The organism is Enterobacter sp. SST3 (assembly GCF_000286655.1).
Taxonomy (GTDB): Bacteria; Pseudomonadota; Gammaproteobacteria; order Enterobacterales; family Enterobacteriaceae; genus Enterobacter; species Enterobacter roggenkampii.
Genome location: NZ_ALNS01000045.1, coordinates 1 through 49,139, shown reverse-complemented (window position 1 = coordinate 49,139; position 49,139 = coordinate 1). Strand labels below are relative to the sequence as shown.

47 protein-coding genes are annotated in these 49,139 nt (G+C 56.8%); 12 read left to right on the top strand and 35 right to left on the bottom strand.

The window, feature by feature from the left end; translation table 11 throughout:
* Positions 1 to 21: 21 nt before the first annotated feature.
* Positions 22 to 1,335 (bottom strand): glutamate/aspartate:proton symporter GltP, encoded by a 1,314-nt coding sequence (gene gltP, locus B498_RS00830; protein WP_008503398.1) that lies wholly within the window; start codon positions 1,333 to 1,335, stop codon positions 22 to 24.
* A gap of 423 nt (positions 1,336 to 1,758) precedes the next feature.
* Here gltP and acs point away from each other — a divergent pair, with 423 nt between their 5' ends.
* The 3 genes from acs to actP all read left to right on the top strand — a co-directional run bounded on the left by acs (position 1,759) and on the right by actP (position 5,760).
* Positions 1,759 to 3,717 (top strand): acetate--CoA ligase, encoded by a 1,959-nt coding sequence (gene acs, locus B498_RS00835; protein ID WP_008503397.1) that lies wholly within the window; start codon positions 1,759 to 1,761, stop codon positions 3,715 to 3,717.
* Positions 3,718 to 3,799: 82 nt separating this feature from the next.
* Complete coding sequence (locus B498_RS00840; RefSeq protein ID WP_008503396.1) at positions 3,800 to 4,114, top strand: DUF485 domain-containing protein; 315 nt, start codon at positions 3,800 to 3,802, stop codon at positions 4,112 to 4,114.
* Positions 4,111 to 5,760, top strand: coding sequence for a cation/acetate symporter ActP (actP, locus tag B498_RS00845; RefSeq protein WP_008503395.1), 1,650 nt, complete (start codon positions 4,111 to 4,113; stop codon positions 5,758 to 5,760). The genes B498_RS00840 and actP overlap by 4 nt, the downstream gene beginning before the upstream one ends.
* Before the next feature lie 32 nt (positions 5,761 to 5,792).
* Here the strand turns inward: actP and B498_RS00850 are convergent, their stop codons facing one another.
* Together B498_RS00850 and B498_RS00855 are read right to left on the bottom strand one after the other, a co-directional pair.
* Positions 5,793 to 6,482, bottom strand: coding sequence for an LrgB family protein (locus B498_RS00850; RefSeq protein WP_008503394.1), 690 nt, complete (start codon positions 6,480 to 6,482; stop codon positions 5,793 to 5,795).
* Positions 6,475 to 6,885 carry a CidA/LrgA family protein gene (locus B498_RS00855; RefSeq protein ID WP_008503393.1) on the bottom strand — a complete coding sequence of 137 codons (411 nt, stop codon included), beginning with the start codon at positions 6,883 to 6,885 and terminating at the stop codon, positions 6,475 to 6,477. Before B498_RS00855 ends, B498_RS00850 begins: the two co-directional genes overlap by 8 nt.
* Positions 6,886 to 6,987: 102 nt before the next feature.
* On the opposite strand from B498_RS00855, the gene B498_RS00860 reads away from it, so the two are divergent.
* The gene (locus B498_RS00860; RefSeq protein WP_008503392.1) at positions 6,988 to 7,875 is read left to right on the top strand and encodes a LysR family transcriptional regulator; all 888 of its coding nucleotides are present in this window, start codon (positions 6,988 to 6,990) and stop codon (positions 7,873 to 7,875) included.
* Between the two features lie 81 nt (positions 7,876 to 7,956).
* Here B498_RS00860 and B498_RS00865 read toward each other — a convergent pair whose 3' ends face one another.
* From B498_RS00865 to soxR, 4 genes are all read right to left on the bottom strand, one after another.
* Positions 7,957 to 9,603, bottom strand: coding sequence for a Na+/H+ antiporter (locus B498_RS00865; protein WP_008503391.1), 1,647 nt, complete (start codon positions 9,601 to 9,603; stop codon positions 7,957 to 7,959).
* A gap of 150 nt (positions 9,604 to 9,753) precedes the next feature.
* On the bottom strand, positions 9,754 to 11,103 hold the full coding sequence (ghxP, locus tag B498_RS00870; RefSeq protein WP_008503390.1) for a guanine/hypoxanthine transporter GhxP: 1,350 nt from the start codon (positions 11,101 to 11,103) through the stop codon (positions 9,754 to 9,756).
* Between the two features lie 294 nt (positions 11,104 to 11,397).
* A complete protein-coding gene (locus B498_RS00875) occupies positions 11,398 to 12,069 on the bottom strand; it encodes a glutathione S-transferase family protein (RefSeq protein WP_008503389.1) in 672 nt (223 codons plus the stop codon).
* A gap of 362 nt (positions 12,070 to 12,431) precedes the next feature.
* The gene (soxR, locus tag B498_RS00880; protein ID WP_008503388.1) at positions 12,432 to 12,890 is read right to left on the bottom strand and encodes a redox-sensitive transcriptional activator SoxR; all 459 of its coding nucleotides are present in this window, start codon (positions 12,888 to 12,890) and stop codon (positions 12,432 to 12,434) included.
* Between the two features lie 98 nt (positions 12,891 to 12,988).
* On the opposite strand from soxR, the gene soxS reads away from it, so the two are divergent.
* On the top strand, positions 12,989 to 13,315 hold the full coding sequence (gene soxS, locus B498_RS00885; protein ID WP_008503387.1) for a superoxide response transcriptional regulator SoxS: 327 nt from the start codon (positions 12,989 to 12,991) through the stop codon (positions 13,313 to 13,315).
* Between the two features lie 6 nt (positions 13,316 to 13,321).
* Here soxS and B498_RS00890 read toward each other — a convergent pair whose 3' ends face one another.
* The gene (locus B498_RS00890; RefSeq protein ID WP_008503386.1) at positions 13,322 to 14,887 is read right to left on the bottom strand and encodes an EAL domain-containing protein; all 1,566 of its coding nucleotides are present in this window, start codon (positions 14,885 to 14,887) and stop codon (positions 13,322 to 13,324) included.
* A 635-nt stretch (positions 14,888 to 15,522) separates the two neighbouring features.
* Between B498_RS00890 and B498_RS00895 the strand changes: the two genes are divergently transcribed.
* On the top strand, positions 15,523 to 15,804 hold the full coding sequence (locus B498_RS00895; protein ID WP_008503385.1) for a YjcB family protein: 282 nt from the start codon (positions 15,523 to 15,525) through the stop codon (positions 15,802 to 15,804).
* A gap of 62 nt (positions 15,805 to 15,866) precedes the next feature.
* Here B498_RS00895 and ssb1 read toward each other — a convergent pair whose 3' ends face one another.
* Positions 15,867 to 16,391, bottom strand: coding sequence for a single-stranded DNA-binding protein SSB1 (gene ssb1 / locus B498_RS00900; RefSeq protein ID WP_008503384.1), 525 nt, complete (start codon positions 16,389 to 16,391; stop codon positions 15,867 to 15,869).
* A 253-nt stretch (positions 16,392 to 16,644) separates the two neighbouring features.
* Here ssb1 and uvrA point away from each other — a divergent pair, with 253 nt between their 5' ends.
* Positions 16,645 to 19,467 (top strand): excinuclease ABC subunit UvrA, encoded by a 2,823-nt coding sequence (uvrA, locus tag B498_RS00905; RefSeq protein ID WP_008503383.1) that lies wholly within the window; start codon positions 16,645 to 16,647, stop codon positions 19,465 to 19,467.
* 3 nt (positions 19,468 to 19,470) lie between these two features.
* Here the strand turns inward: uvrA and B498_RS00910 are convergent, their stop codons facing one another.
* The 8 genes from B498_RS00910 to dnaB form a co-directional block, all read right to left on the bottom strand.
* Positions 19,471 to 19,824 (bottom strand): MmcQ/YjbR family DNA-binding protein, encoded by a 354-nt coding sequence (locus tag B498_RS00910; RefSeq protein WP_008503382.1) that lies wholly within the window; start codon positions 19,822 to 19,824, stop codon positions 19,471 to 19,473.
* Positions 19,825 to 19,826: 2 nt separating this feature from the next.
* Positions 19,827 to 20,243 (bottom strand): secondary thiamine-phosphate synthase enzyme YjbQ, encoded by a 417-nt coding sequence (locus B498_RS00915; protein WP_008503381.1) that lies wholly within the window; start codon positions 20,241 to 20,243, stop codon positions 19,827 to 19,829.
* 113 nt (positions 20,244 to 20,356) lie between these two features.
* On the bottom strand, positions 20,357 to 21,070 hold the full coding sequence (aphA, locus tag B498_RS00920) for an acid phosphatase AphA (protein WP_008503380.1): 714 nt from the start codon (positions 21,068 to 21,070) through the stop codon (positions 20,357 to 20,359).
* Between the two features lie 259 nt (positions 21,071 to 21,329).
* On the bottom strand, positions 21,330 to 22,523 hold the full coding sequence (tyrB, locus tag B498_RS00925) for an aromatic amino acid transaminase (RefSeq protein WP_008503379.1): 1,194 nt from the start codon (positions 22,521 to 22,523) through the stop codon (positions 21,330 to 21,332).
* A gap of 75 nt (positions 22,524 to 22,598) precedes the next feature.
* Positions 22,599 to 23,609 carry an AAA family ATPase gene (locus B498_RS00930; protein ID WP_008503378.1) on the bottom strand — a complete coding sequence of 337 codons (1,011 nt, stop codon included), beginning with the start codon at positions 23,607 to 23,609 and terminating at the stop codon, positions 22,599 to 22,601.
* Entirely contained in the window at positions 23,606 to 24,163 is a 558-nt protein-coding gene (pnuC, locus tag B498_RS00935; RefSeq protein ID WP_008503377.1) for a nicotinamide riboside transporter PnuC, read from the bottom strand. The genes B498_RS00930 and pnuC overlap by 4 nt, the downstream gene beginning before the upstream one ends.
* 22 nt (positions 24,164 to 24,185) lie before the next feature.
* Positions 24,186 to 25,265 carry an alanine racemase gene (gene alr, locus B498_RS00940; RefSeq protein WP_008503376.1) on the bottom strand — a complete coding sequence of 360 codons (1,080 nt, stop codon included), beginning with the start codon at positions 25,263 to 25,265 and terminating at the stop codon, positions 24,186 to 24,188.
* Positions 25,266 to 25,281: 16 nt separating this feature from the next.
* Positions 25,282 to 26,694, bottom strand: coding sequence for a replicative DNA helicase (gene dnaB, locus B498_RS00945; RefSeq protein ID WP_008503375.1), 1,413 nt, complete (start codon positions 26,692 to 26,694; stop codon positions 25,282 to 25,284).
* Between the two features lie 60 nt (positions 26,695 to 26,754).
* Between dnaB and B498_RS00950 the strand changes: the two genes are divergently transcribed.
* Positions 26,755 to 27,738 (top strand): quinone oxidoreductase, encoded by a 984-nt coding sequence (locus tag B498_RS00950; protein WP_008503374.1) that lies wholly within the window; start codon positions 26,755 to 26,757, stop codon positions 27,736 to 27,738.
* A gap of 184 nt (positions 27,739 to 27,922) precedes the next feature.
* Here the strand turns inward: B498_RS00950 and pspG are convergent, their stop codons facing one another.
* The 4 genes from pspG to B498_RS00970 form a co-directional block, all read right to left on the bottom strand.
* Entirely contained in the window at positions 27,923 to 28,165 is a 243-nt protein-coding gene (gene pspG / locus B498_RS00955; protein ID WP_008503373.1) for an envelope stress response protein PspG, read from the bottom strand.
* 136 nt (positions 28,166 to 28,301) lie between these two features.
* Positions 28,302 to 29,297 (bottom strand): tRNA dihydrouridine(20/20a) synthase DusA, encoded by a 996-nt coding sequence (dusA, locus tag B498_RS00960; protein ID WP_032623124.1) that lies wholly within the window; start codon positions 29,295 to 29,297, stop codon positions 28,302 to 28,304.
* A gap of 82 nt (positions 29,298 to 29,379) precedes the next feature.
* A complete protein-coding gene (locus B498_RS00965) occupies positions 29,380 to 30,690 on the bottom strand; it encodes a conjugal transfer protein TraF (RefSeq protein WP_021242754.1) in 1,311 nt (436 codons plus the stop codon).
* A gap of 172 nt (positions 30,691 to 30,862) precedes the next feature.
* The gene (locus B498_RS00970) at positions 30,863 to 31,351 is read right to left on the bottom strand and encodes a cupin domain-containing protein (RefSeq protein ID WP_008503370.1); all 489 of its coding nucleotides are present in this window, start codon (positions 31,349 to 31,351) and stop codon (positions 30,863 to 30,865) included.
* 115 nt (positions 31,352 to 31,466) lie between these two features.
* On the opposite strand from B498_RS00970, the gene zur reads away from it, so the two are divergent.
* Positions 31,467 to 31,979 carry a zinc uptake transcriptional repressor Zur gene (zur, locus tag B498_RS00975; RefSeq protein WP_008503369.1) on the top strand — a complete coding sequence of 171 codons (513 nt, stop codon included), beginning with the start codon at positions 31,467 to 31,469 and terminating at the stop codon, positions 31,977 to 31,979.
* A 69-nt stretch (positions 31,980 to 32,048) separates the two neighbouring features.
* On the opposite strand, the gene B498_RS00980 is transcribed toward zur, so the two are convergent.
* The 4 genes from B498_RS00980 to B498_RS00995 all read right to left on the bottom strand — a co-directional run bounded on the left by B498_RS00980 (position 32,049) and on the right by B498_RS00995 (position 34,865).
* Complete coding sequence (locus tag B498_RS00980; protein ID WP_014830284.1) at positions 32,049 to 32,258, bottom strand: CsbD family protein; 210 nt, start codon at positions 32,256 to 32,258, stop codon at positions 32,049 to 32,051.
* Between the two features lie 120 nt (positions 32,259 to 32,378).
* The gene (gene dinF, locus B498_RS00985) at positions 32,379 to 33,716 is read right to left on the bottom strand and encodes an MATE family efflux transporter DinF (protein ID WP_008503367.1); all 1,338 of its coding nucleotides are present in this window, start codon (positions 33,714 to 33,716) and stop codon (positions 32,379 to 32,381) included.
* A 63-nt stretch (positions 33,717 to 33,779) separates the two neighbouring features.
* Positions 33,780 to 34,388: a transcriptional repressor LexA gene (gene lexA / locus B498_RS00990; RefSeq protein ID WP_008503366.1), complete on the bottom strand. Its 609-nt coding sequence runs from the start codon at positions 34,386 to 34,388 to the stop codon at positions 33,780 to 33,782.
* A 108-nt stretch (positions 34,389 to 34,496) separates the two neighbouring features.
* Complete coding sequence (locus B498_RS00995; protein ID WP_008503365.1) at positions 34,497 to 34,865, bottom strand: diacylglycerol kinase; 369 nt, start codon at positions 34,863 to 34,865, stop codon at positions 34,497 to 34,499.
* Between the two features lie 154 nt (positions 34,866 to 35,019).
* Between B498_RS00995 and plsB the strand changes: the two genes are divergently transcribed.
* A complete protein-coding gene (gene plsB, locus B498_RS01000; RefSeq protein WP_008503364.1) occupies positions 35,020 to 37,440 on the top strand; it encodes a glycerol-3-phosphate 1-O-acyltransferase PlsB in 2,421 nt (806 codons plus the stop codon).
* 102 nt (positions 37,441 to 37,542) lie between these two features.
* On the opposite strand, the gene gntU is transcribed toward plsB, so the two are convergent.
* The 5 genes from gntU to B498_RS01025 form a co-directional block, all read right to left on the bottom strand.
* The gene (gene gntU, locus B498_RS01005) at positions 37,543 to 38,883 is read right to left on the bottom strand and encodes a gluconate transporter (RefSeq protein ID WP_014833577.1); all 1,341 of its coding nucleotides are present in this window, start codon (positions 38,881 to 38,883) and stop codon (positions 37,543 to 37,545) included.
* A 3-nt stretch (positions 38,884 to 38,886) separates the two neighbouring features.
* Positions 38,887 to 39,414, bottom strand: a complete 528-nt coding sequence (gntK, locus tag B498_RS01010) for a gluconokinase (RefSeq protein ID WP_008503362.1) — start codon at positions 39,412 to 39,414, stop codon at positions 38,887 to 38,889.
* 126 nt (positions 39,415 to 39,540) lie between these two features.
* Positions 39,541 to 40,536, bottom strand: coding sequence for a gluconate operon transcriptional repressor GntR (gene gntR / locus B498_RS01015; protein WP_021242747.1), 996 nt, complete (start codon positions 40,534 to 40,536; stop codon positions 39,541 to 39,543).
* Between the two features lie 101 nt (positions 40,537 to 40,637).
* Positions 40,638 to 41,333 carry a pirin family protein gene (locus B498_RS01020; protein WP_008503360.1) on the bottom strand — a complete coding sequence of 232 codons (696 nt, stop codon included), beginning with the start codon at positions 41,331 to 41,333 and terminating at the stop codon, positions 40,638 to 40,640.
* A gap of 123 nt (positions 41,334 to 41,456) precedes the next feature.
* Positions 41,457 to 42,494, bottom strand: a complete 1,038-nt coding sequence (locus tag B498_RS01025) for an oxidoreductase (protein WP_008503359.1) — start codon at positions 42,492 to 42,494, stop codon at positions 41,457 to 41,459.
* A gap of 256 nt (positions 42,495 to 42,750) precedes the next feature.
* Between B498_RS01025 and yhhY the strand changes: the two genes are divergently transcribed.
* The gene (gene yhhY / locus B498_RS01030; RefSeq protein WP_008503358.1) at positions 42,751 to 43,239 is read left to right on the top strand and encodes an N-acetyltransferase; all 489 of its coding nucleotides are present in this window, start codon (positions 42,751 to 42,753) and stop codon (positions 43,237 to 43,239) included.
* Positions 43,240 to 43,325: 86 nt separating this feature from the next.
* Here yhhY and ggt read toward each other — a convergent pair whose 3' ends face one another.
* Positions 43,326 to 45,071, bottom strand: coding sequence for a gamma-glutamyltransferase (gene ggt, locus B498_RS01035; RefSeq protein ID WP_008503357.1), 1,746 nt, complete (start codon positions 45,069 to 45,071; stop codon positions 43,326 to 43,328).
* Between the two features lie 123 nt (positions 45,072 to 45,194).
* Between ggt and B498_RS01040 the strand changes: the two genes are divergently transcribed.
* Entirely contained in the window at positions 45,195 to 45,572 is a 378-nt protein-coding gene (locus tag B498_RS01040; protein WP_008503356.1) for a DUF2756 family protein, read from the top strand.
* Here the strand turns inward: B498_RS01040 and ugpQ are convergent.
* The 4 genes from ugpQ to ugpA are packed head-to-tail and all read right to left on the bottom strand — an operon-like array spanning position 45,556 to position 49,100.
* Positions 45,556 to 46,302, bottom strand: coding sequence for a glycerophosphodiester phosphodiesterase (gene ugpQ, locus B498_RS01045; RefSeq protein WP_008503355.1), 747 nt, complete (start codon positions 46,300 to 46,302; stop codon positions 45,556 to 45,558). The genes B498_RS01040 and ugpQ overlap by 17 nt on opposite strands.
* The gene (locus tag B498_RS01050; RefSeq protein ID WP_008503354.1) at positions 46,299 to 47,369 is read right to left on the bottom strand and encodes a sn-glycerol-3-phosphate import ATP-binding protein UgpC; all 1,071 of its coding nucleotides are present in this window, start codon (positions 47,367 to 47,369) and stop codon (positions 46,299 to 46,301) included. The genes ugpQ and B498_RS01050 overlap by 4 nt, the downstream gene beginning before the upstream one ends.
* A 1-nt stretch (position 47,370) precedes the next feature.
* On the bottom strand, positions 47,371 to 48,216 hold the full coding sequence (gene ugpE / locus B498_RS01055) for a sn-glycerol-3-phosphate ABC transporter permease UgpE (protein WP_008503353.1): 846 nt from the start codon (positions 48,214 to 48,216) through the stop codon (positions 47,371 to 47,373).
* Positions 48,213 to 49,100: a sn-glycerol-3-phosphate ABC transporter permease UgpA gene (ugpA, locus tag B498_RS01060; RefSeq protein ID WP_008503352.1), complete on the bottom strand. Its 888-nt coding sequence runs from the start codon at positions 49,098 to 49,100 to the stop codon at positions 48,213 to 48,215. The genes ugpE and ugpA overlap by 4 nt, the downstream gene beginning before the upstream one ends.
* Positions 49,101 to 49,139: the final 39 nt, after the last annotated feature.

Sequence of the window (49,139 nt, the reverse complement as noted above, 5' to 3'; positions counted from 1 at the left end):
AGCCGCCACCCGGCTTTTACATCACTGGTCAGCCGTCTTATCAAAACGACCCAGCACCTCGCGTTCATACGCCAGCGCCTTTTTACGGTCGAATTTGTGTTCCCACTTGGCGATAACCAGCACCGCCAGCGCATTCCCCACCACGTTCAGCGCCGTACGCGCCATGTCGAGGATACGGTCCACACCCGCGATAAAGGCCAGGCCTTCCAGCGGAATGCCTACGCTGCCCAGCGTCGCCAGCAGTACCACGAACGAAACGCCCGGTACGCCTGCGATACCTTTAGACGTCACCATCAGGGTCAGCACCAGGACGATCTCCTGCCACAGCGACAGGTCAATGCCGTACAGCTGGGCAATAAAGATAGCGGCGATACTCTGATACAGCGTGGAACCATCCAGGTTAAAGGAGTAACCCGTCGGCACCACGAAGCTGGTGATCGACGCTGGCGCGCCGTAGGCTTCCATCTTCTCAATAATACGCGGCAGCACGCTCTCAGAGCTTGCCGTGGAGTAGGCCAGAATCAGCTCATCTTTGAGGATACGAATCAGGATCCAGATGCTCAGCCCACACAGACGCGCCACAATTCCCAGCACCACCAGCGCAAAGAACAGGATGGCAAAGTGCACCAGGAGCACCAGCTTCGCCAGCGGCCAGAGGGAGGCAAAACCGAAGTTCGCCACGGTGACGGCGATAAGCGCAAACACCCCTACCGGCGCGTAACGCATCACCATGTGGGTCACTTTAAACATGGTTTCGGAGATCGAGCGGAACACGGTCACCAGCGGTTCGCGGTGCGTCGCGGGCAGTGAAGAGAGCCCCAGACCAAACAGGACCGAGAAGAAGATAATAGGCAGCATCTCGCCCTTCGCCATCGACGCCACGATGTTGGTCGGTACCAGAGAAAGGATCGTGCCCATCAGGCCGTGTGCATGGCTTTGCACGTCAGCGGTCGTACTTTGGTATTTCGAAATATCCACCGTCGCCAGCTGCGACATATCAATCCCGGAACCCGGCTGGAAAACGTTCGCCAGGGTGATGCCGAGAATGATCGCAACCGTAGTGATCACTTCGAAATAGATAATGGTTTTCGCACCAATACGGCCTAACTGCTTCGCATCGCCGACGCCTGCAATACCCACCACCAGCGTCGAGATCACAATCGGTACTACGATCATCTTGATCAGGTGAATAAAGATATCCCCTGCCGGTGAAAGCAGGTTCGCAATCAGCCAGTCGCGGCTGTCGCTGTGATAGTGGAGGTAACTGCCCAGCAGGATGCCCAGCACAAGGGCGATTAAGATCTGCCAGGCCAGGCTGACTTTAACGTTTTTCATAGAAACTGACTTCCTCAATGAAGCGCCTTATTCACTTAAACTGCATGAATATGGGGACATACTGAAAGGGTATGAATTGTGTTGCGTCGATTTATGGGATTTTTTAACGCGGCGTATGAGTATCATTTGCGCGGCCTGTTGCGCAAGCCTTAAAGAACGACGCATTTCACTCGTAAAAGCGTCTGTGACGGGAGTTTCTCCTGATTCTAATAAATAACCTTTTGTTATAAAAAACCTTTTTTAAACATAAATGTAAATAATCGTCAGCATAAATTATTTTCCTTCAAAGTTTCATTCGCTCATTTTTCAACCTGTTCAAACAATGCGTGATCTGTCGCCCAAATAATAAACAAAGCTTGTAAAGCCCCTACTATTAACGTTTTTGCGACATATTATTAACATCTTACAAGGAGAAAAAAAGCCATGAGCCAAATACACAAACATGACATTCCCGCAAACATTGCGGACCGTTGCCTGATCAACCCGGAGCAGTACCACGAGAAATATCAGCAATCTATCACCGCCCCGGACACCTTCTGGGGTGAGCAGGGCCATATCCTTGACTGGATCAAACCTTATCAGAAGGTAAAGAACACCTCCTTTGCGCCCGGTAACGTCTCCATTAAATGGTATGAAGATGGCACGCTGAACCTGGCGGCAAACTGTCTGGACCGTCACCTTGCCGCGCGCGGGAACGAGACGGCGATTATCTGGGAAGGCGATGATGCCTCGCAGAGCAAACACATTACCTATAAAGAACTGCACCGCGACGTGTGCCGCTTTGCCAACGTCCTGCTGGATAAAGGCATTAAAAAAGGCGACGTGGTCGCTATCTATATGCCGATGGTGCCGGAAGCGGCGGTGGCCATGCTGGCCTGTGCGCGTATCGGCGCGATTCATTCCGTTATTTTCGGTGGGTTCTCGCCAGAGGCGGTTGCGGGTCGTATTGTCGATTCAAGCTCAAAACTAGTGATCACCGCCGATGAAGGCGTGCGCGCAGGACGCAGTATCCCCCTGAAAAAAAACGTCGACGAAGCGCTGAAAAACCCGAACGTCAACACGGTCAGCAACGTCATCGTCCTTAAGCGTACCGGCGGCAAAATCGACTGGCACGAGGGGCGCGACCTGTGGTGGAGCGATCTGATTGAAAAGGCGAGCGACCAGCATCAGCCGGAAGAGATGAATGCGGAAGATCCGCTCTTCATTCTTTATACCTCTGGCTCAACCGGCAAACCGAAAGGCGTGCTGCACACCACCGGCGGTTATCTGGTCTACGCGGCCACTACCTTCAAATACGTCTTCGACTACCACCCGGGCGACATCTACTGGTGTACCGCTGACGTGGGCTGGGTCACCGGGCACAGCTACCTGCTGTACGGTCCGCTGGCCTGTGGCGCAACAACGCTGATGTTTGAAGGCGTGCCGAACTGGCCGACCCCGGCGCGCATGTGCCAGGTGGTCGACAAACATCAGGTCAACATTCTCTACACCGCACCAACGGCCATCCGCGCGTTAATGGCGGAAGGCGACAAAGCCATCGAAGGCACCGACCGCTCTTCATTGCGCATCCTCGGTTCCGTGGGTGAGCCAATCAACCCGGAAGCCTGGGAGTGGTACTGGAAGAAAATCGGCAACGAGAAATGCCCGGTCATGGACACCTGGTGGCAGACCGAAACCGGCGGCTTTATGATCACCCCGATGCCGGGCGCCACGCAGCTGAAAGCGGGCTCGGCAACCCGTCCGTTCTTCGGCGTACAGCCTGCGCTGGTGGATAACGAAGGCAACCCGCTGGAAGGGGCCACCGAAGGCAACCTGGTGATCACGGACTCGTGGCCGGGTCAGGCGCGTACCCTGTTCGGCGATCACGATCGCTTCGAGCAGACCTACTTCTCGACCTTTAAAAACATGTACTTCAGCGGTGACGGCGCGCGTCGTGATGAAGACGGTTATTACTGGATCACCGGACGCGTGGACGACGTGCTGAACGTCTCCGGCCACCGTCTGGGCACCGCGGAGATTGAATCGGCGCTGGTGTCGCATCCGAAGATTGCCGAAGCCGCCGTTGTCGGCATTCCGCACAACATCAAGGGCCAGGCAATTTACGCTTACGTCACCCTGAACCACGGGGAAGAGCCGTCGCCAGAGCTCTATGCTGAGGTGCGCAACTGGGTGCGTAAAGAGATTGGCCCGCTGGCAACGCCGGACGTGCTGCACTGGACCGACTCGCTGCCGAAAACCCGCTCCGGCAAAATCATGCGCCGTATCTTGCGCAAAATCGCGGCAGGGGACACCAGCAACCTCGGTGATACCTCAACGCTCGCAGATCCTGGCGTGGTGGAAAAACTGCTCGAAGAGAAGCAGGCCATCGCAATGCCTTCCTAGTGTTTTCTCCCTCTCCCCTCACCCTCTCCCCATAGGGGAGAGGGGATAAAAACAAACCAACCTTACCTTTGGAGACTCTGTGATGAATGACCATATTTGTCAGCAGATAGAGAATAGTGCGCACTACAGGGAGCTCGTCGATAAGCGGCAACGGTTTGCCTTCACCCTTTCCATCATCATGCTGATTATCTATGTCGGCTTTATTCTGCTGATCGCCTTTGCGCCGCACTGGCTGGGCACCCCGCTGCACGAGGGCACCAGCGTGACGCGCGGTATTCCCATTGGCATTGGCGTCATCGTGATTTCATTTGTGCTGACCGGCGTCTACGTCTGGCGCGCGAACGGTGAATTCGATCGCCTTAATAAAGCGGTACTGCAAGAGGTAAAAGCATCATGAAGAGAATTCTGACGGCGCTCGCCGCCACGCTTCCCTTTGCCGCCCACGCGGCAGATGCGATTACCGGCGAGGTACAGCGCCAGCCAACCAACTGGCAGGCGATTGTGATGTTCCTGATTTTCGTGGTGCTGACGCTGTATATCACTTACTGGGCGTCGAAACGCGTGCGCTCCCGTAACGATTACTACACCGCAGGCGGCAACATTACCGGCTTCCAGAACGGGCTGGCGATTGCGGGTGACTTTATGTCCGCCGCCTCGTTCCTCGGGATCTCCGCGCTGGTCTACACCTCCGGCTATGACGGCCTGATTTACTCCCTCGGCTTCCTCGTCGGCTGGCCGATCATTCTGTTCCTGATTGCCGAGCGCCTGCGCAATCTGGGCCGCTACACCTTCGCCGACGTGGCCTCGTATCGCCTGAAGCAGGGACCGATTCGCACCCTCTCCGCCTGCGGTTCGCTGGTGGTGGTGGCGCTGTACCTGATTGCGCAGATGGTGGGCGCGGGTAAACTGATCCAACTGCTGTTCGGCCTGAACTACCACATCGCGGTGGTGCTGGTGGGCGTGCTGATGGTGATGTACGTTCTGTTCGGCGGCATGCTGGCGACGACCTGGGTGCAGATCATCAAAGCCGTGCTGCTGCTGTTCGGCGCCAGCTTTATGGCCTTTATGGTGATGAAGCACGTCGGGTTCAGCTTCAATAACCTGTTCACTGAAGCCATGGCGGTCCACCCGAAAGGGGAAGCCATCATGAGCCCGGGCGGGCTGGTGAAAGACCCGATATCGGCCCTGTCGCTCGGTCTGGGCCTGATGTTTGGTACCGCAGGCTTACCGCATATCCTGATGCGCTTCTTCACCGTGAGCGACGCGCGTGAAGCGCGCAAGAGCGTCTTCTACGCGACCGGCTTCATGGGCTACTTCTATATCCTGACCTTTATCATCGGCTTTGGCGCGATCATGCTGGTAGGGGCGAACCCGGCGTTTAAAGACGCGGCGGGCGCGCTGATTGGCGGCAATAACATGGCGGCGGTGCATCTGGCCGACGCGGTGGGCGGCAACCTGTTCCTCGGCTTTATCTCCGCCGTGGCCTTCGCCACCATTCTTGCGGTGGTTGCGGGTTTAACGCTGGCCGGCGCGTCGGCGGTCTCGCATGACCTCTACGCCAACGTCTTCCGCAAAGGCGCGAGCGAGCGCGATGAGCTGAAGGTCTCCAAAATCACCGTGCTGGTGCTGGGCGTTGTGGCGATCCTGCTGGGCATTCTGTTCGAGAAGCAAAATATCGCCTTTATGGTGGGGCTGGCCTTCTCCATCGCGGCAAGCTGTAACTTCCCGATCATCCTGCTCTCCATGTACTGGTCGAAGCTGACCACCCGTGGCGCGATGATTGGCGGCTGGCTGGGGCTGCTGACGGCGGTGATCCTGATGATTCTGGGCCCAACGATTTGGGTGCAGATCCTCGGTCACGCCAGCGCCATCTTCCCGTATGAATATCCGGCGCTGTTCTCCATTGCCGTGGCGTTTATCGGTATCTGGGTCTTCTCGGCTACCGACAATTCGCCGGAAGGTAACCTGGAGCGCGAGAAATTCCGCGCCCAGTTTATTCGTTCACAAACCGGTCTTGGCGTTGAGCAGGGCCGCGCGCACTAAACCTTTCTCCCCGGCCATTCTGGCCGGGGAGCTTAAAACATCACCCACGCCACCAGCGGCGCAATCAGCACCATTACCACGCCCGACAGCATCATCACCAGGCTCGCGACAACGCCCTCCTGCTGGCCCAGCTCATAGGAGCGTGCCGTGCCCGCGCCGTGCGACGCCGCGCCAAACCCCGCGCCTTTGGCCATCCCTTCCCGAATAGAAAGCCGCAGAAAGAGCATATCGCCCACCGCCATCCCAAAGACGCCCGTCACCACCACAAACAGCGCCACCAGGTCCGGCTGTCCGCCGAGGGGTTTCGCCGCCGCGAGCGCAAACGGCGTGGTCACCGAGCGCACGGCCAGGCTGCGCTGAATTTCATCGGGCAGCGTAAACAGTCTCGCCAGCCAGACGGAGCTACAGACCGCGACCACCGTAGCGGTGATCACGCCTGCGCTGAGCGACATCCAGTGGCGCCTGATAATCGCCAGGTTGTCGTAAACGGGCACGGCAAAGGCGATGGTCGCCGGGCCGAGCAGCCACAGCAGCCAGTGGGATTCACCAATGTAGTTCTGCCAGGAGATATGGCCGAAGACCAGCATCAGCACCAGCAGGATCGGCGTGAAGACCAGCGGCATCAGCGGCAGCGCATGAAACCGGCGATACAGCCGCTTGTTGGCAAAGTAGATCGCCAGCGTCGCGATCAGGCACAAGACGCTGATCTGAAAGTTAGTCATGTTTGTGCCTGCTGATTTCAAAGCGATACACTTTATCCACCACCCAGGCGGTCGCTCCCAGCACCATCAGCGTACTCAGCGCAATCACCGCGAAGATGCGCCAGCCGTCCACCATCAGCAGCTGCGCATAGTTCACCACCGCCACCACGGCAGGCACAAAGAACAGCAGCATCTCCGCCAGCAGCCAGCGCGCCCCGGCGCGCACCCAGTTAAGGGGGATCACGCGACAGAGGATGAGCGTCAACATCAGCAGCATCCCCACCAGGTTGGCAGGCAGCGGCAGGTGGAGCCAGCCGACAAGATATTCGGCGAAAACAAACAGTCCCGCGTAAAGCAGTACCTGAGCCGGGACCTGGAGTCGTTGTACAACGGCAGGCGTAACACGGCTTAACGCCACGGCCATGGGGGTTTTCCTCAAAAATGAGACGAGGCGCCAGTATAGTGAGCGCACGGTATGGACTGAAATGAATTAAAATCATCACAGGTATAGTTTCGAGGAATAATCATGGACATAAGAACGCTGCGCTATTTTGTCGAAGTGGTTCGCCAGCAAAGTTTTACCCGCGCAGCGGAGAAGTTATTTGTTACCCAGCCCACCATCAGCAAGATGCTGAAAAACCTCGAAGATGAACTGAACTGTACCCTGCTGATCCGCGACGGGCGCAAGCTGCTGCTGACCGACACCGGACGCGTGGTGTTCGAACGCGGGCTGGCCATTCTGGCGGAGTTCCGCCAGCTGGAAGCGGAGCTGGACGATATTAATCATCTGACCAAAGGGGTGCTTCGCCTCGGCATTCCACCGATGGTGGGGATGATGATGGCCGGGCCGATCGGCCTGTTTCGCCAGCGCTATCCTGGCGTAGAGCTGAAGATTTCGGAGTTTGGTGGCTTAACCGTCCAGCAGGCCGTCACTAACGGCGAGCTCGACGTGGCCATGACCGCCCTCCCCGTTGAGGAAGAGAGCGGCCTGGCGACGCTTCCGCTTTTTAGCCACCCGCTGTGCGTGCTGGTTCCCCGCTCCGGCGACTGGCTGAAAAGGGACGCGGTGAAGCCTGAGCTGCTCGGCGAACACCCTCTGCTGATCTACAACGAAGACTTCGCTCTTAGCCGCCAGCTAATGACGCTGTTTAACCAACATAACGTCAAGCCGCGCATCGCGGTGCGCAGCGGTCAGTGGGATTTCCTGGCCGCGATGGTGCAGGCGGGCGTGGGGATTGCCATTCTGCCGCAGCCGATTTGCGAGCATCTGGACAAAAACACGCTGCGCTGGATCCCGCTGGAGAGCGATCTGCACTGGCAGTTAGGGATGATCTGGCGTGAAGGGGTCTATTTGTCGCAGAGCGCGCAGGCGTGGCTGCAGTGTTGTGAGGGGTTTTGGGTGCGGTCTGAATAGTGCCGGGTGGCGCTGCGCTTACCGGGCCTACGTTCGAACCGTAGGCCGGGTAAGGCGAAGCCGCCACCCGGCAAAACAGCGCTACTGATTCTCTATCAACAGCGCTTCCAGCAGGTCCAGATCGTGCAGCAGCTTTTGCAGCGTCTCGTTGCTGATCTGGCGCGTGGCGCGCAGGTGATACAGTTCGGCACGCTCTGAGCGCAGCGCGGCCAGACGGAACCGGCGTTCCAGGTTCTCCTCCTGCAGCGAGCTTTCCACATCGTTACGCCCGTCCGCGCGGCGACGCAGGTTACCAATTACGCGGGAACTCACCTCCGTCAGCAGCTGATTGTCGATGTTCTCTTCCGCATCCGCGGCCAGGCGCTCTTCCATTTTCTGGATGGCGACAATCGCCACTTCGGCGGTGGCCGCACGCGCAATACGCTCTTCCTTGTGCTGCTGGGTCGAATCGCCAACATCAATATGCTGGAGCAAAATCGGCAGCATAATCACGCCGACGAACAGGGAGAACAAAATCACCCCCGCCGCCAGGAACACCAGTTCGTAACGCGCCGGGAAGACATCGCCCGTCGGCAGCAGCAGCGGAATGGAGAGCACACCGGCGAGGGTTATCGCCCCGCGTACGCCCGCAAAAGAGGCAATCAGCAGCTCACGCGTTGTCCACGAGCCGAACTCCATCGGTTTTTTCTTCAGGAAGCGGACGCTGAAGTTTTTCATCGTCCACAGCCAGCCGAAACGCACCAGCATCAGCGCCAGGTAGATCAGCACGATGTCGGTAAACAGCATCCAGACCTCAACGTTCGGATCGGCCTCCGCCGCCACCAGCGAGGATTCCATAATGCCCGGCAGCTGCAGGCCCAATAGCAGGAATACCATGCCGTTAAAGACAAACTCCAGCATCGCCCAGGTGCTGTTAGCACGCAGGCGCATCGCCAGCGGCGCGCGGCGCATCACGCCGGAGCGGGTGATGGTCATCCCTGCCGCGACCGCGGCCAGAATGCCCGACACGCCGATATGTTCGGCAATCAGATAAGAGGCGAACGGCAGCAGGAACAGCAGCACGATCTGCGTCGCGGGTTCATCGCCGCCCCAGCGGCTGAGGAAGCGCAATGAGCGGCCGTACAGCCAGCTCACCACGAAGCCCGCGAGAATACCGCCGATGGCTACCTTAAAGAACTCCAGCGTCGCGCCGCCGACGGTAAAGACCATCGTGCCCATCGCAACGGCCACGGCAAACTTCAGGGCAACCAGGCCGGAGGCGTCATTCATCAGCGCCTCACCCTGTAAAATCCCCATGATTTTCTTCGGAATGCGGCCTTCGCCCACAATGCCGGACAGCGCCACGGCATCGGTTGGCGACAGCACGGCGGCCAGCGCAAAGGCAGGAATTAACGGGATACCCGGTACCGTCCAGTAGATCAGGAAACCAATCCCGACGACGGTGACCACCACCAGCGCAAGCGCCAGGCCGAAGATCTCTCGCCCGTGCTCAAGGAACTCGCGCGTGGGCGTTTTCCAGCCATCGGCAAACAGCAGTGGCGGGATGAACAGCACGAGGAACAGTTCGGGGTCAAATTCCACGTGCAGGCCAAACGTTGGCCACGCCAGCAGCGCGCCGATGGCAATTTGCATTAATGGCAGGGGGACCTGAAAGGGCAGTACGCGTGTAACCACCCCGGATAGCGAGACCACAAGGGTCATGATGAGTATTGTGAAGAAGATTTCCATGCGTTCCCTGTTTGCTGTGTTGCTTATGTACTCCGGAAGGCGTCGTGCCTTTTATTCTATCTTCCCCAGAGTAACGCAAAAGGCAACAGGATGAGTCCTGAAAATAAAAACGGGCGGCCTGAGCCACCCGTTTTCGCATCAAAGGACAACTCAGATTGCCCAGCCGCCCGCGTAAAACGCCACCAGCGCAACGGCAATCACAACGGTGCCAACGTTCAGCTTGCGCCATTCACCGGAGACCAGACGACCAATCACCAGCGACGCGAAGCCGATCATAATGCCGGTCACGATGTTACAGGTCAGTACGATGAAGACCGCGGTAATCAGGCCAGACATCGCGTCAACGAAATCCGCAAAGTCGATTTTCGCCACGTTGCTCAGCATCAGCAGGCCAACGTACATCAGCGCTGGCGCGGTCGCGTACGCCGGAACCAGATAGGAGAGCGGGGAGAGGAACAGGATCAGCATGAACAGCACGCCCACGGTGATCGCCGTCAGGCCGGTTTTACCGCCCGCCGCCGTACCCGCTGCGGACTCGATGTACACCGCCGCAGGCGCTGCGCCCACCAGGCCCGAGAAGACGCTGCTCAGGGAGTCCGTAGTCAGCGCTTTGCCGCCGTCAATAATCTGACCGTCTTTATCCAGCAGGTTCGCCTGACCGGCCACCGCACGAATGGTACCGGTCGCGTCAAACACGGCGGTCATCACCAGCGCCAGCACGCTTGGCAGGATCACCGGGTTGAGCGCGCCAACGATATCCAGGCTGCCAATCAGAGAGTTGCCTTTGTCATCGCTCAGCGACGGCATGGCGAAAATGCCGGAGAAGTGGACGTTCGGATCGAAAATCAGGCCCACAATGGACACGCCGATAATGGTCAGCAGAATGCCGCCCGGGACTTTCAGTTTTTCCAGACCGATAATCACCGCCAGGCCGATCAGCGACATGATCACCGGGAAGCTGGCGAAGTGGCCCAGCGCAACCGGCAGGCCGTCGAGCGGGTTCTTGATAACCAGACCGACGCCATTGGCGGCGATCAGCAGCAGGAACAGGCCGATGCCGATGCCGGTACCGTGCGCCACGCCCTGCGGCAGGTTGCGCAAGATCCAGCTACGGATGCCGGTCGCTGAAATAACGGTAAACAGCACACCCATCAGGAACACGGCGCCAAGCGCAACCGGTACGCTGATGTGCTGGCCCAGCACCAGGCTGAACGCGGTAAACGCGGTCAGGGAGATGGCGCAACCAATCGCCAGCGGCAGGTTCGCCCACAGGCCCATCACGATAGAGCCCACGCCGGCCACAAGGCAGGTCGCCACAAAGACAGCCGCTGGCGGGAAGCCCGCTTTGCCCAGCATACCCGGCACAACGATGACGGAATAAACCATCGCCAGAAACGTTGTCAAACCGGCAACGATTTCCTGGCGCACGGTGCTGCCGCGGGCCGAAATTTTAAACATGGCGTCAAGTGAACCGCCAGTACGCGCAGATGGCGTAGACATAGAAAACATCCCCTGAGAGTTTTTTAGGAAGTCCGTAAGCGAGGTGGAGACGCCACTGCCAGCTAAACGTCAAATCCTTGTGTTGCGTTTGCGACGAAAGGGCGTCACATAAAAAGCAAACGTTTAGCTCCGCGCTTACAAACGGGTGGTCAAATTAAGGCAAACGATTATCTAGCCTAATCCCCGCCCTTTTCAACTGAACTTTATCGTTTTTCGCTAAAATTCCCTTATGACGCTGAAGAAATAAACAGAGGATGCGCAAACGTTATCGTCTATGCGCAATTTGTTTACATTTCAATCCTCACCCGGGATGGATAACGGTCCCCCTTGTGCCAGGGTTCGTTGCCAGCCGGGGCTGTTTTCAACTTTCGTTTTCCATGCCTGACTATGCGGCAGGTTGTCGATACCGCCGCGCGCCAGCAGGGCAAAGATCGGGAAGCTCATTTGAATGTCGGCCATGCTGAGCGAATCCCCGGCAAACCAGCTGTTTTTAGCAAGGTGCGACTCAATAAAGCGCGCATGGGTTTCCAGCTGGCGGTTAAGGTACGCTTTCTGCACCCCCTGCCCAAGCGCTTTGCCCAGGGTTCGGATACCAAACGGCACCGGCGGCTTGCCGAGACTGCTGAAGACCAGCTTCATTAGCAGCAGCGGCATCAGCGATCCTTCCGCGTAGTGCAGCCAGAAGCGATACTGCACCTTATGCGCCGGATCTAAAGGCTTAAGCCGCGACTCGGCATCGTATGTTTCCTGCAGATACTCCAGAATGGCGCCAGACTCCGCGAGGATCAGCCCGTTATCTTCGATGACTGGCGATTTGCCCAGCGGATGCACCTTTTTGAGAGCCTCCGGCGCAAGCATGTTCTTTTCGCGCTGATAGTGAACGATCTCATAAGGCAGACCGAGTTCTTCCAGCGCCCAGATCACGCGGTGCGAGCGCGACTGGTTAAGGTGGTGTACCGTGAGCATGGTTTTCTCCTGTTATTCATACTTTTTAACTATAGAAAATCGAACAACACCGCGAAAAAAATTCGGCTAAAAACCGGTCAGCGACGCTGGCGAAAAAACGGGTCTTGCATAGAATTAAAGTGTCAGCACAATCCGGAACCTCCCCAACCAGCTCGACACGAGGGGTGCTGATGTCGGGGGAAACCCTCCCGTGAACCAGCGGGATAGAGAGAAAGACAAAGACCGGGAAAAACTAAAGCGCCCTTCGTGGCGCTTTAGTTCTTTATTATGCGGGGTTTTGCCGGGTGGCGCTTCGCTTACCCGGCCTACGTTCTCGGTGTTGTAGGCCGGGTAAGGCGCAGCCGCCACCCGGCAAACCGATCTCAATCCTCTTCCAGCAACCGCGCTCCCGTCCCCTGTTCGCCCAGTTTGTCGCCGGGGTTACGCAACGGGCAGTCGCTGCGCGACAGGCAGCCGCAGCCGATACAACCATCCAGCTCATCGCGCAGCGCGACCAGCGTATGGATACGCCTGTCCAGCTCTTCTCGCCACTGGGATGAAAGCTCTTTCCACTCTTTCGGGCTCAGCGTATGCCCTTCCGGCAGCACGCCAAATGCCTCGCCAATGGTAGCCAGGGGAATGCCGATTCGTTGCGCAATTTTGATAATCGCCACGTAGCGGAGCACGTCGCGGGTATAGCGACGCTGGTTGCCGCCGTTGCGGATGCTTTTAATTAACCCTTTGCTTTCATAGAAGTGGAGCGCCGACACCGCAACGCCGCTTCGCTTTGCCACTTCGCCGGGGGTTAACAGCGCTTTAATGCGCGGCAATCTCTTTTCCATAAAACCTCTTTACCTCAAGTTAACCTGAGGAATTATACTCCCCCGCAGAGAAAACGACGAATCAACCGAGAAAGTTGTATCTACAGAGGGGCAACCTTATGTCGCATCAGCAGATTATTCAGACGCTTATTGAATGGATTGACGATCATATCGACCAACCGTTGAACATTGATGTGGTCGCGAAAAAGTCGGGCTATTCGAAATGGTATTTACAGAGAATGTTCCGCACGGTCATGCATCAGACGCTGGGTGAGTACATTCGTCAGCGCAGGCTGCTGCTGGCGGCGCAGGCGCTACGCTCAACGCAGCGGCCGATTTTTGATATCGCGATGGATCTTGGCTATGTGTCGCAACAAACCTTTTCCCGCGTGTTTCGCCGCGAGTTTGACCGCACGCCGAGCGACTATCGCCACCAGTTGAATTAATTACTCTCAGTGCAAAGGTTGCTGCTGCCAGGTCATAAATTCCTGGGGCGGCATCGCTTTCGCGAAGTGCCATCCCTGACAAAACTGGACGCCGCGCTTCAACAGCCAGCTCACCTGCTCTGCCGTCTCGACCCCTTCCGCAATGGTTTTCAGCCGCAGGCTTTGCGCCATCTCGATAATATGCTCGGCGATCAGGTGGCTGGTGCTGTTGGTCGTTAAGGTATCGATAAACGATTTATCGATTTTCAGAATATCGACGTTCAGCGAGTAGAGGTTGTGCAGGTTCGAATAGCCGGTACCGAAATCATCGATCGCCACTTCATACCCCGCCTGACGGAAAGCCTGAATCACCGGCGTGGTTTTAGGCACATCGATAAAACCGCGTTCCGTCACTTCAATTTTGATTTGCTGCGCGCGGACGGCGTAGTGGCGAACCTTCTCAGAAATCATGGCGATCAGCCGCGAGGAGTGGAAATCCGTGGCCGACAGGTTAATCGAAATATAGAGATGCGGATGCTCGGCCAGGAAATGGCCCAAATCGCTGAACACTTCCTCAACGACGTAATCCGTAATCCGCTCGCTCATCCCCTCATTTTCAGCCAGCGGAATAAACTCAGCCGGGCTCATCACCTGACCGTTAAAACCCGGCCAGCGTAACAACGCCTCCGCGCCGACACACCGGTTGTTCTTAATATCAATAATCGGTTGATAGTGCACGCAAAGCTGGCGTTTGTTCAGCGCCCGGTGCAGTAAACGCCCCGGCGAATTAAGCTCACGATGAGTACGGGACCAGACCAGCAAAATAATAATGCTGCAGATCATGCCCAGCGGCAGCGTTAATGTCGCCTGATGATAAAGCGTTTCATAAAAGCGTTTATTCGATGTCGACACGATGGCCGCAATCGGTCTTTTAGGGGATGTGACGATCGTATAAAAGCGGTTATCTTTTTGAAATACCGATTCCTTATCCCGAATCAGCGAATTTAATAACGAAACGTTGGCTTTCTGACTGACGGAAAAGAAAGCATTGGTTACCGTGTCGTAAACCCCCCACGAGAGAGAATGATCCGCGGACATGACTTCGCTGTATGAAAGTGGATTAACGACCACTACATAATTTCCGCGCTGCATATATGTCATTTTATAGCCAGTATAAAATGGGGTGTCGCGATAATAATAGATAGCGACGTCAGGTTTTCGCGTGTAATTAGCGACGGGTATGGCGTAGGGTTGATCCGGTGTGAAAACGGTCGAACAAAGAAAATTCTGACCTTCAGCGTAAATTAAATCGGCAACAAACAGGCGACCACGAACAACGTTCAACATATATTGACGGTGTCCCGGGGTACAGAGCTCGCCCCGATATTTTTCTGCCTCGTCCCGGGCCAGATCAACCTGTTGTATAACCAGCTCAGTTTTGTCTAAAGCCAGTTCAGCAAATGTCCGTAGCTGGGCGCTTGTTTCAGACACGGCTCTTAGCTGGGCAAACCATAGCGCAAGCATCACCGGCAGCATAACTACCATGATGATCCCTACCACCCTGAGCATCTTGCGCCGCGCGCTACGATTCATTTCCCGCCCTATATCCCTGCATGTTGTACGCCTGTAGTAATGAAGGCCGGATGCTGTGTTAAACAGGTGATTACGTTGCATGAATCATGCGAAGTTAGCAACTGACTTTTCGTATTAAAAATCTTAAATTTCGTTATGACGATAATATTTTCCCGTAAGTGAAACTGTAAGTATTCGTTCCGTTTCAATTAAGGAAAATAATTATCCAGCCCTCGAAGGCGGAGGGAAGATAACACAACAGACGATCGTTGATTAAGCCAAACTTCTGGCAGCATGAAAAAAGCGCACCTTTATCATGACGTTTTATGCTATTTACTGTGGGGCATTGTGTGCGTTGATTTATAAATAATCAGTCTTCGCCGCACTATTTTATGATTCGACTGAGCCCCTCTTATAAAAACCGAATTTGAGGTATCACCACTAGCCCGATGGACGTTTCCGGCACGCTGGGGGGCGCCTCCTCGCGCGCCGAAGGCAGGGCCAGCCTGCACACACTCTTTACCTGAGGAATAAAAACCGTTTTTTGATCACACAGACACTGGCGAATAAATCAACAAATGTGATATAGTTCACACATATTCTGTAACGAGAAACACCGTTTCATTCAGGTCGTCTGTTTTGTAGAGGATGGGTTTATGGCAACCATTACTACCAGCATGGTTCTCCTGCGCTGGCCTTTGTTGAGTGCGGTACTGATGTTTTTGGCCAGCACGCTGAACATTCAGTTTCGTAAATCTGACTACGCGGGTCTCGCTGTCATCAGCACCCTGTTGGGGCTGGGTGCAGCATGTTGGTTTGCAACGGGGTTGCTTGGCATTACCCTGCTGGATATCGCCGCCGTCTGGGAAAATATCAAAGTGGTGATGGTTGAAGCGATGAGCCACACGCCACCAGACTGGCCAATGGTGATTACCTGATCCCTTTATGGAATAAAAAAACCCAGACGATGTCTGGGTTTTTTGTTTGAAGGACGCACAAATCAGAACGGAATGTCGTCGTCGAAATCCATTGGCGGTTCGTTAGACGGCGCCGGAGCAGACTGCTGCTGCGGACGAGACTGCGCGCCGCCGCTGAACTGGTTGCCGCCCTGTGGCTGCTGAGGCTGCCCCCAACCGCCCTGCTGCTGGCCGCCACCTGCTGGTGCGCCACCGCCCTGACGGCCACCCAGCATCTGCATGGTGCCGCCGACGTTAACCACGACTTCAGTGGTGTACTTCTCAGCACCGGACTGATCGGTCCATTTGCGGGTACGCAGCTGGCCTTCGATATAGACCTGAGAACCTTTACGCAGATACTCACCGGCCACTTCTGCCAGTTTGCCAAACAGCACAACGCGGTGCCATTCGGTCTGCTCTTTCATCTCACCGGTCGCTTTATCACGCCAGGATTCGGAAGTAGCCAGCGTAATGTTGGCAACTGCGCCACCACTCGGCATGTAGCGTACTTCCGGGTCCTGGCCCAGATTACCGACGAGAATCACCTTGTTTACGCCTCTGCTGGCCATGTTCGTGTCTCCTGAATACGTTTCTTAATAGTGTAAACGCGCGAGTGTACCATTTCCACGCTGCATTTTGATAGCTGCGAGATGGATTCCAGAGTTCTCGTGCGAACATAACATTGTTACACACAGTCCGTCAGAAAATGCATTCCAATACTGTATATTCAAACAGGTCAAATTGTGTCATAATTAGCCGTTTCTGACAGCCGTTTGTCCTTCAAACAAACCAGGCAATCCGTGTTCCAACCGGGAAAGGTGAATGGATAAGATCGAAGTTCGGGGCGCCCGCACCCACAATCTCAAGAATATCAACCTCATAATCCCTCGCGACAAACTCATTGTCGTGACCGGGCTTTCGGGGTCTGGCAAATCCTCACTGGCTTTCGACACTCTGTATGCCGAAGGACAGCGTCGTTACGTTGAATCGCTCTCGGCGTACGCGCGTCAGTTCCTGTCGCTGATGGAAAAACCGGATGTCGACCACATTGAAGGGTTGTCTCCTGCTATCTCTATCGAGCAGAAGTCCACGTCGCATAACCCGCGCTCCACGGTCGGTACCATTACTGAAATTCATGACTACCTGCGTCTGCTGTATGCCCGCGTGGGTGAGCCGCGCTGCCCGGACCACGACGTCCCGCTGGCGGCACAGACCGTGAGCCAGATGGTGGATAACGTGCTGTCTCAGCCGGAAGGCAAACGCCTGATGCTGCTGGCGCCAATCATTAAAGAGCGTAAGGGCGAACACACCAAAACGCTGGAGAACCTGGCAAGCCAGGGCTATATCCGCGCCCGTATTGACGGCGAGGTGTGTGACCTGTCCGACCCTCCCAAGCTGGAACTGCAGAAGAAGCACACCATCGAGGTGGTGATTGACCGCTTTAAGGTGCGTGACGATCTCGCCACGCGTCTCGCAGAATCGTTTGAAACGGCGCTGGAGCTCTCCGGCGGCACGGCCGTGGTTTCCGACATGGACGACCCGCAGGCGGAAGAGCTGCTCTTCTCCGCCAACTTTGCCTGCCCGATTTGCGGCTACAGCATGCGCGAGCTGGAACCGCGCCTGTTCTCGTTTAACAACCCGGCGGGCGCCTGCCCGACGTGTGACGGCCTGGGCGTCCAGCAGTATTTCGACCCGGACCGCGTGATCCAGAATCCGGAGCTGTCGCTGGCGGGTGGCGCCATTCGCGGCTGGGACAAGCGTAACTTCTATTACTTCCAGATGCTGAAGTCGCTGGCGGAGCACTACAAGTTTGACGTGGAAGCGCCGTGGGCGAGCCTGAGCCCGAACGTACACAAAGTGATCCTGTTCGGTTCTGGCAAAGAGAACATCGAGTTCAAGTATATGAACGATCGCGGCGATACCTCCGTGCGTCGCCACCCGTTCGAAGGGGTGCTGCACAATATGGAGCGCCGCTACAAAGAGACCGAATCCAGCGCGGTGCGCGAGGAGCTGGCGAAGTTCATCAGCAACCGCTCCTGCGCCACCTGCGAGGGCACGCGCCTGCGTCGCGAAGCGCGCCACGTGTTTGTGGAAAATACGGCGCTGCCGACCATCTCAGACATGAGCATCGGCCACGCGATGGACTTCTTCAATAACCTGAAGCTCTCCGGCCAGCGCGCCAAAATTGCCGAAAAAGTCTTGAAAGAGATTGGCGATCGCCTGAAGTTCCTGGTGAACGTCGGACTGAACTACCTGACGCTTTCACGCTCGGCAGAAACGCTCTCCGGCGGTGAAGCCCAGCGTATTCGTCTGGCGAGCCAGATTGGTGCGGGCCTGGTGGGCGTGATGTACGTGCTCGATGAGCCGTCCATCGGCCTGCACCAGCGCGATAACGAACGTCTGCTCGGCACCCTGGTTCACCTGCGTAACCTCGGTAACACGGTGATCGTGGTGGAGCACGACGAAGACGCGATCCGCGCCGCAGACCACGTGATCGACATCGGCCCGGGCGCTGGCGTGCACGGCGGCCAGGTGGTGGCGGAAGGCACGCTGAAGGACATTATGGCGGTGCCCGAGTCGCTGACCGGCCAGTACATGAGCGGCAAGCGCAAGATTGAAGTACCAAAACAGCGCGTGGCGGCGAACCCGGAAAAAGTGCTGAAGCTGACCGGCGCGCGCGGCAACAACCTGAAAGACGTTACCCTGACGCTGCCGGTGGGCCTGTTTACCTGCATTACCGGCGTGTCCGGTTCCGGTAAGTCGACGCTGATCAACGATACGCTGTTCCCGATTGCTCAGACGGCGCTGAACGGCGCGACGCTGGCCGAACCGGCACCGTACCGTGACATCCAGGGGCTGGAGCATTTCGATAAGGTTATCGACATCGACCAGAGCCCGATTGGCCGTACGCCGCGCTCTAACCCGGCAACCTATACCGGTGTTTTCACGCCCGTACGTGAACTTTTTGCCGGTGTGCCGGAAGCGCGTTCACGCGGCTACACGCCGGGACGTTTCAGCTTTAACGTGCGCGGCGGTCGCTGTGAAGCGTGCCAGGGCGACGGCGTGATCAAGGTTGAGATGCACTTCCTGCCGGATATCTACGTGCCGTGCGACCAGTGCAAAGGCAAGCGCTATAACCGCGAAACGCTGGAGATTAAGTACAAGGGCAAGACCATCCACGAAGTGCTGGATATGACCATCGAAGAGGCGCGCGAGTTCTTTGACGCCGTTCCCGCGCTGGCGCGTAAGCTGCAGACGCTGATGGACGTCGGCCTGACCTATATTCGTCTGGGGCAGTCCGCCACAACGCTGTCCGGCGGTGAAGCGCAGCGCGTGAAGCTGGCGCGCGAGCTGTCAAAACGCGGTACCGGCCAGACGCTGTATATCCTGGATGAGCCGACCACCGGTCTGCACTTTGCCGACATCCAGCAGCTGCTGGACGTGCTGCATCAGCTGCGCGATCAGGGCAACACCATCGTGGTCATCGAACATAACCTGGACGTGATTAAAACCGCGGACTGGATTGTCGATCTTGGCCCGGAAGGCGGCAGCGGCGGCGGTGAAATCCTCGTCTCCGGTACGCCAGAGACCGTTGCAGAGTGCGAAGCCTCGCACACCGCGCGCTTCCTTAAACCGTTGCTGTAATTGTCACACGGAGAGTTGCTGTCGGGTCGTTTCCGGCAGCAGCTCAACCGCCTGCTGATAGGACGCGTCCACCAGGTAGTAAATTTGCGAGCCTGGAATCGATCCATCCAGATAGACGGTGCTCCAGTGCGCCTTATTGAGGTGCTGGCTCGGCCTCACGTCATCATGCTGCTGACGCAGTAAATCCGCCAGTTCAGGGCTGGTTTTCAGCGACGCCGCCGGACGGCCCTCCACCTCTTTCACCATCGCAAACAGCACATCCCCCACCTTAACCTGCGTGGCTTTCCAGTCGCTATGGACGCTCTGCTCCGCGCCGGGCTTGCTCATGCAGTACTGAAGTATCTCCGAAATTGTCATCTTTATTCCCCTTGTAGCGTGGCGATAATTTTACGCGAACCACCGTGAATGCGATGCTCTCCCAGCCAGATCCCCTGCCACGTGCCCAACAGCAGCCGTCCGTTGTGGACCGGCAGCATCAGCGATACACCCAGCAGGGAAGATTTGATATGCGAAGGCATATCGTCCGCCCCCTCATAGTCATGCTCGTAGGGCGCGTTGTCCGGGACGCTCTTCAGAAAATGACGCTCCATGTCAGACCGGACGGTGGGATCGCAATTTTCATTCAGCGTGAGAGAGGCTGACGTGTGCTGAAGCAGCAGATGCAGCAAACCCGTTTTGACCCGCGACAGGTCGCGGAGCTGCCCGATGACTTCATCCGTCACCAGGTGAAAACCGCGTGGTTTAGCGCTTAAGGTCAGGGTCTGTTGGTACCACATCTGCTGCTCCGTAATGAAAGATGAATCTTTCTAAGTGTGCAGCAAGAAGGCGAAAGGTAAAACCCGCAGCAGCGAGATTTGATTAAAAAAGAGTCAAACTCGCTGCTAGCGGCTTAATACTCCGAGTTGACGATCACCTCTTCACCAAACTTTCCGGCCATCGGCAGCGGTCGATAGGTCGAGTTAGACGCGCGTAACACCCTGATCCCTCTGGCACCTGCATCCTGCGCGGCGGTAATGTCATTATCCGAATCGCCATAAAACACTTTGATGTTTTTCTTTTCCAGCCACTGGATTTTGGTGTTTTGCCCCTCTTTGTCACCCGCAAAAATGACCGGATTCATATTGGCAACCGGGATCTGGAAATCGTCCTGCAGTGTTCTGGAGACGGTTTCCGTTTTGGTCTGGCTACGGCCGGTAACGAAGTAAATGCTGTCACCGCGCTTAACGTGCATAGCAATAAGCGCCCGGGCGACCTCTTTCGGGATGCTGTACTCGTCCCAGCCGTTATTCATTTTTTCCCAGAACTCCGGATTCTTTAGATACGCTTCGCTGTCCGGTGAATACATTTTTTTGCCGCGCCAGAAGCCAGGGCTTGAGAACAGCACGGTATCGTCAATGTCGAAGCCCACGGCCATTGGCGCGCGTCCCATCAGGCTGTTTTCGATTTGGGCCACGGAGACCCAGTGAATGGGCGCCTGTTCGGCAAGCATGGCGGCGGTGGTGCCGGTGTAAAGCGGCGTCGGTGCCGAGGCACGTGCGACGACGGCGCTATTAAGTGAGAACAATAAGCAGGCGGCGCTGAGCGCCAGTGTGATCTTGCGCATGTTTTCCCCTGAATATTCAGCTTGTTATCGTTTTATTTTGAGTGAATGGTCAAAAAACTATCCGACCTTAACCCCAGCGGGAGGTGAAGGGAAGGAGTTTTTGCTTATGAAGCGGAATAAAAAGAAGACGATCACAAAGTGTGGATGAGTGATGTAGGCCCGGTAAGGCGCAGCCGCCACCGGGCAAGATTTTCTGCGGCCTGATGCCCTCACCCCAGCCCTCTCCCACAGGGAGAGGGAGATAAAAAGTAGTGAGTACTTACATCACAGCTGCAAACGCCTGCGCCACGCGGTGAACGTTGCTGGCATTCAGGCCCGCCACGCACATACGGCCGCTGGCGATCAGGTAGACACCGAACTCTTCGCGCAGGCGATCGACCTGCGCCGCGCTCAGTCCGGTATAGCTGAACATCCCGCGCTGCTTGAGCAGATAATCAAAGTTATGCCCTGGCACAGCCTCTTTCAGGACGTTAACCAGCGCCTGACGCATCGACAGGATGCGCTTACGCATCGCTTCCACTTCGGCAAGCCAGGATGCTTTCAGCGTTTCGTCACCGAGAACCGTCGCCACCACCTGAGCACCAAAGTTTGGCGGGCTGGAGTAGATACGGCGCACCGTCGCTTTCAGCTGGCCCAGCACGCGGCCCGCCGCTTCGGCGTCTTCACACACCACGGACAGGCCACCAACGCGTTCACCGTACAGGGAGAAGATCTTAGAGAAGGAGTTACTCACCAGTACAGGCAGCCCGGCGCTGGCAGCGGCACGGATGGCATAGGCGTCTTCTTCCATACCCGCGCCAAAGCCCTGGTAGGCAATGTCGAGGAACGGGATCAGGTCGCGGGTCTTCAGCACCTCGATCACCGCATCCCACTGGGCATTGGTGAGATCCGCCCCGGTTGGGTTATGGCAGCATGGGTGCAGCAGCACAATACTGCGCGCTGGCAGCGTGTTCAGCTTTTCCAGCAGCGCGTCAACGCGCACGCCGTTCGTTTCGCTGTCGAACCACGGATAGGTCGCCACCTTAAAGCCCGCGCCCTCGAAGATCGCAACGTGGTTTTCCCACGTCGGGTCGCTGACCCACACGCCTGAATCCGGGAAATATTTTTTCAGGAAGTCTGCACCGACTTTCAGCGCACCCGAGCCGCCCAGCGTCTGGATAGTCGCCACGCGTTTTTGCGCGAGCACTGCGTGATCGGCGCCGAACAGCAGCGGTGCAATGGTGTTGCGATAAGCGTTTAGCCCTTCCATCGGCAGATAAAGAGACGCGCCGTGTGGAACCGCGTTCAGACGCGCTTCGGCTTCGGCAACGGCTTTTAATTGAGGAATAATGCCATCCTCGTTGTAATACAGACCGATGCTGAGGTTCACTTTGTCGCTGCGAGGATCTTCTTTGAAACGCTCCATTAAGGAGAGGATAGGGTCGCCGGCATAGGCGTCAACTTTCTGAAACACGCGATGGTTCTCCGGAATTCGATGAGGCAGGGATTTCAACAATAAACCGGAAGCAGATGAAGGTCGAGAGCGATATCAGATCGGTCCCTGGATATATCGGCAAATGTGATCGATTCGCTCAGGCAGTGAGCCCCGCACGCGCAGAAAAGGAATATTTCGTGCCGACAGCTCTGCTTCATACCATACTTGCTGTCGATGGCGAAACGCCTCGCCCTGCCGGGTGCCATCCTGCACAAACGGAAATTCATCTCCGCAAAGTACGACCAGTGCATAGTCTCGTTCAGCTAACTCCTTTAACGCCTGCGGCGCGCTGCCAAACTGATCGAGTGCGTAAAACAGGGTCGTTAAAGGTGAGGTATCACAGACCAGATAAGGCGCCGTGCAGGCTAATGCTTCCCGACGTACTTGCTCGCGGGCAATATGCAGCAAATCCTCCCGATCCAGGATACCGTTCTTCGCTTCCCAGTGTTCACGGCCATACTCTGCAACGTACGGAACGTTTAGCGTCTGCGCCAGAGCCTTTGCTAGCGTGCTTTTGCCCGTCGATTCTCCACCTAATAAGCAGATACGAAAAACAAAGCTGCGGTACACCTCTGGGGACATCATCTTACGATAACGATGAACATCAGAACGGATGAGCGTTCCCGAAGGGGCCTCTGGTCCCCGTTGGCGCTGGAGACGCACGTGCGCAACCGGTCGTCCGAAACGCTGGCTCAGGACAGCGGCAAACCCGTCTCCATAGTCTTCGGCAGTAAATACCGCCTCTGGCTGACAGTGCAAAATGTCCTCACACAGCGTTGCAACATAATGCCGGTGAAGATCGTCATCAGCGTCATTCGGTGGCGGTGGCGCAAGGCCATATGCAGCCAACACATGCGGCGAAAGCACGAGGTGGCGACATTGCGGAAAGCGCGTTGTTAACCAGTTAAGCCGCTTTTCAGGTTCGTAACCGCGTATTTCCGGCGACGAATAGCTGATGATACAGACCGTCTCGCACTGCTCAAGTGCCGTATTGATAAGCGCTTCATGGCCTGCATGTAATGGTGCGAATTTGCCTACCACCAGGCCGTTGGCATACAGCGTCATTGCGCACGGATCTCCTTGCGCCACTGATACAGTCCGTGCCACGCATTAAACCAAAACACCAGATATAAACCGGCGGTCAGATACAGTTCTCTCGTCGCGTACAGCGGTACTGCCAGCGTGTTAACGGCAAGCCAGATGTACCAGTTTTCCAGACGCCGTCCCATCAACATAAACTGAGCAAGAATACTGAATGTCAAAATGATGGAGTCCAGCCAGGGGGCCCATGCGTTGGTATAGAGATGCAATATCCACCCGTACGCCGCTGCTACGCTTACGGCGCAGGCTAAAAGCATAAAAAAATGTCCCGGTCTGGTACGACGGACAGACAAGACCTCTCCATGATTGCCTTTAAGCCAATGCAGCCAGCCGGTTATGCTCGTTATGATGAAAAAGAACTGAAGGGTAACGTCAGCATAAAGCTGCACAGAATAGAAGACCCAGGCATAAAGCCCGCTACCGATGATGCCTATCCACCACGTATGGATATTATTTCTGGCGGCCAGCCAGACTGAGAGAGCATAGGCCAGACACGCAGCGATTTCTGAAAGGGACATTATCCTTCCCTGGAATGAAATGTTAGTCGATGTACTTCATCGCCACCCGAGACGTCAGGCGGGTGATAAGTTCGTAAGCACTCACTTTAGTGATTTCAGCAATACGTTCAACGGGTAAACCTTCCCCCCACATCACCACATCGTCGCCGGGTTTATCCTGCGCTTCTGGCCCCAGATCGACGCAAATCATGTCCATCGCCACGCGGCCAACGATCTTCACCTCGCGACCGTTGACCAGCACCGGCGTACCCGTTGGTGCTGCGCGCGGATAGCCGTCGCCGTAGCCCATCGCCACCACGCCGAGACGCGTGTCGCGCTCGCTGGTCCAGGTGCCACCATAGCCCACCGGTTCACCGGCTTTGTGTTCTCGCACGGCAATCAGAGTAGACACCAGAGACATCACCGGCTGGAAACCCATGTCCGGCCCCCAGGGTTTATTCTCCAGCGGCGACACGCCGTAAAGAATGATGCCCGGTCGCGCCCAGTCGAAATGCGACTGCGGCCACAGCAGAATACCGCCGGATGCGGCGATCGAGCGCATCCCCGGCTTGCCTTCGCAGAAGGTATTAAAGATATCCAGCTGTCGCTCGGTCGCACCGCACTCGGGCTCATCGGCACGGGCGAAGTGGCTGACAATATTCACCGGCTGGCGCACGTTTTTGCACCGGCATAAACGCTGATAAAACGCTTCGGCGCTTTCCGGACGCACGCCCAGACGGTGCATGCCCGTATCAAGCTTCATCCACACGGTCACCGGCTCGCTCAGCTCAGCGGTTTCCAGCGCGGCCAGCTGTTCTTCGTTGTGTACCGCCGTGTGCAGATGCTGATCCGCGATAGTTGGCAGATCGGCGGCTTCGAAAAAGCCTTCGAGGAGCAGAATCGGCTGGGTAATCCCCCCCGCGCGCAGGCGGAGGGCTTCTTCAAGACGGGCGACGCCAAAGGCGTCGGCATCGGGGAGCGTTCGCGCGGTCTCAAGAAGACCGTGTCCGTAAGCGTTCGCTTTCACGACTGCAACGAGCTTGCTGGCGGGTGCCAGTTCACGCAGACGTTGCAGGTTGTGTCGCAGAGCGCGGCGGTTAATGACAACAGTTGCCGCTTGCATTTGAATTCCTTAGAAATTACTCATCATCATATTGAGGACCGGCATAGTTGTCGAAACGCGACCACTGGCCGTTAAAGGTCAGACGCACCGTCCCGATCGGGCCGTTACGTTGTTTACCAATAATAATTTCGGCGATCCCTTTCAGGTCGCTGTTCTCGTGATAAACCTCATCACGGTAGATAAACATGATTAAGTCGGCATCCTGCTCGATGGAGCCGGATTCACGCAGGTCGGAGTTGACCGGGCGCTTGTCGGCACGTTGTTCCAGAGAGCGGTTAAGCTGCGACAGCGCCACCACCGGCACGTGCAGTTCTTTGGCTAACGCCTTGAGCGAGCGGGAAATTTCGGCGATCTCCAGCGTACGGTTGTCGGAGAGCGACGGGACGCGCATCAGCTGAAGGTAGTCGATCATGATAAGGCCGATACCGCCGTGTTCGCGGGCGATACGACGCGCGCGGGAACGGACTTCCGTCGGCGTCAGGCCGGAAGAGTCATCAATATAGATGTTACGTTTTTCCAGCAGAATGCCCATGGTGCCGGAGATGCGCGCCCAGTCCTCATCGTCGAGCTGACCGGTACGGATGCGGGTCTGGTCCACGCGCGACAGCGATGCCAGAGAACGCATCATGATCTGCTCGGAGGGCATCTCAAGGCTGAAAATCAGTACCGGCTTATCCTGCAACATCGCCGCATTTTCGACGAGGTTCATCGCAAATGTCGTTTTACCCATCGACGGACGCGCGGCGACGATAATCAAATCCGACGGCTGCAGACCGGCGGTTTTTTTGTTGAGATCGTCATAACCGGTGTTCACCCCGGTCACACCGTCGTGCGGCTGCTGGAACAGCTGTTCGATACGGGCAACGGTGGCGTCGAGGACGTCGGCGATGTTTTTGGGGCCTTCGTCTTTGTTGGCGCGGCTTTCGGCGATTTTGAAGACGCGGGACTCGGCAAGGTCGAGCAGGTCTTCACTGGTGCGACCCTGCGGATCAAAACCCGCTTCGGCGATCTCATTCGCCACCGAGATCATCTCGCGGACAACGGCGCGTTCACGCACGATGTCAGCATAAGCGCTGATGTTCGCCGCACTTGGCGTGTTTTTTGACAGTTCTGCCAGATAGGCAAACCCGCCAACGCTGTCCAGCTGTCCCTGACGCTCCAGCGACTCCGCGAGCGTGATCAGGTCAATCGGGCTACCCGACTCCTGCAGGCGCGCCATTTCGGTAAAGATATGACGGTGCGGACGGGTGTAGAAATCCTCAGACACCACGCGCTCGGCGACGTCGTCCCAGCGCTCGTTATCCAGCATTAAACCGCCCAACACCGACTGTTCCGCTTCAATCGAGTGCGGCGGGACTTTTAACCCTGCGACCTGGAAATCACGCTCGCGAGGTTCAGTCTGTTTGTTGAAGGGTTTGTTTCCTGCCATAGTGAATGGAGTTACCGAGATAAAGAGTGGGTCGAAAGATTACCACATTCTGGAGGAAGCATGGCAACACGTATTGAATTTCATAAGCATGGTGGCCCTGACGTACTCAACGCGGTGGAGTTCACCCCCACCGCGCCTGGCGAAAACGAAGTGCAGGTTGAAAACAAAGCCATCGGCATAAACTACATCGACACCTATATTCGCGGCGGGCTCTACCCGCCTCCATCGATGCCGAGTGGACTGGGCACCGAGGCGGCCGGCGTCGTCGTCAAAGTGGGCAGCGCGGTTAAGCATATTAAAGAAGGCGACCGCGTGGTGTACGCGCAATCTCCGCTGGGCGCTTACAGCTCCGTCCACAACGTCCCGGCGGATAAAGCCGCCCTGCTGCCCAACGCCATCTCCTTTGAGCAGGCGGCGGCCTCCTTTCTGAAAGGGTTAACCGTTTACTACCTGCTGCGCAAAACCTATGAAATTAAACCCGACGAGCAGTTCCTGTTTCATGCCGCGGCGGGTGGCGTCGGGCTCATCGCCTGTCAGTGGGCAAAAGCGCTGGGCGCAAAACTGATCGGCACCGTGGGCAATGCCCAAAAAGCCCAGCGCGCGCTGCAGGCGGGCGCCTGGCAGGTGATTAACTACCGTGAAGAGAGCATTGTCGAACGGCTGAAGGAGATCACCAGCGGCAAAAAGGTGCGCGTGGTGTATGACTCGGTAGGGAAAGACACCTGGGAAGCGTCGCTGGACTGCCTGCAGCGTCGTGGGCTGATGGTGAGCTTCGGGAATGCGTCAGGCGCAGTCACCGGCGTGAATCTGGGCATCCTTAACCAGAAAGGCTCGCTGTACGTCACGCGCCCTTCCCTGCAAGGCTACATCACCAACCGGGAAGAACTTGAGGAAGCCAGCAACGAGCTGTTCTCGCTGATCGCCAGCGGCGTCATTAAGGTGGATGTGGCAGAAGCGCAGAAATACCCGCTAGCCGATGCGCAGCGTGCGCATGAGGTGCTGGAGAGCCGGGCAACGCAGGGGTCGAGTTTATTGATTCCCTGAGCCCCAAAAAGAAATTGGGCTTCCCGTGGGAAGCCCTTTCTTTTTTTAGTTCGGCTGTATGTAGGGTACAGCGCGATGAATTCTTTAACGGCAGTCATAGTGACAGATTCGATAAGTAAATCCTATTCTGTTCTAAGCCAGGCTGCCGGAAAAGTTACAACTCTGTGACGAACCCCTCAATACCTTAGTAACGGAAGCGGTTATTGCGCTGATAACTGGGCACTTTTGGCGATTTAATCGCCCGTATCACCCATACCACCGCCACGGCCAGCAGTAACCACGGCAGCAGTTTGATCGTCAGGGCAAACAATCCGCCAATAAACATGACGACCGTCGCCACCACGATAGCCGCCAGAATGCCAAGCAGCGAAATGCCCGTTGCTAACAGCATGACAAAAAAGCCAATCACAAAAAGTAGTTCCAGCATGGTGCTCTCCCACGAGTTCCCGAATGATGCAGCAAACATTACAAGAATCATGCCAGACATAACGTGTTGTTCTTAAAGCAAAACGCCCCGCGAGAATTCGCAGGGCGTGGTGAATTTGACGAACTTTTAGCGAAAGTTATCGCTTGTCCGCCACCAGGCGCAACGCATGTTCCAGCACCTCAATATCGGCCCCGGCTTTATGCGCGTTTTCGCTCAGGTAGCGACGCCACTGACGCGCGCCCGGAATGCCCTGGAACAGCCCAAGCATATGGCGAGTGATATGGCCGAGATACGTACCGTTGCTCAGCTCGCGCTCAATGTAAGGATACATCGCCCGCACGACGGCAACCGGATCGGTGTCTGCACCTTCGATGCCAAAGATTTCGCGATCGACCGTCGCCAGAATGCCCGGGTTCTGATACGCCTCGCGCCCGACCATCACCCCATCCATATGTTCAAGATGCGCTTTGGCCTCTTCCAGCGACTTGATGCCGCCGTTAATGGACATCGTCAGGTGCGGGAAGTCACGCTTCAGCTGATACACGCGCGGGTAGTCCAGCGGCGGGATCTCACGGTTCTCTTTCGGGCTCAGGCCAGAGAGCCAGGCTTTTCGCGCATGGATGATGAACATCTCGCATTCGCCCTTGCCGGAGACCGTATTGATGAAATCGCACAGGAATTCGTAGCTGTCCTGGTCGTCAATCCCGATACGGGTTTTGACCGTCACCGGAATGGAAACGACGTCGCGCATCGCCTTGATACAGTCCGCCACCAGCTGCGCGTTCCCCATCAGGCAGGCGCCGAACATGCCGTTTTGCACGCGATCGGACGGGCAGCCAACGTTGAGGTTGATCTCGTCGTAGCCGCGCGCTTCAGCCAGCTTCGCGCACTGCGCCAGGGCGGCCGGATCGCTGCCGCCCAGCTGCAGGGCAACCGGATGCTCTTCTTCGCTATAGGCCAGATAGTCGCCCTTGCCGTGAATGATTGCGCCTGTGGTCACCATTTCGGTGTACAGCAGCGTATGGCGGGAGAGCTGGCGCAGGAAATAGCGGCAGTGTCTGTCCGTCCAGTCGAGCATTGGCGCAATGGAAAAACGGTGTGCAGGGAAAGCGGTCTGTAATTCTGACGACATGGCGAAGTTTTAAGCATCTGGTGGAAAAGGGGCGCTACTATAGCACAAAGAAAAGCCGGAGGCGCAGCGCCTCCGGTGGACTTTAGAACGTCATGCTCAGCTGAGCCCCTGCGCCCCAGGTTTCGTCTTCACCGTACAGGCCCATCAGGTCAACATGCACGGTGCTAAACGGCGCGAAACCGACACCGCCGGTAAAGACATTGCTGTCGTTACCCTTCACGTCGGCACGATAACCCGCACGCACCGCCAGCCAGCTCAGCGGCGTCACCTCGGCACCGACACCCACGTACTGCGACGTATCTTCGCTCTTGAAGCCTTTGGTTTCGGTCAGATCGCCATCGGCGGTCAGCGTCACCAGGTCGTTGTGCCAGGCAGCACCGGCGGTCACCAGCGGACGGATCTGGTAGGTGTCTTTATAGCTCACCACTTCTCCCGTACGGCCGTTGCGGATACGGATGTCTTTGGTGTCGATATCACGCGACATCAGGTTTTGTCCGCTCACGCCCACGGTCCAGTGTTCGCCGAAATCGGCCGCAATACCGGCATCCACGTTGAAGCCCGTATCGTCAGTGCGGTAGCGGCTGTCGTTCCATTTGTTACTGTCGTAATCGTAGATTGACGTGGTGTAGTTATAGACCCAGGTTTTTTGCAGTTTTGGCGTAACCCCCACGGAAACCGGGACGCCACCCAGATCGAACTGACGGGCAACAGCAACACCGTAATCGGAGACTATCGCCGCCCGGCCGGATGCCGTTGAGTTGAGGTTTTTGGTGATCTGATCCGTACCATTCAGCGCAGCGTCCAGCGCGACACCGGCAGCCACGACATTGCTTCGTTGAATACGGCGAAGGTAATCAATATCTTGCTGATCGATAGACGAGCTCACCCGGCCATGGGCATAGCCTTTCGCCATGAAGGCTACCGAAAGGACATCGTTAGGGATACTCACCGCAAGCCCTGCCCCTGCCGTTGCGCGTGCGGTTTTGCCTTTGAGATAGTCCAACTCATCGGCCAGATCTTTGGCCGCGCCCTGGAATTGATTAATGGAACCTAATGGATTGGTGATAATTTCTCGTGGCGTGAGATTATCAACCACATCCTTGTAGTGATTAATTTTGTCGTTGATGTTATCAATCTCGTCCTGAAGATTGTCTTCATCCGTGATTTGCGCGCCAACCGAAGGCAATATGACCGTCACATCATCGTCCGGTTTTGCCTTTGCCAGCAGCGCGGGGTTGATTAACGCCCCACTACCATAGCTTCCCGAAGCCACGCCGGTGCCACCCATTGCGTCGCTGCGTGATTCTGTCCAGGTATTGGCTGCTCCCGCCTGATTTGCCATAAACAAGGAGACAGCAATGCTAACCACCGAAAATTTAAAATTTTTTTTCACAGTATGCCCGTTATAGTCTGTTATGAAATAACCCCTGTCTGTTATCACCCAAACAGGAACGAACTATTGCTGTGAATAAGTAGTAAAAGACCCGCTATTTCTTTCCCTAAGTAAAACTCCCTTACGGCCTGTTATATTTTGTGACGGCCCTCAATATTTATAGAAGAGGAAATTATTTTTTCCCAGGTTTTCCATCATGCGGCCCAAAAAACTGCGGGGGATGATCTACCCAGCGATCTTCCCGCGTGGCGGCATACACGGGGTTGAGCGGGTAGTAGATGCGGTTGTGCTTCTTGTTGGCCTCGCCAACGACCAGGAGCCGAACCTCATCGTCCGTGTTGTTGATAAAGGTATGACAGATGCCGGTTCCGGCGGGAAAGCCTACGCTGTCGCCAGGCTCCAGTTTCCACAAGTAGCCGTTAATCCAGGCTTCAGGGTAGCCTTCGAGCACGTAAACAAACTCTTCTTCGTCGCTCTCCGCATGCGGATAGGACGTTCTGCGCCCAGGCGGCAGGCGCTCATGATGGATGCCAATACGCCCGAGCCCAAGCTTGCGAGCCAGCGGAGCACCAATGGAAAACAGCTCATCGCTGTCGGGGTAGGTCGAGTCATCCGCGCCTTCCACGTCGCGCCAGTGTCGAATGCAGTCAGGTCTTTTCATTCTGGTTCTCCCGGTTTTCGATGGGTCAGGTATAGCACAGACTGGCGGATCTCGGTGTTTTTAGCAGAACATGATAAAGTGAAGGTTTTCCGTCCTATAACATCCGGGGTGCTACATGGATAAGTCCACAAAAGAGCTGTTAGCGCAGGCCGAAAAGCTGTGTGCGCAACGCAATGTGCGCCTGACTCCGCAGCGCCTTGAAGTATTACGTCTGATGAGCCTGCAGCAGGGTGCCATCAGCGCCTACGATCTGCTGGATCTGCTGCGCGAAAGCGAGCCGCAGGCAAAGCCGCCGACGGTCTATCGCGCGCTGGATTTCCTGCTTGAACAAGGGTTCGTGCACAAGGTGGAATCCACCAACAGCTATGTGCTATGCCATCTGTTCGATCAGCCCACCCACACATCGGCGATGTTTATCTGTGACCGCTGCGGCGTGGTGAAAGAAGAGGCTGCGGAAGGCGTGGAAGATATTATGCATACGCTGGCAGCGAAAATGGGCTTTGCCCTGCGTCATAACGTGATTGAAGCGCACGGGCTCTGTTCCGCGTGCGTGGAGGTGGAAGCCTGTCGCCATCAGGACGCGTGTCAGCACGACCACTCTATCCTGGTGAAGAAAAAGCCGCGTTAGCGGCAAAAGAAAAGGCGGCTCATGGCCGCCCTCAGGGTGTACTTCCTTGTACTTTCGGGTGTAGCCCGGTTACCAGCGGTAGTCGTTGCGTTTTTCCCAGTCGCCCACTTCTTTTTCCGCCTGGTCTTTTGCGTAGCCGTAACGCTCCTGGATTTTACCGACAAGCTGATCGCGTTTACCTTCGATGACGGTCATGTCGTCATCCGTCAGCTTACCCCACTGTTCTTTCGCTTTACCTTTGAACTGCTTCCAGTTGCCGCCGATTTCGTCTTTATTCATCATCGTGTCCTCTTCGTTAAGCGTCGGGTCGTAACGTCCGTTACGTTCTTTTCTGCTGGACGTGATAATTATTGTAGTTAAGGATTCCGTGGTTAATTTCATATTCGGAATCTTTAACCGTCACGATATATCGGAGCGCGAGGGAAACCAGGTATTGTTTTGCCAGTGTCGGTGCCAGATAAACGCCAGCGATAATCCGCGCAACGAGAGGAAGACGGCCAGGGCCAGCCATAAACCATGATTCCCCAGCCAGGGGAGCGTCAGGAGCGTCAGGCCAAATCCGGCCGCCGCGACAGCCATACTGTTGCGCATTTCGGCTCCGCGCGTCGCCCCAATAAACATGCCGTCCAGCAGATAACACCAGACGCCAACCACCGGTAAGACGACTTGCCAGATGAGATAGTGGCTCGCCAGCTCGCGCAGCGCAGGGAGAGAGGTAAGCAATGCAACGATTTGCTCACCGAAGCAGGCGTAAACCAGACCAAAGGCCAGCGCCACCAGCCCCGACTGACGGCAGGCAGCCCGCCACACCTCCCGAAGCTGCCCGCTTTCGCGCGCGCCGTACGCCTGCCCGGAATGCGCTTCAACCGCGTAGGCAAATCCGTCCAGCGCATAGGCGGTAAAGGTCAGAAGCGTCATCAATACCGCATTCACCGCAACGATTTCCGGCCCCAGTCGAGCCCCGAAAACCGTCAGCGCGCCGAAGCAGAGCTGAAGAAGAAGCGAGCGCAGCATGATGTCACGGTTGAGCGCCAGCAGCTTACGGATATTGCCGCGCCATGCGGTTTTGAGCAGCGCCAGGGAGATCCCGCGCATGGCCAGCACACGCCGGACCATCCACAAGCCAATGATAAAGGTCCCGTATTCGGCAATCGCCGTCGCCAGCGCCGCGCCCTGCACGTTCATATGCAGACCCATGACCAGCCAGACGTCCAGAACAATGTTGAGCAGATTACCCACCACCAGCAAAATCACGGGCGCGCGGGCGTACTGCACGCCCAGTAGCCACCCCAGCAGAACCAGGTTTGCCAGCGAGGCAGGTGCGCTGAGCCAGCGGATTTCCAGGAACCGTCGCGCCTGCGCCAGTACCGCTTCGCTGCCACCGACGATATGAAGCGCAAGATCGATCAGGGGGGCCCGCAATACAACGATTAACGCACCCGCGCCAACCGCGAGGATTAGCGGCTGCACCAGTGCGCGCGCCAGACGCAGCGGATCTTTCGCGCCATAAGCCTGTGCGGTAAGACCGGTGGTACTCATGCGCAAAAAGAGCAGCAGCATAAACAGGAAGCTGGTTGCCGTCGCGCCAATCGCCACGCCGCCAAGATAAACCGGTGAATCAAGATGGCCTATAACGGCAGTATCGACCAGCCCCAGCAAGGGCACGGTAATATTGGAGAAAATCATCGGCAGAGCAAGACGCCACAATGCCTTATCGGATGCCGTCAGCAGTGACATGAAAGATACCGGGAGTGGGGAATGAATCAGGCTACAGCGGTGCCATAGCCTGTCAGGAAGAGATTACAGCCATTCACCGTTGCGAATCACGCCTACCGCCAGACCTTCAATAGAGAAGCTCTGTTCGCGGAGGTCGACCACAATCGGGGTGAACTCGCTGTTTTCGGGCAGCAACTGAACAGTGTTACCCTGCTTTTTCAGACGCTTAACGGTCACTTCGTCATCAATGCGTGCGACCACGACCTGGCCGTTTCGCACGTCCTGGGTTTTATGCACCGCAAGCAGATCGCCATCAAGAATGCCGATGTCTTTCATCGACATGCCGCTGACGCGCAGCAGGAAATCAGCGCTCGGTTTGAACATGCCGGGATCGACCTGGTAGTGACCTTCAATATGCTGTTGTGCCAGCAGCGGCTCACCTGCAGCAACGCGGCCTATCAGCGGAATGCCCGTCTCTTCTTCCACCAGCAGGCGGATACCACGCGACGCGCCTGACACAATCTCAATCACACCCTTACGCGCCAGCGCTTTCAGGTGTTCCTCGGCAGCATTCGGAGAACGGAAGCCCAGACGCTGCGCGATTTCCGCACGCGTGGGTGGCATACCCGTCTGGCCGATATGATCCCGAATGAGATCAAACACCTCTTGCTGCCTGGTCGTTAACGCTTTCATTCCGCCCCCTGGGTGTATATACAGTTATGCTGTGAGTATATACAGTCAAAGGCGATTTTGGAACCAAAAACTGCACAAAAAACCAGGGACTTAATTATTCCTCGAGGCTCATAGGAAATGTGACCAAAGCAGGGTGACCCAGGTGATAACGGCAGTGATAATCGCCAGCAACACGGCAGCAGAGCCCATGTCTTTTGCACGGCCAGAAAGCTCATGGAAATCGGAACCAATGCGATCAACAACGGCCTCAATAGCGCTATTAAGAATTTCCACTATCATCACCAGAAGTACGGAACCGATAAGCAGTACGCGGGTAATAGCATCAACATCAAGGAAACAGGCGACGATCACCGCGATGATTGCGGCGACGCCCTCCTGGCGAAAAGCGGCTTCGTTGACCCATGCGGCACGGAAACCTTTCCATGAATAGCCGGCGGCTTTGATGATACGCGTTAACCCAGTGGTATTATTGGCCATTAAAAGAACCTTTTTTAAAAAAGAGCGTCATTAACATGAGGCGGAGCGCGTTTCGCTACAGCCTGAAGTATGACGGGTAACAACAGAAATTTTGCGCGCTTTCTGTTATCCTTGCGCCGCAATTGCATTATTAACCAGAGGCTTTACATCGTTTATGTCCGGCTGGCCACGAATTTACTACAAATTACTTAATTTACCATTAAGCATCCTGGTAAAAAGCAAGTCTATCCCAGCAGAACCCGCGCTGGAACTGGGGCTCGATACGTCGCGCCCTATTATGTACGTTTTGCCTTATAACTCGAAGGCAGACTTACTGACGCTTCGCGCCCAGTGTCTGGCGCATGACTTACCTGACCCGCTTGAACCGCTGGAAGTTGACGGTACGCTGCTGCCGCGCTACGTCTTCATCCACGGCGGGCCGCGCGTATTTACCTATTACACGCCGAAAGAAGAGTCCATCAAGCTGTTCCATGACTATCTCGACCTGCACCGCAGCAACCCCGAGCTGGATGTGCAGATGGTGCCGGTATCGGTGATGTTTGGTCGTCGTCCGGGTCGTGAAAAAGGCGAAGAGAATCCGCCGCTGCGCATGCTTAACGGCATCCAGAAGTTCTTCGCGGTCTCCTGGCTGGGACGCGACAGCTTTGTGCGTTTCTCCCCTTCCGTTTCGCTGCGTCGCATGGCGGACGAGCACGGCACCGACAAGATCATCGCGCAAAAACTGGCGCGCGTGGCGCGTATGCACTTCGCTCGTCAGCGCCTGGCGGCCGTAGGGCCACGCCTCCCGGCGCGTCAGGATCTGTTCAACAAGCTGCTGGCCTCCAAAGCGATCGCCCGCGCCGTTGAAGACGAAGCGCGCAGCAAGAAAATTTCGCATGAGAAAGCTCAGCAGAACGCCATTGCGCTGATGGAAGAGATCGCAGCGAACTTCTCTTACGAGATGATTCGCCTGTCCGATCGTATTCTCGGCTTTACATGGAACCGCCTGTATCAGGGCATCAACGTGCATAACGCTGAGCGTGTACGTCAGCTGGCGCACGATGGCCATGAGATTGTCTATGTCCCCTGCCACCGCAGCCACATGGACTACCTGCTCCTTTCCTACGTGCTCTATCACCAGGGGCTGGTGCCACCGCACATCGCAGCCGGTATCAACCTGAACTTCTGGCCCGCGGGCCCGATTTTCCGCCGCCTGGGCGCGTTCTTTATTCGTCGTACCTTCAAGGGCAACAAGCTCTACTCCACCGTGTTCCGCGAGTATCTGGGCGAGCTGTTCAGCCGCGGCTATTCCGTGGAGTACTTCGTGGAGGGTGGGCGTTCCCGTACCGGTCGTCTGCTCGATCCGAAGACCGGCACGCTGTCGATGACCATCCAGGCCATGCTGCGCGGCGGTACCCGTCCGATCACGCTGGTGCCTATCTACATCGGCTATGAGCACGTGATGGAAGTGGGCACGTACGCGAAAGAGCTGCGCGGTGCGACCAAAGAGAAAGAGAGCCTGCCGCAGATGCTGCGCGGCTTGAGCAAGCTGCGCAATCTCGGTCAGGGCTACGTGAACTTCGGCGAGCCGATGCCGCTGATGACCTACCTGAACCATCATGTGCCGGAATGGCGCGAGTCCATCGATCCTATCGAAGCGGTGCGTCCTGCCTGGCTGACGCCAACGGTTAACGGCATCGCGTCCGAGCTGATGGTGCGCATTAACAACGCCGGTGCGGCTAACGCCATGAACCTCTGCTGTACGGCACTTCTGGCTTCACGTCAGCGTTCCCTGACCCGTGAACAGCTTACGGAGCAGCTGGATTGCTATCTGGACATGATGCGTAACGTGCCGTATTCGGTTGACTCGACCGTGCCTTCTGCAACCGCCAGTGAACTTATCGATCACGCGTTGCAGATGAACAAGTTTGAAGTGGAGAAGGACACGATCGGCGACATCATCATTCTGCCGCGCGAGCAGGCCGTTCTGATGACCTACTACCGCAACAACATCACGCATATGCTGATGCTGCCGTCGCTCATGGCCGCCATTATTACCCAGCATCGTCATATCTCCCGTCAGGAGCTATTGCGCCATCTTGAGACCATCTATCCAATGCTGAAAGCGGAGCTGTTCCTGCGCTGGAGTAAGGATGAGCTGGCGACAGAACTGGATAAGATGACGGAAGAGATGCGTCGCCAGGGGCTGATTACCCTGAACAACGACGAGCTGCACATCAATCCGTCACGCTCCCGCACCCTGCAGCTGCTGGCGGCCGGTGCGCGCGAAACGCTGCAGCGCTACGCCATCACGTTCTGGCTGCTGAGCGCGAACCCGTCCATCAACCGCGGTACGCTGGAGAAAGAGAGCCGGACGCTGGCCCAGCGCCTGTCCGTTCTGCACGGCATTAACGCCCCTGAATTCTTCGACAAAGCGGTCTTCAGTTCTCTGGTGCTGACGCTGCGCGATGAAGGCTTCATCAGCGATACGGGTGATGCCGAGCCGGAAGAGACGTTGAAGGTGTACCAGATGCTGGCAGAGCTGATTACCTCGGACGTGCGCTTAACGATTGAGAGCGCCACGCAGGGCGAGTAACACAATGCCGGGTTATGGCCCGGCCTGACGCCCTGGATAATAAAAAGGCCCGGTAAGCGCTGACGCTACCGGGCCTTTTTTTGCCTTGTTAAATCAGTGCATTTAGCTGAGCAGCGTAAAGGCAATCATCCCGACAATTGCACCCGTCGTGCCGAGGATAGTTTCCATCAGCGTCCAGGTTTTCAGGGTTTGCGCTTCGGTGGCACCGGTAAACTTACCGAACAGCCAGAAGCCGGCGTCGTTAACGTGAGAGACCACAATCGAACCGCCCGCGATACAGATAGAGAGCGCGGCCATCTGGGCACCGGAGTAGTTCAGCTGTTCAATCACCGGCATCACCAGACCCACGGCGGTTAAACACGCCACGGTGGCGGAACCCTGGATGATACGCACCGCCGCAGCCAGCACAAAGCAGGTGACCGCAATCGGCAAGCCCATCCCGGTCAGCGCTTCGCCCAGAGCCGGGCCCACGCCGGAATCCACCAGCACCTGCTTGAACACGCCGCCTGCGCCGATAACCAGCAGGATAATCCCCGCAGGCTGCAGCGCCGCACCGCAGATCTCCATCACCCGGTCTTTTGGCATCCCCTGACGCATCGCCAGACCGTAAATCGCCACCAGGCACGCCACCAGGATCGCCGTGAACGGATGACCAATGAACTCAAACCATTCGTAGGCGGTAGAACCGACCGGCACAAAGCGCGCGGCGATGGTTTTCAGGCCCACCAGCACCAGCGGCAGCAGGATCAGCGACAGGCTGAAGCCAAAGGATGGCATTTTGCCCTCGCCCAGGTGCGGCTCGGTAATGTCGTCCGGAATGTGCAGCTCAACGTAACGGCTGATGAAGTTGCCCCACAGCGGACCGGCAATAATCATCCCCGGGATTGCCGCGCACAGGCCAATCAGGATCATCCAGCCAAAGTCAGCGTGCATCTGGGACGCCAGCAGCATCGGCGCAGGCCCCGGCAGCAGAAACGCTGCGGCTGCCGCCACGCCCGCAAACAGCGGAATGACCAGCTTGACGAGGTTAGTGCCGGTATGGCGCGCCATAGAAAACGCGACGCTGATGAGCAGCACAACGGCCACTTCGAAGAACAGCGGCAGCGCGCAAATCAGCCCTGCCAGACCAATCGCGTAGTGCGCGCGGCTGTGGCCGAAGGATTTCAGCATCTTGACGGCAATCTGGTCGACCGCGCCCGTCTCGTGCAAAATCTTGCCAAACATCGCGCCCAGCGCTACCACAATCGCCAGGAAGCCCAGCGTACCGCCCATCCCTTTTTCCATTGTCGCGGCGATCTTGTCGAGCGGCATACCGGAAAAGAGACCAGCACCAATAGAAACCACCATCAAAGCAACAAAGGCGTGCATGCGCGCCTTCATCACTAAAAACAACAGCAGCAATACCGAACCTACTGCTGTCAAAACTAGCGTTAATGTACTCAAAACTTACTGCCTTTTATTAATGACCTCGATGGTGCTGGCAACAACACCCTCCAGTGACTGATCGATATCAACCACTAAGACGTCTTTTTCGTCTTCACCCGGCTCCTGCAGTGCTTCAAACTGCGTCACCAGCATCTGGGTTTTGAAGAAGTGACCTTTACGCGCCTTCAGGCGGCTTTCAATCACCTCGAAATCCCCTTTCAGGTAGATGAAAGAGAGGTTCGGATTGCCGTCACGCAGCAGATCGCGGTAGGTTTTTTTCAGCGCGGAGCAGACGATCAGGGAGACTTTATTGGTGCGCTGCATCGCGAACGCGGCGTCGTTCAGCGCCTGCAACCACGGTTTACGGTCGTCGTCGTTCAGCGGCTCGCCGGAGGCCATTTTCATGATGTTGCTGCGCGGATGGAGGAAGTCGCCATCAAGAAACGCAGCCTGGAGTTGATGCGCCACTTCGCTGGCCACGGCTGATTTCCCGCTACCGGAAACGCCCATCAGGACGTAGACGTGGTGATCGTGATTAGTCGTGCTCAAAGGGTGTCCCTCAGTCAATTGTTACGGGTAACAGTTATCGGTAACATTGTCCTGCCGGGGCAAAAGAGAAGCAATATCCAAACGTGCGCGAAGTGAATAAGTGTGAGCTACTTCAAATTTGTCAGTTCAAATAGATCCACCCGGTGACAAGGTGAAACCTAAATCTAACATTTTCGGCGTAACCGTCTCGCCACGAATGCGCGCCAGCAGGCGTTCTGCGCCAATGCGGCCCATACGTTCACGCGGCGTCAGGACGCTCGCCAGACGCGGCTCCATCACCTGACCGATGTCATGGCCGTGGAAACCGGCGATCGCCATATCATCAGGGATCTTCAGCCCCAGACGCTGGCACTCAAACGCTGCGCCGACCGCAAGGTCATCGTTGGTACAGAAAATACCGTCCAGTTGCGGATACTCGCGTCGCGCCTGACGCATCAGCTCAATACCCGACGTATAGGAAGAGGACTGCTCCACCATCACGCTGTACGGGGTTAAGTTCGCGTCGAGCATCGCCTGCTCGTATCCCTTCTGTTTGATGATAGTACGTTCATCAAGACGCGCACCCAGATAGGCGATATGACGATGCCCGCGGGCGATAATGGCCGCCGTCATCTGGCGCGCCGCTTCGAAGTTATCAAAGCCGACGGCGATGTCGAGGCACGGCGACTGGCTGTCCATCAGCTCCACGACCGGAATACCGGCCACTTCAATCATTTTGAGCGTGCGGGCAGTGTGGGTACGTTCGGTTAAAATCAGGCCGTCAATGTTCCAGGAAAGCATCGATTCAAGACGTTCCTCTTCGAGTTCCGGCTTGTACCCGTAGTGGGCGAGCATGGTCTGGTAACCAAACGCATCGGTGACGCTTTCAATTCCACGTAATACTTCGGCGAAAACCTGGTTGGTCAAAGAAGGAAGCAGAACGCCCACCGCGCGGCTGGTCGCATTCGAGAGAATATCGGGTGCACGGTTGGGGATGTAACCCAGTTCATCAAGGGCAGCGGCAATCTTGCCACGTAACGCCACGGAAACCTGTTCCGGGTTACGTAAAAAACGGCTGACCGTCATTTTGGTCACACCGACGCGATCGGCGACATCCTGAAGTACGGGGCGTTTCTTTTTCATCGTCCTGAGAAATCTTGAAGTGAGAGATTCGCTCAGTTTACCACGGACAAAGCCCATCCTTCCCCTGTCAAAGGGAAGGATGGGGATTTATTTATGTTTTATTACACCGGCGGCAGGTCAAACAGCAGAATTTCGCTTTCGCTGTCGGCATGCACGGAGATCGCCTGCTCATCCCAGATGGCCAGACCATCGGCGGTTGTCGCTTTGGTGCCGTTGATGGACACCTCCCCTTTCACCACCTGGATCCAGACGCGGCGGTTAGCGGCAATCTGATGCACGGACTGTTCATCTTTCGCCAGCGCCCAGCGGTACAGCTCCATATCCTGATGCACTTTCAGGGAGCCTTCACGCGCATCCGGGGAGAGCACCAGCTGTTTACCCTGTTTGGCGTCGAAGCGGCGCTGCTCGTAGCGCGGCGTGATGCCGGTCTCTTCTGGAATGATCCAGATTTGATACAGGTGCAGTTTTTCCGTTTTGCTTGGGTTGTACTCGGAGTGACGCACCCCGGTACCCGCGCTCATAATCTGGAACTCGCCCGCCGGAACCTGCTCTTTGTTGCCCATGCTGTCCTGGTGCTCAACCGCGCCTTCCAGCACATAGGTCAGGATTTCCATGTCTTTGTGCGGGTGGGTACCGAAGCCCTGGCCTGCATCAATCACGTCGTCGTTAATCACCCGCAGTGCGGAGAAGCCCATGAAGTTCGGGTCGTAGTAGTCGGCAAACGAGAATGAATGCCATGAGTCCAGCCAGCCATGATTCGCGTGACCACGTTCGTTTGCTTTGCGTAAGTAGATCATTGTTTTCACCCTCAGTTCGTTTCGATGGAGTAAGTGTGGACGCAAACGGCCTGGGATCATAGGGGGTGAAAATTGACTCCTCTGTTCAAAAATTGTGAACAAGTGCAGAGGAGCCGTTTTTGCTTATTTTGCGAGGGTTACCGTGGCAGGAGAAGCCTGTTCGAAGGCCCGCTCAAGGATTTCGAGGTTGGTCAGAACGTCAGATTCCTTGACGTAATTCGCCGTGCCGTTTGTGAGGGTCTCAAACAGCGCATCATAGACGCGGCCATAGTCGCCGGTTTCCGGCTTCAACGTTTCTTTGACCGTCACGCCCTCGTCGTTCACATACTCCAGCACGCCCACGGAATCGTCCGCGGCAAAGCCTGGTTCACCCGGCATGATATTGGCCTTCAGGCTGGTCTCCTGCTGGTCGATACCGTATTTGATAAACGAACCTTTAGTGCCGTGAACGATAAATTTCGGGTAGTCGATCTTCACCAGGTGGCTGGTTTTGACGATGGCTTTAAGGTCGCCGTAGAACAGCTGGGCTTCGAAGGTATCGTCCGGGTTGGCTTTATTGCGCAGGCTGCGAATGTCATACGTCACGTGGTCCGGGCGGCCAAACAGGGAGATGATCTGGTCCATGGTGTGCACCCCCAGCCCGTAGAACGAACCATCCTGCGGCAGTCCGGGTTGCGTTTCCGCCACCGGGCGGTAGTAATCGAAGTGACTTTCGATCTCCACAATGTCGCCGAGCTTGCCGCTTTCAATCGCTTTTTTTGCCGTCAGGAAGCAGCTGTCAAAGCGACGGTTCTGATACGGCGTGACGGTCAACCCTTTACTTTTCGCCAGCGCGAACAGCGCTTTCGCTTCGGCGATGGTCGGGGTGAACGGCTTTTCTACCAGCACGTTTTTGCCCGCTTCCAGCGCGCGTTTCGCATAGTCAAAATGGCTGTCGGCGTGGGTGCAGACAACCACCAGCGTGACCTGCGGATCGTTAAGCACCTCATCGAGATCGCTGGTGAAATGGATGTGGGAGTACTGCGGAGACTGCTCCTCCGGCTTCGCGCGGCGGCGGTAGATATGGGCCACATGCCAGGTATCTTTACGGTTGAGGACATACGGCAGGTGATAGCGGGTGGTGCTTTTGCCAAATCCAATAAATGCACAGTGTAGTGTCATGGCTCAGTCCTTTTGGAAGGTTACTGAGTCTAACCATAACAAAAAAAAAGCCAGCTAAAAGCTGGCTAAAGTAATACTGGAAGCAATGTGAGCAATGTCGTGCTTTCAGGTTCCCGTAGCGGTCTTCCTGAATGCAGAGCAATAATAATCATTCTCATTCGCACTTGTCCAATACTTTTTGCAAAAAATAGCGGTTGACTCAAATTTTAAAGTCATTGATGTTGGAAGGGCCTTTTAACTGACTGAGGAACAAGGAATGAGTGAGATAGTGATACGCCACATCGAACCCAGCGATGCAGAAGCTTTACGTGACATCATGTCGCATCCTGATGTGTATCACGACACGCTACAGCTCCCTCATCCTTCTATGGAAATGTGGCACGAACGCGTTGCGACAAAACCAGGCCGGCGCCATCTCGTTGCCTGTCTGGACCAGCGCGTTATTGGACATATGGCACTGGACGTAATGGAAAACCCGCGTCGCAGCCATGTTGCCACATTCGGCATCAGCGTGGCTGCGGATATGCAGGGACGCGGCGTAGGCCGCAGGCTCATGAGCGAGATGATCAACCTGTGTGACAACTGGTTGCGTATTGAACGTATCGAACTGACGGTCTTTGCCGATAACCCCTCGGCAGTTGCCCTCTATAAAAATTTTGGTTTTGAAATCGAAGGAACCGGCAAGAAATTTGCCCTGCGCAACGGCGAATATGTGGACGCGTATTATATGGCGAGAATGAAGTAATGATTTGCCGGGTGGCGGCTTCGCCTTACCCGGCCTACGTTCGTGCAGTTGTAGGCCCGGTAAGCGCAGCGCCACCGGGCAACACATCAATACCCCGCCGTCAAATCATCCACCGAACGCGGATCTGATGCGCCAAACAGCGCTCCGTCCGGCCCCACCATAATGCTCTGGGTGCTGCCCATCGCCTCTTTCACCGCCACCTTCTGCCCACGCTGCTCAAGCAGTTTAATGGTGTCCGGGCTAAAGCCCTTCTCGACGCGCAGCTCGTCCGGCAGCCACTGGTGGTGGAAACGCGGGGCGTTAGTCGCTTCGGCGACGTTCATCCCAAAGTCGATACTGTTTACCACCATCTGTAATACGGTGGTGATAATCCGGCTGCCGCCCGGGCTACCGGTTACCAGCCAGGTTTTGCCCTCTTTCACCACGATGGTGGGCGACATGGACGACAGCGGACGTTTCTTCGGCCCTACCGCATTCGCATCGCCGCCGACCAGCCCGTAGACGTTCGGCACGCCCGGCTTGGCGGAGAAGTCATCCATCTCGTTGTTCAGCAGAATGCCGCTGTTGCCCGCCACAATCCCGGTGCCGAAGGTGGTGTTGAGCGTATAGGTCACCGCCACCGCGTTACCGTCTTTATCCACCACCGAGAAGTGGGTGGTCTGGTTGCTTTCATACGGCGCCAGCTTGCCGGGACGGATCTCGCTCGACGGCCTGGCCTTGTTGATATCAATCTGATCGGCAATGGATTTGGCGTACGCCTTGTTGGTCAGCGCCTGCCACGGCACCTTCACGAAGTCCGGGTCGCCGAGATATTCCGAGCGGTCAGCGTAGGCGCGTTTTTCCGCTTCCGCCATTATCTGCATGGCATCCGCGCTGCCGAAGCCGAACTTGTGCATATCGAAGTTTTCAAGAATGTTGAGGATCTGCACGATGTGAATGCCCCCGGAAGACGGCGGCGGCATGGAGAAGACCTCGTACCCGCGGTAGGTGCCGCTAATCGGCTCGCGCTCCACCGCCCTGTAGTCCGCCAGATCCGCTTTGGTGATGAGCCCGCCGTTCTTCTGCATCTCTTGTGCAATCTGGTCGGCAATCGCCCCTTTGTAGAAAGCGTCCGGACCGTGCTCCGCAATCAGCTCCAGGCTTTTGGCGAGGTTCTTCTGCACCAGCTTATCGCCCTTCTTCAGCGGTTCACCGTCTTTCCAGAAGATCGCCTTACTGTTTTCGTGATTCGGAATGACTTCGCTGCCGTAGGTTTTGAGGTCGTCTGCCAGGGCGTCATTCACCACAAAGCCCTCCCGCGCCAGCTTGATAGCAGGCTGAACCACCTTGTTCAGCGGCATCGTGCCGTATTTTTCCAGCGCCAACGAGAAGCCCGCAACGGTGCCCGGCGTGCCGGAGGCCAGGTGCGAGGTCAGGGATTTTTTACTGTCCGGGTTGCCCTGGTCATCGAGGAACATGTCCCGTGACGCCTGAGAAGGCGCCATTTCACGGAAGTCGATGGCGGCGGTTTTCCCGTCTTTGGTGCGCAGCATCATAAAGCCGCCGCCGCCCAGGTTCCCCGCCTGCGGGTGCGTCACCGCCAGCGCATAGCCGACAGCGACCGCCGCATCCACCGCGTTACCGCCCTGCCTGAGAATATCAACACCCACGCGGGTCGCCAGCGCATCCACCGACGCCACCATGCCGTGGGTTGCCCGCACGGGATGAAAGACATCTTCCTCCACGCCGTAAGAGACCGGAGGCGCCGCGGGCGGGTTGGCCGCCACGCTAAATGTACCGCCTGCCATCAGCGCGGCGAGGGCGACCCAGCGCAAAAACGTTGGTTTCATCATTATTGTTCTCCAGGTGAAGGGATCCATATTCCCCGCTTAAGCCTGGTTCACAACTCCTAAAAAATCATCGTCATGGTGAAATCAGGGTAAACTTAAGAGAGACCTCAAAAGGAGGAAATGACAATGAAACGCTTATTGATTCTTACGGCGCTGATCCCGTTTGCCGCGCTCGCACAGCCACTCAATACGATGAATAACCCGAACCAGCCGGGTTACGTTATCCCGAGCCAGCAGCGTATGCAGACCGAGATGATGAGCCAGCAACAGCAGCAAAAAGGGATGCTGAATCAGCAGCTGAGAACGCAGACCCAGATGCAGCAGCAAAGCCTGCAAAATCAGATGAACGCCAACACCCAGCGCGTGCAGCAGGGGCAGGTGCGCGAGCAGCCGCTGCCGAACAGAAACGGCGGAATGTTAGGTGGGATGACCTCGTCAGGCAGCGGACAGCAGCATATGCTGCCGCCGCAGTCGAATGGCAGTATGCTTAATCCGCAGAACTAAAGTCCGGGCCGATCAGGTCAATCGCATCGGTACAGATGCTGTCCACGCCCCAGCGCAGCAGTTCGGCCGCACGCTGGGGTTTGTTGACGGTGTAAACCAGAATATGCAGTCCCGCGTCTTTCAGCATCTTCACCCGCGCCTCATCCAGCAGCTTGTGATTAAGATGAATAGAGACACACGCTAAGCGCGTCGTCAGCTCGCGCCAGTCCTCGCGCCACTCGTCCAGCAATAGCCCGCGCGGCAGTTCCGGCGCGGCCGCCTGTGCCGCCTCCAGCGCGTCGATTTCAAACGAGGAGAGCAGCGGCGCGGTCATCCCTTCCCACAGCTCGCGCGCGGCAAGGGCGATCACTTTGCCGGTCAGCGGCCCGGTGCCGGTGGTCGGTTTGATTTCGATATTGGCCATCATGCCGTGCTGGCGACAGCGATCGGCCACTTCCGCCAGCAGCGGCAGCGGTTCGCCTTTGAATTCGCCGCTGTACCAGCTTCCGGCGTCGACTTTCAGCAGATCGCGCCACGGCAGCTCGCCCGCCACGCCCCAGCCGTTGCTGGTGCGTTCGAGGTTATCGTCATGCAGCAGGAAAATCTCGCCGTCTTTCGACAGCTTGGCGTCGAACTCGATCATGGTGTGGCCGTAACGCGCGCCAACATCAATCGCCGCCAGGGTGTTCTCCGGCGCCAGCTTACCGCCGCCGCGGTGGGCGACGACGTGGGGATAAGGCCAGTTGCTCATACTCGTTGTCCTGTTTCACCGTCAAAAAGGTGCAGATGATTTTCCGGCAGGTGCAGCCACAGCGTGCTGCCCGCTTTCGGGCGCTCCTGATGCGCCAGACGCACCACCATCTTTTGCTCGCCCCAGCGCCCGTGCGCCAGGTTATCTGCACCCAACATCTCCAGCGTGTCCATCACCAGCGGCACGCCGCCTTCCGCCTGAGAGGTTAAACCGATATGTTCCGGGCGGATACCGAGCGTCATCTTACGCCCGGCGTAGCCACGATAGTACCAGTTGATCGGCAATGCCATCCCGCTTTCCAGCTCAAAGTGCGTGCCCGTGCTGCTGATGCGCCCTTCGAGCAGGTTCATCGCCGGGCTGCCGATAAAGCTCGCCACAAAGCGGGTAGCCGGTTTCTCGTAGACTTCCACGGGGGTACCAATCTGCTCGGCAACGCCTTTGTTCATCACCATCACGCGCTGGGCGAGGGTCATGGCCTCAACCTGATCGTGGGTAACGTACAGTGACGTGGTTTTCAGACGACGGTGCAGCTGCTGCAGCTCAAGACGCATCTGCACGCGCAGCTTGGCGTCGAGGTTAGAGAGCGGCTCATCGAAGAGGAATACCGCCGGATCGCGCACGATGGCGCGCCCCATCGCCACGCGCTGGCGCTGGCCGCCGGAGAGTTCGCGCGGGCGGCGCTTGAGCAGGCCGTCCAGCTCCAGAATGCGCGCCGCTTCTTTCACGCGCTCCTCAATATGGCCTTTGCCCATGCCGCGGATTTTCAGCCCCCAGGCCATGTTCTCCTCCACGCTCATGTGCGGGTAGAGGGCGTAGTTCTGGAACACCATCGCGATGCCCCTGTCTTTCGGCTCCATCTCGGTGACGCGCTGGCGGTCAATCCAGATATCCCCGGACGTTACGCGCTCCAGCCCCGCCACCATGCGCAGCAGGGTGGATTTGCCACAGCCGGACGGGCCGACCATCACGATAAACTCCCCGTCCGCCACGTCGAGCGTGAGCGGCTGAATCACCTGGGTTTTGCCGTCCCAGCTTTTGGTTACTGCCTGAAGTTTTAAACCTGCCATCTTATTTCTCGCTATCGACCAGGCCGCGGACAAACGCGCGCTGCATGGCTAAAACAATGACTACGGGTGGGATGAGGGTGAGCAGCATCGCCGCCATCACCTGGTTCCAGAGGGTGGTGCCTTCGCCGGTGGCAATCATGCCTTTGATGCCCGCCACGGCGGTGCCGAGGTTGACGTCCTGAATAATCAGCAGCGGCCACAGGTACTGGTTCCAGCCGTAGATAAAGGTGATCACAAACAGCGCCGCAAGGTTGGTTTTCGACAGCGGCAGCACGATGTCGCGGAAGAAGCGCATCGGCGACGCGCCGTCGATGCGCGCGGCTTCAATCAGCTCGTCCGGCAGGGTCATAAAGAACTGGCGGAACAGGAAGGTGGCGGTCGCCGAGGCCATCAGCGGCAGGGTTAGGCCCGCGTAGCTGTCGAGCATCTTGAGGTTGGCGATCACTTCCACCGTCGGGAAGATACGCACCTCCACCGGCAACATCAGGGTGATAAAAATCATCCAGAAAAACAGGTTGCGCAGCGGAAAGCGGAACCAGACGATGGCGAAGGCCGAGAGCATCGACACCGTAATTTTGCCGACCGTAATGCCGAACGCCATGATGAAGCTGTTGAGCATCATCAGCCAGAACGGCGCGCTGTTGGCGCCCACGCCCTGGGTCCAGATGGTCTTCATGTTCTCGAACAGATGCGTGCCTGGGATCAGCGTCATCGGCGTATCGAACACCGCTTTGGTGTCCAGCGTGGCGGCGACAAAGGCCACGTACAGTGGGAAGAGGATGACGATGATCCCCAGAATCAGCGTGGTGTGGCTGAAAATCGTCAGCCCGCGACGGTTCTCAATCATTGGTAGCGCACCTTACTTTCAACATAGCGGAACTGCACCACCGTGAGGATGATGACGAGGAACATCAGCACCACCGACTGCGCGGCGGAGGCCGAGAGATCCAGCCCGGCGAAGCCTTCGCGGTAGATCTTATAGATAAGCGTGGTGGTCGCCTGCACCGGACCGCCTGCGGTGGCCGCATCGATCACCGGGAAGGTGTCGAAGAAGGCGTAGACGAGGTTAACCACCAGCAGGAAGAAGCTCACCGGGGCAATCAGCGGCAGCGACAGCCTGAAGAAGCGACGAATCGGCCCTGCGCCGTCAATGGCGGCGGCCTCCACCAGCGAACGCGGGATGGACTGCAGCGCGGCAAAGAAGAACAGGAAGTTGTAGCTGATCTGCTTCCACACCGAGGCGAACACCACCAGGAACATGGCCTGGCCGCTGTTCTGGGCGTGGTTCCAGTCGTAGCCGAACTCTGCCAGGAAATGGGTAATCAGCCCGCGCCCCGGGTTAAACAGGAAGATCCACAGCACGGCGGCGACGGCGGGCGCCACGGCGTACGGCAGCAGCATCAGGGTCTGATACAGGCGGCTGCCGCGCACCACGTAATCCACCAGCGCGGCGAAAAACAGCGAGGCAACAAGGCCGCTGACGGTGACCAGCGCGCTGAACCTGATCGTCGTCCAGAAGGCGTCCAGGTAGTAGCTGTCATGGAACAGCGCGGTAAAATTGTCCAGCCCGACAAACTGGCTGGAGAGCCCAAACGGATCGACGCTTTGTACCGAGTACCACAGCGCTTCGCCCGCAGGCCAGATAAAGAAGATAACGGTGATGACCAGCTGAGGCGCGACCAGCAGGTACGGCAGCCAGCGGGAACGGAACACCGGACGGGATGATGACATTGAGATTGGGTTCCTGAGCAATGCCGGGTGGCGGCTACG

Excerpts from the sequence above, each read along its gene's own strand:
- actP (WP_008503395.1), top strand. The coding sequence starts at position 4,111 with ATGAAGAGAATTCTGACGGCGCTCGCCGCCACGCTTCCCTTTGCCGCC.
- B498_RS01050 (WP_008503354.1), bottom strand. The coding sequence starts at position 47,369 with ATGGCAGGTTTAAAACTTCAGGCAGTAACCAAAAGCTGGGACGGCAAA.
- yhhY (WP_008503358.1), top strand. The coding sequence starts at position 42,751 with ATGAGTGAGATAGTGATACGCCACATCGAACCCAGCGATGCAGAAGCT.
- acs (WP_008503397.1), top strand. The coding sequence starts at position 1,759 with ATGAGCCAAATACACAAACATGACATTCCCGCAAACATTGCGGACCGT.
- uvrA (WP_008503383.1), top strand. The coding sequence starts at position 16,645 with ATGGATAAGATCGAAGTTCGGGGCGCCCGCACCCACAATCTCAAGAAT.
- lexA (WP_008503366.1), bottom strand. The coding sequence starts at position 34,388 with ATGAAAGCGTTAACGACCAGGCAGCAAGAGGTGTTTGATCTCATTCGG.
- aphA (WP_008503380.1), bottom strand. The coding sequence starts at position 21,070 with ATGCGCAAGATCACACTGGCGCTCAGCGCCGCCTGCTTATTGTTCTCA.
- zur (WP_008503369.1), top strand. The coding sequence starts at position 31,467 with ATGGATAAGTCCACAAAAGAGCTGTTAGCGCAGGCCGAAAAGCTGTGT.
- B498_RS00895 (WP_008503385.1), top strand. The coding sequence starts at position 15,523 with ATGGCAACCATTACTACCAGCATGGTTCTCCTGCGCTGGCCTTTGTTG.
- ssb1 (WP_008503384.1), bottom strand. The coding sequence starts at position 16,391 with ATGGCCAGCAGAGGCGTAAACAAGGTGATTCTCGTCGGTAATCTGGGC.
- B498_RS00850 (WP_008503394.1), bottom strand. The coding sequence starts at position 6,482 with ATGACTAACTTTCAGATCAGCGTCTTGTGCCTGATCGCGACGCTGGCG.
- B498_RS00890 (WP_008503386.1), bottom strand. The coding sequence starts at position 14,887 with ATGAATCGTAGCGCGCGGCGCAAGATGCTCAGGGTGGTAGGGATCATC.
- ghxP (WP_008503390.1), bottom strand. The coding sequence starts at position 11,103 with ATGTCTACGCCATCTGCGCGTACTGGCGGTTCACTTGACGCCATGTTT.
- dnaB (WP_008503375.1), bottom strand. The coding sequence starts at position 26,694 with ATGGCAGGAAACAAACCCTTCAACAAACAGACTGAACCTCGCGAGCGT.
- B498_RS01040 (WP_008503356.1), top strand. The coding sequence starts at position 45,195 with ATGAAACGCTTATTGATTCTTACGGCGCTGATCCCGTTTGCCGCGCTC.
- ugpA (WP_008503352.1), bottom strand. The coding sequence starts at position 49,100 with ATGTCATCATCCCGTCCGGTGTTCCGTTCCCGCTGGCTGCCGTACCTG.
- pnuC (WP_008503377.1), bottom strand. The coding sequence starts at position 24,163 with ATGTCCCTTTCAGAAATCGCTGCGTGTCTGGCCTATGCTCTCTCAGTC.
- B498_RS00995 (WP_008503365.1), bottom strand. The coding sequence starts at position 34,865 with ATGGCCAATAATACCACTGGGTTAACGCGTATCATCAAAGCCGCCGGC.
- B498_RS00915 (WP_008503381.1), bottom strand. The coding sequence starts at position 20,243 with ATGTGGTACCAACAGACCCTGACCTTAAGCGCTAAACCACGCGGTTTT.
- B498_RS00865 (WP_008503391.1), bottom strand. The coding sequence starts at position 9,603 with ATGGAAATCTTCTTCACAATACTCATCATGACCCTTGTGGTCTCGCTA.
- gltP (WP_008503398.1), bottom strand. The coding sequence starts at position 1,335 with ATGAAAAACGTTAAAGTCAGCCTGGCCTGGCAGATCTTAATCGCCCTT.
- ggt (WP_008503357.1), bottom strand. The coding sequence starts at position 45,071 with ATGATGAAACCAACGTTTTTGCGCTGGGTCGCCCTCGCCGCGCTGATG.
- B498_RS00840 (WP_008503396.1), top strand. The coding sequence starts at position 3,800 with ATGAATGACCATATTTGTCAGCAGATAGAGAATAGTGCGCACTACAGG.
- B498_RS00855 (WP_008503393.1), bottom strand. The coding sequence starts at position 6,885 with ATGGCCGTGGCGTTAAGCCGTGTTACGCCTGCCGTTGTACAACGACTC.
- plsB (WP_008503364.1), top strand. The coding sequence starts at position 35,020 with ATGTCCGGCTGGCCACGAATTTACTACAAATTACTTAATTTACCATTA.
- gntR (WP_021242747.1), bottom strand. The coding sequence starts at position 40,536 with ATGAAAAAGAAACGCCCCGTACTTCAGGATGTCGCCGATCGCGTCGGT.
- dinF (WP_008503367.1), bottom strand. The coding sequence starts at position 33,716 with ATGTCACTGCTGACGGCATCCGATAAGGCATTGTGGCGTCTTGCTCTG.
- ugpQ (WP_008503355.1), bottom strand. The coding sequence starts at position 46,302 with ATGAGCAACTGGCCTTATCCCCACGTCGTCGCCCACCGCGGCGGCGGT.
- alr (WP_008503376.1), bottom strand. The coding sequence starts at position 25,265 with ATGCAAGCGGCAACTGTTGTCATTAACCGCCGCGCTCTGCGACACAAC.
- ugpE (WP_008503353.1), bottom strand. The coding sequence starts at position 48,216 with ATGATTGAGAACCGTCGCGGGCTGACGATTTTCAGCCACACCACGCTG.
- B498_RS01020 (WP_008503360.1), bottom strand. The coding sequence starts at position 41,333 with ATGATCTACTTACGCAAAGCAAACGAACGTGGTCACGCGAATCATGGC.
- B498_RS00910 (WP_008503382.1), bottom strand. The coding sequence starts at position 19,824 with ATGACAATTTCGGAGATACTTCAGTACTGCATGAGCAAGCCCGGCGCG.
- B498_RS00860 (WP_008503392.1), top strand. The coding sequence starts at position 6,988 with ATGGACATAAGAACGCTGCGCTATTTTGTCGAAGTGGTTCGCCAGCAA.
- B498_RS01025 (WP_008503359.1), bottom strand. The coding sequence starts at position 42,494 with ATGACACTACACTGTGCATTTATTGGATTTGGCAAAAGCACCACCCGC.
- B498_RS00970 (WP_008503370.1), bottom strand. The coding sequence starts at position 31,351 with ATGAAAAGACCTGACTGCATTCGACACTGGCGCGACGTGGAAGGCGCG.
- B498_RS00950 (WP_008503374.1), top strand. The coding sequence starts at position 26,755 with ATGGCAACACGTATTGAATTTCATAAGCATGGTGGCCCTGACGTACTC.
- B498_RS00980 (WP_014830284.1), bottom strand. The coding sequence starts at position 32,258 with ATGAATAAAGACGAAATCGGCGGCAACTGGAAGCAGTTCAAAGGTAAA.
- soxS (WP_008503387.1), top strand. The coding sequence starts at position 12,989 with ATGTCGCATCAGCAGATTATTCAGACGCTTATTGAATGGATTGACGAT.
- soxR (WP_008503388.1), bottom strand. The coding sequence starts at position 12,890 with ATGGAAAAGAGATTGCCGCGCATTAAAGCGCTGTTAACCCCCGGCGAA.
- B498_RS00930 (WP_008503378.1), bottom strand. The coding sequence starts at position 23,609 with ATGACGCTGTATGCCAACGGCCTGGTGGTAGGCAAATTCGCACCATTA.
- pspG (WP_008503373.1), bottom strand. The coding sequence starts at position 28,165 with ATGCTGGAACTACTTTTTGTGATTGGCTTTTTTGTCATGCTGTTAGCA.
- B498_RS00875 (WP_008503389.1), bottom strand. The coding sequence starts at position 12,069 with ATGCTCACGGTACACCACCTTAACCAGTCGCGCTCGCACCGCGTGATC.
- dusA (WP_032623124.1), bottom strand. The coding sequence starts at position 29,297 with ATGTCGTCAGAATTACAGACCGCTTTCCCTGCACACCGTTTTTCCATT.